At 60.1% G+C, this 45182-nt stretch carries 37 protein-coding genes (1 of these 37 only partly in view); 26 read left to right on the top strand and 11 right to left on the bottom strand.

What is annotated here, in order from left to right:
* Positions 1–93 precede the first annotated feature (93 nt).
* Complete coding sequence (locus HMPREF2760_RS10310) at positions 94–1323, bottom strand: aromatic amino acid transport family protein (protein WP_070597264.1); 1230 nt, start codon at positions 1321–1323, stop codon at positions 94–96.
* Positions 1324–1401: 78 nt separating this feature from the next.
* Positions 1402–2730 (bottom strand): 4-aminobutyrate--2-oxoglutarate transaminase, encoded by a 1329-nt coding sequence (gene gabT / locus HMPREF2760_RS10305; protein ID WP_070565209.1) that lies wholly within the window; start codon positions 2728–2730, stop codon positions 1402–1404.
* A 117-nt stretch (positions 2731–2847) separates the two neighbouring features.
* Between gabT (HMPREF2760_RS10305) and HMPREF2760_RS10300 the strand changes: the two genes are divergently transcribed.
* Positions 2848–4293 (top strand): PucR family transcriptional regulator, encoded by a 1446-nt coding sequence (locus HMPREF2760_RS10300; protein ID WP_070597262.1) that lies wholly within the window; start codon positions 2848–2850, stop codon positions 4291–4293.
* Between the two features lie 4 nt (positions 4294–4297).
* Here HMPREF2760_RS10300 and HMPREF2760_RS10295 read toward each other — a convergent pair whose 3' ends face one another.
* Positions 4298–5824: a helix-turn-helix domain-containing protein gene (locus HMPREF2760_RS10295; RefSeq protein ID WP_246823669.1), complete on the bottom strand. Its 1527-nt coding sequence runs from the start codon at positions 5822–5824 to the stop codon at positions 4298–4300.
* A gap of 111 nt (positions 5825–5935) precedes the next feature.
* Between HMPREF2760_RS10295 and gabT (HMPREF2760_RS10290) the strand changes: the two genes are divergently transcribed.
* From gabT (HMPREF2760_RS10290) to HMPREF2760_RS10260, 7 genes are all read left to right on the top strand, one after another.
* The gene (gene gabT, locus HMPREF2760_RS10290) at positions 5936–7261 is read left to right on the top strand and encodes a 4-aminobutyrate--2-oxoglutarate transaminase (protein ID WP_070597259.1); all 1326 of its coding nucleotides are present in this window, start codon (positions 5936–5938) and stop codon (positions 7259–7261) included.
* A 35-nt stretch (positions 7262–7296) separates the two neighbouring features.
* A complete protein-coding gene (locus HMPREF2760_RS10285) occupies positions 7297–8745 on the top strand; it encodes a flavin-containing monooxygenase (RefSeq protein ID WP_070597257.1) in 1449 nt (482 codons plus the stop codon).
* Between the two features lie 15 nt (positions 8746–8760).
* Entirely contained in the window at positions 8761–9741 is a 981-nt protein-coding gene (locus HMPREF2760_RS10280; RefSeq protein WP_070597256.1) for an alpha/beta hydrolase, read from the top strand.
* 99 nt (positions 9742–9840) lie between these two features.
* Positions 9841–11151, top strand: coding sequence for a YkvI family membrane protein (locus HMPREF2760_RS10275; RefSeq protein ID WP_070597254.1), 1311 nt, complete (start codon positions 9841–9843; stop codon positions 11149–11151).
* A gap of 32 nt (positions 11152–11183) precedes the next feature.
* Positions 11184–12902 (top strand): helix-turn-helix domain-containing protein, encoded by a 1719-nt coding sequence (locus tag HMPREF2760_RS10270; RefSeq protein ID WP_070597251.1) that lies wholly within the window; start codon positions 11184–11186, stop codon positions 12900–12902.
* Between the two features lie 118 nt (positions 12903–13020).
* The gene (locus HMPREF2760_RS10265; protein ID WP_070597250.1) at positions 13021–14139 is read left to right on the top strand and encodes an alcohol dehydrogenase catalytic domain-containing protein; all 1119 of its coding nucleotides are present in this window, start codon (positions 13021–13023) and stop codon (positions 14137–14139) included.
* Between the two features lie 101 nt (positions 14140–14240).
* Positions 14241–15773, top strand: coding sequence for a permease family protein (locus HMPREF2760_RS10260; protein WP_070597248.1), 1533 nt, complete (start codon positions 14241–14243; stop codon positions 15771–15773).
* A 167-nt stretch (positions 15774–15940) separates the two neighbouring features.
* On the opposite strand, the gene HMPREF2760_RS10255 is transcribed toward HMPREF2760_RS10260, so the two are convergent.
* Positions 15941–16630, bottom strand: coding sequence for a TetR/AcrR family transcriptional regulator (locus HMPREF2760_RS10255; protein WP_070597247.1), 690 nt, complete (start codon positions 16628–16630; stop codon positions 15941–15943).
* Positions 16631–16774: 144 nt separating this feature from the next.
* Between HMPREF2760_RS10255 and HMPREF2760_RS10250 the strand changes: the two genes are divergently transcribed.
* The 4 genes from HMPREF2760_RS10250 to HMPREF2760_RS10240 are packed head-to-tail and all read left to right on the top strand — an operon-like array spanning position 16775 to position 22089.
* Entirely contained in the window at positions 16775–18283 is a 1509-nt protein-coding gene (locus HMPREF2760_RS10250; protein WP_070597245.1) for a flavin monoamine oxidase family protein, read from the top strand.
* Positions 18284–18296: 13 nt separating this feature from the next.
* Positions 18297–19187: a universal stress protein gene (locus HMPREF2760_RS12625; protein WP_083304515.1), complete on the top strand. Its 891-nt coding sequence runs from the start codon at positions 18297–18299 to the stop codon at positions 19185–19187.
* Positions 19184–20707 (top strand): APC family permease, encoded by a 1524-nt coding sequence (locus HMPREF2760_RS10245; protein WP_070523379.1) that lies wholly within the window; start codon positions 19184–19186, stop codon positions 20705–20707. The genes HMPREF2760_RS12625 and HMPREF2760_RS10245 overlap by 4 nt, the downstream gene beginning before the upstream one ends.
* Positions 20708–20715: 8 nt before the next feature.
* Positions 20716–22089, top strand: a complete 1374-nt coding sequence (locus tag HMPREF2760_RS10240) for an NAD-dependent succinate-semialdehyde dehydrogenase (RefSeq protein ID WP_070530947.1) — start codon at positions 20716–20718, stop codon at positions 22087–22089.
* A 47-nt stretch (positions 22090–22136) separates the two neighbouring features.
* Here HMPREF2760_RS10240 and HMPREF2760_RS10235 read toward each other — a convergent pair whose 3' ends face one another.
* Positions 22137–23318 carry an acyl-CoA dehydrogenase family protein gene (locus tag HMPREF2760_RS10235; protein WP_070597243.1) on the bottom strand — a complete coding sequence of 394 codons (1182 nt, stop codon included), beginning with the start codon at positions 23316–23318 and terminating at the stop codon, positions 22137–22139.
* An 87-nt stretch (positions 23319–23405) separates the two neighbouring features.
* Between HMPREF2760_RS10235 and HMPREF2760_RS10230 the strand changes: the two genes are divergently transcribed.
* The 5 genes from HMPREF2760_RS10230 (at position 23406) to HMPREF2760_RS10210 (ending at position 27375) form a co-directional block, all read left to right on the top strand.
* Positions 23406–23816 (top strand): acyl-CoA thioesterase, encoded by a 411-nt coding sequence (locus HMPREF2760_RS10230; RefSeq protein WP_070597241.1) that lies wholly within the window; start codon positions 23406–23408, stop codon positions 23814–23816.
* 77 nt (positions 23817–23893) lie between these two features.
* Positions 23894–24865, top strand: a complete 972-nt coding sequence (locus HMPREF2760_RS10225) for an NAD(P)H-dependent flavin oxidoreductase (protein WP_070597239.1) — start codon at positions 23894–23896, stop codon at positions 24863–24865.
* Positions 24866–24867: 2 nt separating this feature from the next.
* A complete protein-coding gene (locus HMPREF2760_RS10220) occupies positions 24868–25668 on the top strand; it encodes an enoyl-CoA hydratase-related protein (RefSeq protein ID WP_070597237.1) in 801 nt (266 codons plus the stop codon).
* A gap of 809 nt (positions 25669–26477) precedes the next feature.
* A complete protein-coding gene (locus HMPREF2760_RS10215; RefSeq protein ID WP_070597234.1) occupies positions 26478–26873 on the top strand; it encodes an MmcQ/YjbR family DNA-binding protein in 396 nt (131 codons plus the stop codon).
* A gap of 55 nt (positions 26874–26928) precedes the next feature.
* Positions 26929–27375, top strand: coding sequence for a MarR family winged helix-turn-helix transcriptional regulator (locus tag HMPREF2760_RS10210; protein ID WP_070597232.1), 447 nt, complete (start codon positions 26929–26931; stop codon positions 27373–27375).
* A gap of 35 nt (positions 27376–27410) precedes the next feature.
* Here HMPREF2760_RS10210 and HMPREF2760_RS10205 read toward each other — a convergent pair whose 3' ends face one another.
* Together HMPREF2760_RS10205 and HMPREF2760_RS10200 are read right to left on the bottom strand one after the other, a co-directional pair.
* Positions 27411–28646, bottom strand: a complete 1236-nt coding sequence (locus tag HMPREF2760_RS10205) for a M20 family metallo-hydrolase (protein WP_070597230.1) — start codon at positions 28644–28646, stop codon at positions 27411–27413.
* A gap of 9 nt (positions 28647–28655) precedes the next feature.
* The gene (locus HMPREF2760_RS10200) at positions 28656–30248 is read right to left on the bottom strand and encodes an amidohydrolase (RefSeq protein WP_070597228.1); all 1593 of its coding nucleotides are present in this window, start codon (positions 30246–30248) and stop codon (positions 28656–28658) included.
* Between the two features lie 141 nt (positions 30249–30389).
* Between HMPREF2760_RS10200 and HMPREF2760_RS10195 the strand changes: the two genes are divergently transcribed.
* The 6 genes from HMPREF2760_RS10195 to HMPREF2760_RS10170 all read left to right on the top strand — a co-directional run bounded on the left by HMPREF2760_RS10195 (position 30390) and on the right by HMPREF2760_RS10170 (position 38302).
* Positions 30390–31529: a helix-turn-helix domain-containing protein gene (locus tag HMPREF2760_RS10195; protein WP_070597350.1), complete on the top strand. Its 1140-nt coding sequence runs from the start codon at positions 30390–30392 to the stop codon at positions 31527–31529.
* Between the two features lie 138 nt (positions 31530–31667).
* Entirely contained in the window at positions 31668–33020 is a 1353-nt protein-coding gene (locus tag HMPREF2760_RS10190; RefSeq protein WP_070597226.1) for an MFS transporter, read from the top strand.
* Positions 33021–33085: 65 nt separating this feature from the next.
* Positions 33086–33694 (top strand): cation efflux transmembrane domain-containing protein, encoded by a 609-nt coding sequence (locus HMPREF2760_RS10185; RefSeq protein WP_070597224.1) that lies wholly within the window; start codon positions 33086–33088, stop codon positions 33692–33694.
* A gap of 407 nt (positions 33695–34101) precedes the next feature.
* Positions 34102–35484, top strand: a complete 1383-nt coding sequence (locus tag HMPREF2760_RS10180) for a hypothetical protein (RefSeq protein WP_070597222.1) — start codon at positions 34102–34104, stop codon at positions 35482–35484.
* A gap of 219 nt (positions 35485–35703) precedes the next feature.
* A complete protein-coding gene (locus HMPREF2760_RS10175) occupies positions 35704–36864 on the top strand; it encodes an alpha/beta hydrolase (RefSeq protein ID WP_070597220.1) in 1161 nt (386 codons plus the stop codon).
* Positions 36865–36907: 43 nt separating this feature from the next.
* On the top strand, positions 36908–38302 hold the full coding sequence (locus HMPREF2760_RS10170) for a GntP family permease (protein WP_070597348.1): 1395 nt from the start codon (positions 36908–36910) through the stop codon (positions 38300–38302).
* On the opposite strand, the gene HMPREF2760_RS10165 is transcribed toward HMPREF2760_RS10170, so the two are convergent.
* The 3 genes from HMPREF2760_RS10165 to mmuM all read right to left on the bottom strand — a co-directional run bounded on the left by HMPREF2760_RS10165 (position 38299) and on the right by mmuM (position 40179).
* Positions 38299–38790, bottom strand: a complete 492-nt coding sequence (locus HMPREF2760_RS10165; protein ID WP_070597218.1) for a gluconokinase — start codon at positions 38788–38790, stop codon at positions 38299–38301. The two genes, HMPREF2760_RS10170 and HMPREF2760_RS10165, sit on opposite strands and share 4 nt — an antisense overlap.
* A 68-nt stretch (positions 38791–38858) precedes the next feature.
* Positions 38859–39245: a hypothetical protein gene (locus tag HMPREF2760_RS10160; RefSeq protein WP_070523427.1), complete on the bottom strand. Its 387-nt coding sequence runs from the start codon at positions 39243–39245 to the stop codon at positions 38859–38861.
* Positions 39246–39288: 43 nt separating this feature from the next.
* Positions 39289–40179 (bottom strand): homocysteine S-methyltransferase, encoded by an 891-nt coding sequence (gene mmuM, locus HMPREF2760_RS10155; RefSeq protein WP_070597216.1) that lies wholly within the window; start codon positions 40177–40179, stop codon positions 39289–39291.
* A gap of 555 nt (positions 40180–40734) precedes the next feature.
* Between mmuM and HMPREF2760_RS10150 the strand changes: the two genes are divergently transcribed.
* Together HMPREF2760_RS10150 and HMPREF2760_RS10145 are read left to right on the top strand one after the other, a co-directional pair.
* On the top strand, positions 40735–41289 hold the full coding sequence (locus tag HMPREF2760_RS10150) for a CAP domain-containing protein (RefSeq protein WP_070565169.1): 555 nt from the start codon (positions 40735–40737) through the stop codon (positions 41287–41289).
* A gap of 82 nt (positions 41290–41371) precedes the next feature.
* Positions 41372–42712 (top strand): AAA family ATPase, encoded by a 1341-nt coding sequence (locus HMPREF2760_RS10145; RefSeq protein WP_070597214.1) that lies wholly within the window; start codon positions 41372–41374, stop codon positions 42710–42712.
* A gap of 158 nt (positions 42713–42870) precedes the next feature.
* Here the strand turns inward: HMPREF2760_RS10145 and HMPREF2760_RS10140 are convergent, their stop codons facing one another.
* Entirely contained in the window at positions 42871–44385 is a 1515-nt protein-coding gene (locus HMPREF2760_RS10140) for a sodium:solute symporter family protein (RefSeq protein WP_070597212.1), read from the bottom strand.
* A 240-nt stretch (positions 44386–44625) separates the two neighbouring features.
* Here HMPREF2760_RS10140 and HMPREF2760_RS10135 point away from each other — a divergent pair, with 240 nt between their 5' ends.
* Positions 44626–45182 carry the 5' portion of a FadR/GntR family transcriptional regulator gene (locus tag HMPREF2760_RS10135; RefSeq protein WP_070523448.1) on the top strand. It continues 160 nt past the right edge of the window, so the window shows 557 of its 717 coding nt (coding positions 1–557); the start codon lies at positions 44626–44628; its stop codon lies beyond the right edge, outside the window.

Raw genomic sequence — 45182 nt, 5'->3', positions numbered from 1 at the left:
CGGTGGGCTACTTCGCAGTAGCCCACCGCCGCTCAAGAACATCGCTCGCCTGAGTCTACGATCTCGTACCTTTCTCAGGGCTAATCGCTTGTACTAAGCCCAACCCGCCGGCACCAACCCGACGATCGAAATGATCGAATAGATGAATGCCAAGAAATACACCACGATGATGGTTGCCTGAATAGCCGGGTGCGCAAGACCGCCCACGGTCCAGCCGGGATCGCGGTAGCCCTTCTTGCGGGAGGCGTGCAGCAGCATCACCGGGATGACGGACATGATGGCCCCCGCAAAGCCGCCCGCATAGGACAGCGCCGCAACGAAGCCACCGAGGCCTGCAATGGAGATCACCAGTGGCGGTACCACCGTCAGCGCCACCGCGATGATGCGCTGCCCCTTCACGCCTTCCCAGTGGAAGATGTCGAGGACGTTGCGCATGGTGGTGAAGCCAATCGCCAGGAATGACGTCAGCATGGCCGCCAGGGCAAAAATGTTGGCCAGGTAGTAGGCAACCGGGCCAAGTGCCTCACCCCAGGCGATGGTCACCACTTCGGTGACCTCCATGCCGAGAAGGCCGAGGGCTGCAAAAGGCACCAGCGCCAGGGTAAAGCCCGTGATGACCATGCCAACGACGATCGCACGCGCGGTCTCCTGCGGCTTCGACGGATCCATACCCTGGACCAGCTCCGGAACCACATACTGCGCCAAGAAAGAAAACACTGCCAGGTTCAGAATCGGGACGATGAAGAAGGGGTGAAGAACCAAAAGGTTTTCCACCTTGATACCTGGCCCCAGGATGGTCCATCCGCAGAGGACAGCGATGATGATGGCCATGCCGGCGGTAATGGCGCCCTCGGTGGCACCCGTGGTGTGCAGACCGCGGTACATCACCCACGAGCCAAACCCAAAGAAGATCAACGTGCCCAGAAGCGGCGGCAGACCGAAAATGTTGTTGATTAAGTCACCGGAGCCGGCAGCATAGGCAATAAGCGCACCGATACCGTTGACGATGATGGCGACGAAGACCAGCCATCGCCCCCACTGCCCCAGGTAATGCTCGGCCAGTCCCGAGACTTGCAGCGTGGCCTTGGTGCGCATGGCGGACTCCGCCACGTACAACATGGAAATGGTCGTGAGCGTGCCAGCCACGAGCAGGGCGATGACGAGCGCGAGGAACCCACCGTTGCGAGCGGCATAAGGAATGGAGAGAACTCCAGCGCCGATGTTGGTGCCGAAGATGAGGGCAATGCCCTGCACGAAGGACAGCGCGGGCTTGAATTCCTTCGTGGATTCATCCTTCTGCGGCACAGTGATGTTGTTGGACAAAGACTTCTCCAATGACTACTAAACGGCTACTAAAACGTGAACTCACCCGGCCATCGCCGGGTGAGAACTGCAGTCGCCTTACTTGAATTCGTTGAACTGCTTGACGACGACCTGCAGCGCCTCACGCCACAGGTCCTCCGGGATAGCCAGCGAAGGCAGGAAGCGGATGACGTTGTGGTCCAGGCCGCAGGTCAGCAGCAGGACGCCCTCGGCCTTGGCACCGTCAGCAATCTTGTGCACCAGCTCGGAGTCCGGCTCGCCCTCAGCGGTCACGAACTCGAGTGCGAGCATGGCGCCGCGGCCGCGGAACTCGGCCACACGTTCATCGCCCAGGATGGGCTCCAGCTCCTCGCGGGCGACCTTCTCCAGGTTCTGAGCACGCGCACCGAAGTCCTTCTCCTCAAACTCCTTGAAGGTTGCCAGCGCAGCGGCGCACGCCACCGGGTTACCGGTGTAGGTACCGCCCAGGCCACCAGGCTGCGGGGTATCCATGATTTCCGCGCGGCCGGTCACTGCCGACAGCGGCATGCCGGAGGCAATGCCCTTCGCAATGGTCACCATGTCCGGCACGATGCCCTCATGGTCGGAAGCGAACCAGGTACCGGTGCGCATCATGCCCGCCTGGATCTCGTCGATGATGAAGACGACGTCGTTGTCGTTGCACCACTTCTGGATTGCTGCGAGGTAGCCCTCAGCCGGAACGACGAATCCGCCCTCACCTTGAATCGGCTCGGCAACGACGCAGGCCAGGTTGGTCGCGCCGACTTCCTGCTCGATCATGGTGATGGTCTTCTTGGCTGCCTCGGCACCACTCAGACCATCGCGCAGCGGGTAGGACATCGGTGCGCGGTAGATCTCCGGGGCGAAGGGACCGAAGCCGTTCTTGTAGGGCGATTGCTTGGCGGTCATCGCCATGGTCAGGTTGGTGCGGCCGTGGAAGGCGCGGTCCATGACCACCACACCACGCTTGCCGGTGTAGTTGCGGGCAATCTTTACTGCGTTCTCGACAGCCTCAGCGCCGGAGTTGAACAGCGCGGTCTTCTTCGGGTGGTCACCCGGGGTGACCTCGTTGAGCTTTTCTGCCACGGCCACGTAGGACTCATAAGGAGAAACGGTGAAGGAGGTGTGGGTGAAGTGCGCGACGGCCTCTTGGACCGCGGCCACGACGGCCGGGTTCGAAGCGCCAGCGGAGGTCACGGCGATGCCGGAGGCGAGGTCGATGAAGCGGTTGCCGTCGGCGTCGGCAAGAATGCCGCCATCGGCATCCACTACGTAGCCCGGAAGCGACGGCGCCATGCCCGCGGGGAGGGCGTTCTTGCGGCGCTCATCCAGGGCGGCGCTCTTCGGGCCCGGGACCTGCTGGCCCAGGTGGCGAGACTGCTCAATGTGGTACTGAAGTTCCTGCATGGTCTTCCTTTTGTGCTCGGATGAATAGTGTGCCCCTTAGTGTGGTCTCCACCACCCTCCGCACACTATGGACGAGATGTATAAATTTCCTCCCCATAGCTGTGTACTCTGTCCACCATGCGTGAGATTTCCTTCCGCTGGCTGCTCAACCAGCGCTCATTGAACCTGCGAAGCATCGTCACCGGTAGCGCCACATTCAACACCATCCACGCTTCCGAGCTCGCGGACCCCAGCGAGTTCACCTCCCCCGGCGCGCTCATGCTCACATTGGGGCTTGCCTTCCAGGAAGAACCGGAGGGCTTCGAACGCTATGGTGCGGCCCTGGCCGCGGCCGGTGTGCAGGGCATTGGCTTCGGCACTGGACTGGCCTTCGGCGAGGTTCCTACAGAACTTATCCGCGCCTGCTCCCAGCACAATCTCACCCTCTTTGAGGTCCCGCGCGCCACCCGTTTTGTATCCATCACCACGGCCGTGGCTCAAGAACAGGCCCGCTTGGACAACAACGCGCACTTTTCACTCCACCGCCAGCAGGAGCGTCTCAACCAGGCCGCGGCCACGAGCATCAGGGTGCTCGTCATGCAAGCCAGCAAAGAACTCGGCGCCGCAGTGGCGGTGGCAAGTTCCTCCGGAGCGGTGGTCAGCCGCAGCGATCGCGGTCAGCTCAGTGCGGCCGACGCCGCGGTGGAGGCCGCGGAGCAGACGGGGCGGGGAACGGGGACGTCGACAAGCACAGGCGCAACCATCACCAGCATCTTCGGCTCGGCGGGACGGCGCTGGGCCATCGCGGTAACGCGTGCAGAGAAGTTCGATTCCTACTCCCGCGCGCTCATCCGGCACCTCGCGGGCCTGGCCAGCCTGCTCTTAGATCATCCCGACACCACTGCGCACACGATCCTCGGGGCGTTGGCGCTTGACGCCCAACTGGCCGGGGTTGACTCCCCTGCCTTACAGGCGGCCTTCCATACGGTCGATAGCCACGACCTCGTGGATGTTCTGTTTCTCACGGCACCATCACCCTCCCGCCTCGCGCGGGCATTAAGCGAGATTGGAAAAGCCGAGCCTCTCAGCCTCATCCGCCCGGAACACGATTCCGCGCTTATCGCTCTTCCCCCGGGCACCGCGCACACGAACTTGTGCGGGAAACACACCCGCTACCTCCGAACGTCCATCCTGCAGCACACCCAATGGCAAGCGTTGACACCGGCGCTCTTGTCCTCTCTCCAGAGCCACGCGCGCAGCCTGCAACTCGGTACTGTGGCGACCTTCGATTCTGCTGCCCCTACCTGGCTGGCAGAACCCGGAGTACCCGAGGCCCTCGCTGCACGGCGCGCGGCCACAGTCAGCCTTCTTACCGAGCACGATGCGCAGCACAACACAGAGCTGTGCGCCACGCTGCGTTCCTTCCTCGTGGGCAACGCCAACTTGGCCACCGCCGCCGCGGAACTCGGCGTTCACCGCCACACCGTGCGCGCCCGCTTGGACAAGATCGAGCAACTCTGCGGCGTGGACCTGAGCAATCCCGTCACCCGCGCGGAGCTGCTCTTGCTCAGCCTTGACTCTTAAGAACTCAGTCCGGAACGCTCACGCCCAGGATGAGAAGTTCCGCCGCCACGAGAGGATCCTTAAGATCAACCTCCAATAATTCCTCCAAGTCCGCGATGCGCTTGCGCACGGTGTGGCGGTGCGAATGCAGCTCCTCAGCGGTGCGGCTTACATGCCCGCCGGCGCGCAAGTAAACCTCCAGTGTTTCCGCCAAGTCGGTGCCGTGCTCGGCGTCAAAGGAACGCACCTTGCCCCAGGTCTCCTTCGCGCGGTTGTGCACCGCTCCTTTAACCCGAGGGTCCCTAGTCCAGCTCAAGGTGCGCGATTCCGGCCCCGCAAGCATCCCCGGCTGCAGCCCGAAAGCGAAAGACTCCAGCTCGTGGACAATCCCCACCCCCAGCTCGGCCCACGGCATGGGTTGGCCCACGACGATCCGCTTGCTCCCGCGAATATCGCGCAACAAATCCTGCAGGTTTTTCATCGTTCGGTTTCCCCTAAAGAGCAGAAGGCTGGAGGACTTATCCAGCGCGTACTCGAAGAGCAAACGCCCGTGGTCTTGAAGGCGGGCGTCCAGGGCCTGGATGAAGCGCTGGTGAGCCCGCTCCCCCTCGGATTTCACCAAGACCGGGCGCACCCTCCCCTGCGCATCGCCCACGAGGTGGAAGATGCGCCGCATGGGATCTTCGGGTTCGTCCAACCCCAGCTGAATGGCCAAAGCCATGGAGTTGAGCTCATTCTGTGTGCGCCGCAGCTCTTGTGGGCGCTTCACGCTAAGCTCCGCTAGGCCCGCGGCCTGCTTGAGCAGCGCGCGTTCGTTCACACCAAAGCCATCACGCGACACTGCCAAGAGCCCGAAGGAGCGCGCACCGTGGTCGGCCAAGCGCTGGGCCAAGACATTCCACCCGCCCACGCGGCGCGCGGCGTAGAAGTTCTGGGCGCGAGTATCGGCGATCACAGGCGCCCAATCCACCGGAGGCAGCCCCGGGTAGCTCGACTGCGCAAAGACGCGCCCGTCTTTATCGACGAGACAGGAATGCGCGCCTAGGAGGCGACTGGTCTTGTCCACGAGGGCATCGAGGCCGGCCACGGCGGCGTCGTTCAGCGCACCCTGCTGGGCGATGAAACGCTCCAACCCTTCCTCGCGCTGGCGCTGCAACTCGTCGTGCAAACGCGCGAGCACCGAGACGAAAGGTACGCGCCGCGCCACCGTGAAGAGCGAAACATTGCATTCCCGAGCGGCCTCCAGCATGCCGGGCGGAACCTCGGCAAAGGCCAGTCCAACGCCGAAACCCACCCCCGTCACCCCACCCTCGGCCACCTTGCGGATGTACTCTTCCAGCTCCTCAGGCTGTCCTTCAAATGCCATGCCGGTGAGCAAAATGACGGCCCCGGATCCCACAAATTCGCGCGGATCGCGCAGTTCACACGGGTGCATCACGGAAAAGGACCGCTTGCAATCGTGCAGAATCTCTATCCCCAGATCGGGTTGATTGGCCAACCAGGTGAGGGACACGCTCCCCTCTTCCAGCCCGGCCGCTACCCCCTTATCCACTGTGGACAATTTCTCACCATTCTTTCACCAGATCGTCTGTGGCCCTCCTGAAGTTTAGCCGCCAGAATGACCTACGTCATAGCAAATCCCGAGCATTAAGGAGCAGACAGCATGCAGGATCTCAAGCACCGCCTCCCCCAGGAGCGGAATGTTTCCACCGCAATCCCTGGCCCCCGCAGCCAGGAGCTGAATGCCGCCCGTGAAGCAGACGTCGCCGCTGGCGTCATCCCGGGCTACCCCTCCTACATCACTGACGGCGACGGTGGCGTGCTTGTCGACGTCGACGGCAACACCATCGTCGACTTCGCATCCGGCATCGCCGTGACTTCCGTCGGCGCCTCCAACCAGCGCGTTGCCAAAGCCGTCGCCGAGGCTGCTAGCCACCTCACCCACACCTGCTTCCTCAACGCTCCTTACGAGGGCTTTGTCCAGGTAGCCAAGAAGCTCAACGAGTTGACCCCGGGCACCCACGAGAAGAAGTCCTGCCTCTTCTCCACCGGTGCTGAGGCAGTGGAGAACGCCATCAAGATCGCTCGCCGCTACACAGGCAAGAACCGCGTCGTGGTTTTCGACGGCGCCTTCCACGGCCGCACCAACCTGACCATGACCATGACCGCCAAGAACAAGCCGTACAAGTCCGGCTTTGGCACCCTGGCCGCTGACATCTACCGCGCGCCGATGTCCTACCCGCTTCGCGACGGCCTCGACGGCAAGCAGGCAGCAGCGCGCACCCTGCGCTACATCGAGCAGTACGTCGGCACCGAAGAACTGGCCGCCGTGATCATCGAGCCGGTTCAGGGCGAGGGCGGCTTCGTTGAGCCGGCCAAGGGCTTCCTCCCGGCACTGCAGGAATGGTGCACCGACAACGGCGTTGTCTTCATCGCCGATGAGATCCAGGCCGGCATCTGCCGCACCGGCTCCTGGTTCGCCTGTGAAGACGAGGGCATCATCCCGGACCTCATCACCACCGCCAAGGGCGTGGGCGGCGGCATGCCACTGTCCGCTGTGACCGGCCGCGCCGAAATCATGGATGCACCGGACCCGGGTTCCCTGGGTGGCACCTATGCCGGTAACCCGGTGGCCTGCGCTGCTTCCCTGGCAGCCTTCGAGGAAATGGAGGAGTTGGACCTCAACTCCCGCGCCCGCGAGATCGAGGACATCATCCGCGAAGAGCTGGAGCCGCTGCTCGAGCTCACCACCGTTGCTGAGGTCCGCGGCCGCGGAGCCATGATCGCCATCGAGCTGGTCGATGACAACAACCAGCCAAACGCCGACCTCACCGCCAAGGTGGCCAAGACCTGCCGCGAGCAGGGCGTGCTCATCCTCACCTGCGGCCTCGACGGCAACGTCATCCGCCTCCTGCCGCCACTGGTCATCAACGAGTCCACCCTGCGTGACGGCCTCCAGGTTCTGGCTGAAGCTATCCGCGCGAACTAATCCGAAACACCAACACCTCAAGGAGACACACCACTATGAAGATCTACGACTGCATCATCCTCGGCACCGGCTACGGCGGACTGGGCATGGGCGCCCAACTTGTTCGCGACGAGCAGCAGGACTTCCTCATCCTCGAAGCAGCCGACGAGGTCGGCGGCGTCTGGCGCGACAACACCTACCCGGGCGCTGCCTGCGATACCCAGGCTCTGATCTACTGCTACTCCTACTTCCTCAACCTCGGCGTCTCCCGCATGTTCGCCGGTCAGGACGAGATGCAGGGCTACCTCAAGGCCCTTGCCGAGGAGTTCAACCTCTACGATCACATCAAGTTCAACCACCGCATCACCCGCGCCGAGTGGAAGGAAGACCTCAAGGCATGGGAGATCGAGGCCAACGGTGAGACCTACTACGGCCGCGTCTTCGTCGGCGCCTGGGGCCAGCTCTCCAAGCCGAAGATCCCGAACTTCCCGAACCGCGAGGCATTCCAGGGCGTGCAGTTCCACTCCGCCGAGTGGAACCACGACGTCGACCTGAACGGCAAGAAGGTCGCCGTCATCGGCAACGCGGCCTCCGCTGTCCAGCTGGTTCCGGAGGTTGCCAAGGAAGCGGAGAAGCTCTCCGTGTTCCAGCGCTCCGCAAACTACATTCTGCCGCGCAACCAGGTCATCTTCACCGAGGAGGAGACCAAGGAGTTCCAGGAGAACCCGGATTCCTACCGCGCCATCCGCCAGGAAATCCACGAGGTCCGCGAGGAGGGCTTCGACCGCACCCGCAAGGGCACCGACTCCGCCGCCGAGGGTGTCGAGCAGGCCATGGAGCACCTGCGCTCTCAGGTCAACGACCCGGAGCTGGTGGAAAAGCTCACCCCGACCTTCGCCTTCGGCTGCAAGCGCATCCTGCGCTCCGATGACTTCTACCCGACCTTCAACCGTGACAACGTGGAGCTTGTCACCGCTGGTATCGAGAAGTTCACCGAGACCGGCATCCGCACCGAGGACGGTGTCGAGCACGACTTCGACGTGGTCATCTACGCCACCGGCTTCCACTCCCAGGAATTCCAGGGCGACCTGCCGATTGCCGGCCGCGACGGCATCGACCTGCGCGAGCGCTGGGGCAACTCTCCGGAGGCTTACCTGGGTATGACCGTGGATGGCTTCCCGAACTTCTTCATGCTCTACGGCCCGAATACCAACCTCAACCACCACTCCGTGGTAGCCATGCTCGAGGCACAGGACCGCTACATCTCCCAGGCCGTTGCTTACCTGCGCGAGAACCCGGAGGCAGCCCTCGACGTGAAGAAGAACGTCATCGACGAGTTCAACACCCGCATCCAGAAGGAACTCGAGGAATCTGCGTTCTCCGCTGACTGCTCCTCGTGGTACAAGAACGAGGAAGGCCGCGTCATCAACAACTGGTCCGGCAACGTTGCTGAGTACTACGAGCTCACCGACAAGCTGGAGATCAACGACTACGAGCTGGTCTAGAAGGTAGTGATCACGATGCACACTCTGCACGACGAATACTCCGGGCGCCCCGTCGCTGAGGATGCGTGGAAGGCGCTGAAGCCTTTCCGCGATGGTGGAGCGAAGTCCTTCCATAACTTCCCCATCCCGCAGGTGCGTGAGAACTACGTAGCCTCGGCCCACGCCAACCCTCTCCACGAAGAAAAGGAACCTGCGACCACAGATTTCCAGGTCGACCAGTTCCAGGTTCGCCTTTATGACCCCCGCCCGGAGGCAGAACGCGGCCAGGAGACCCCCGCGGTGCTCTACATGCACGGCGGTGGCTGGCTCATGGGCAACCTGGAGACCCACCACTCCTCGGTACGCCGTATCGCGGTGCTGACCGGCCTCCCGGTCGTCGCGGTGGATTATCGCCTCGCCCCGGAGCACACCTACCCGGCGGCTATCGACGATTGCCGCGCCGCCTACCGCTGGCTGTCCAACCCCGAGGCAGAGCACGGACTGACCGTGACCTCCATCGCGGTCGCCGGTGATTCGGCCGGCGGCCAGCTGGCTGCCACGTTGGCGAATGAGTTCGCGGTGCTTGACGACGTCGCCAAGCTCAGCGCCCAGATCCTGCTCTACCCGATCACGGATTGCTCCCGCGAGCGCACCGAGAACGGTGCTTCCTACAAACGCCTGGAGGAAGGCTTCCCTCTCGCCTCCGACACCATGCGGTGGTTCATCGATACCTTCGTCACGGAGGAATCCCAGCGCACCGCCACGGATCTCTCTCCGCTGCTGTTGGAAGAGCTGCCGGAGGGCCTGCCCCCGTCGCTCGTCATCACGGTGGACAACGATCCACTGGCGGATGAGGGCATCGAGTATGCCGGGAAGCTAGCTAAAGCTGGCGTCGACGTCACTCACAAGCACCTCCTGGGCTACCACCACGGGCTCTTTACCTCCGCGGCGATCATTGACCGCGGCGAGGAGGAGCTTGCTGGAATCGCCGAGTTCATCAAGGCAGTGACGAGATAACAGCTATCGCTCCATCACACACGGGGCAGGCACCCTTCCTAGGCGGCCTGCCCCGTCTGCATAAGTAGAAGCATTAATCCATCCACAGTTAGGTTCACCATGCTTAAACGCTCATTCGGCATCGCGATGGCCTTCATCGGCGTGCTCGCGGGAGCCTCCTTCGCGTCCGGCCGTGAGGCCCTCCAATACTTCGTTGCCTTCGGAAACATGGGCATCGTCGGTGCCATCGTCACCGCACTGGCCATGACCATTTCCGGAATCACCATTCTCCAATTGGGTTCTTATCACCGCGCAAAAGAACACACTTCTGTGTTCAACGCGGTGTCCACGCCAATTGTGTCGAAGATCCTTGACTTCGCCACGCTGACCTGTCTTTTCTGCATCGGCTTCGCCATGTTCGCCGGCGCCGGCACCAACCTCAACCAGCAGTGGGGCTGGCCGGTGTGGATCGGTGCGATCCTCATGCTCATTCTCACGCTGCTGACTGGTTTGCTCGATGTCGACAAGGTGACCATCGCCATTGGCGCTATCACCCCGTTCATCATCATCCTGCTGACCATCGGCACCGTGTATACCGTGTTGACGTCCAGCCCCGATTGGTCACACCTCAACGAGCAGGCGCAGACCATTCCCACCACGCTGCCCAACTGGTGGGTCTCCGCCATCAATAACTTGGGCCTCAACGTCATCGTGGTGGTCTCCATGATGATCGTCATCGGCGGCAACTTCCTCGATGCCAAGGAAGTGGGCTATGGCGGCATCCTCGGCGGCCTGTGCTTCCTGTTCCTGCTCGCGGTCCTGGTGGGCGGCCTCTACGTTTCGGTGGGCCCGATTACCGACGCCGAAATGCCAACCTTGGCCATGATTGAGCAGATTCATCCAGCGCTCGGAGTCGCCATGTCCATTGCTATCTACGGCATGATTTATAACACCGCCATCGGTATGTTCTATGCCTTTGCCAAGCGCCTGACCCGTGGCAAGCCACAGCACTTCTACAAGGTTTATGTCATCTCGGTGCTCATCGGATTCGTGCTCTCCTTCGTCGGCTTCTCTAACCTCATCGGCTGGGTATATCCGATTCTGGGCTACATGGGTATCGCCATCATGTTCATCATCGGCTTTGCTTGGATGAAGAACCGCAAGGACCTGCAGTCTGAGGCCGATCTGCGCCGCCGTGCCCGCGAACTACTCAAGAAGCGTTTTGAGAATGACAACCATCTCTCTGATGAGGAAATGCGCGAGCTTTCCGCTATCGCCCGCAATTCCTCCATTCCCGAATCTGACTTCATCAGAGAAATCATGACTGAGGTCGATTCCGAGGACGTGCCCGAAGAGCTGCAGATTGGTGATGGCAAGCTCCACGCGCTCATCACTGGCAAGCCCATTCCGCGCACTAAGAAAAAAGTCTGATCCTAATAATCTGATCCAAATAAACTGTAGGCATGTCTCTCCTCGGCACCGTACTCTCCCACCTCGCCAGCGGCACCCGTGTCCCCGACGAGCTGCGAGAGCAACTGGATGCCGAGGAGCTCAGTTCGCTTCGGGCCGTTGAGGAGACCATGCGCGCCAACCACACGTGGCGGGTGATGTCGACCAAGCTGCTCGATGTTTCCCAGATGCTCAACTCGGGCCGCGAATCATCTGATATCTTCCACGCCATCGTGCGCCACGCGCGCACCACTATTGGCACGGACGTGGGTTATCTCAGCCTCAACGATGAGGGCTCCGGCTTTACCAAAGTGCTGGCCACCAGCGGTGTCGTCACCGAGGACTTCCGCACCATCAACATGCCGATGGGATCTGGAATCCTCGGCATTGTGGCCGCCACCAACCGCCCGGCGTGGACCTATGACCATTCCGCCGACCCCAACGTCACGCACGTGGATTACGTGGACCGCGCGGTGGAGGCCGAAGGCATCCGCGGTATCCTTGGCGCTCCGATTCGCATTGCCGGGCGCACCATCGGTGCGCTGCTCGTGGGCGACCGCCACCCTCGCCACTACACGCACGAGGAAATTGCCGCGCTCGAGGTGCTTGGCTCTATTACCTCTGTGGCATTGGAAAATGCGCAAGTCATTGAGAGCCAGGGCGAATCCGTTGCCGAGCTAACCCGATCGCAGATAGCTCTGAGCCGCCATGTGGAAGAGCTGCAGTGGCTCAATGAGGTCAACGCGAAACTGCTTCACGTGCTCATGAATAATGCCAGCTTCGAAGAACTCGAACGCGTGCTGACTGAAAGTCTCGACGCTCCGGTGATGCTGTGGACCACGGAGGATGCCCCGGACACTTTCCCAGCAAGCACGTTCCCCGTGGAGTTTAATGGCCGTGCACTGGGCACGATTGGTGTGGACAAGCAGCTCAGCGACGCCGAATTGCGCGTCATCAGCCACGCCTCCGCGGCTTTTACGTCAATCGCCCTTTTTGCTGAGGCGCTTGTCGACGCCACCGCGCGCAAAGTCGATGACCTGGTCTATGCCGTGGCTCTCGGCAATGCCGGGCGCGAGGAGATTGCTCGCCTGCGACATCTGACGGGTATCAGCCTGAACTCCTCAGCACAGCTGTATTTCGTGGGCCTGCACTCAGCAAAGAGCCTGCCCACTCGTCCGCAGCTAGAGCACCTCTTGCCGGGCAATGCCGCTATTACGCACCACGATCAGCACGTGTGCGTTCTGTACCAGCCGGATCGGGGCATCGATACGGCGCTGGCCCCGTTGCTATCTGAGTTCCCCGATTTAACGGTCTCCGCCATCGGCTTTGATGGCCTGAGTGAAGCGCGCAGCGCACACGATTCCGCTATGTCTTACCTGGAGTCAGCGCTCGCCCTGGGAGTGCGCGGCCGCCTCATCACCGAGGACTCCCTGGGCACAGTGGGCCTCATCTTGGGTGCGGACCCTCACGCATTGAACGCTCTATCCACGCGCACCATCGGCCCGCTGCTGCGTTATGACGAGGAGCATTCCACGGAGCTGACCGATACCGCCCACCACTATCTGCTCTCCGGGCACAGCATCCCGCAGACGGCCCGCGCCATGTTCATCCACCCCAATACGGTGCGCCAACGGCTCGACCGGATCGCTGAGTTGATGGGTGATGAGTGGGCCGTCGGCCAGCGCGGGCTCGATGTCTTCGTGGCGCTGCGCGCCCACATGCTCGGCAAGTAGAGAATTCCCTATCTAAATAGCTGTCTGATGTAGATTCCCCCATACCGTTCCTGCCCTCATCGACATCCTGTGGCGTACATTACGTTGCATTAACCCCACCCGATGTCTGGAGGTAGATATGTCTGACACGATTACCATTCGCGGCGCTGTCTTGGAGCGCTCCGGCGATGAGCGTCCCTACGCCGATTCCAAGCCAATTACCGTGAGCGAGCTCGAGCTCACCGCCCCCGGCGAAGGCGAGATCCTGGTCAAGATCACCGCCGCTGGCCTCTGTCACTCCGACCTCTCCGTGGTCAACAACAACCGCCCCCGCCCGCTGCCGATGCTTTTGGGTCACGAGTCCGCTGGCATCGTCGAGAAGATCGGCCCAGGCGTGACCAACGTCAAGGTTGGCGACCACGTGGTCATGACCTTCCTGCCGCGCTGCGGCGAGTGCGCCGGCTGCAAGACCGACGGCAAGATGCCCTGTGAGGTCGGCTCCAAGACCAACAACGAGGGCACCCTCATCCGCGGTACTCGCCACCTCACCCGCAATGGTGAGATGGTCCAGCACCACCTCGGTGTTTCCGGCTTCGCCACCCACGCAGTGGTTTCCGAGCTCTCCGTCGTGCCGGTGGGCTCCGATGTCCCGGCGGATATCGCCGCTATTCTCGGCTGCGCCATCCTTACTGGCGGCGGCGCCATCCTCAACGAAATCGATCCAAAGCCCGAAGACAGCATCGCCGTCGTCGGCCTCGGTGGCGTGGGCATGGCCGCCATCATCACCGCCGCTGCGCTCGGCGTGAAAGAGATCGTGGGCATCGACATGCAGAAGGACAAGTGCGAAAAGGCCCTCGAAATCGGTGCTACTTCCGCCATGACCCCGCAGGAAGCTGAAGAGTCCGGCAAGAAGTTCACCGCCGTCGTGGAGGCCGCCGGCCACCCGAAGGCCCTGGAAACCGCCTACAAGGTCACGGCACCGGGTGGCCTGACCGTTACCGTTGGCCTGCCAGCACCGGGCTCCACCATCACCATCGACCCGCTCGTGATGACCGGTGAGGCACGCCGCCTGCACGGCTGCTACCTGGGTTCCTCCGTTCCGTCGAAGGACATCCCGAAGTACGAGCAGCTGTGGCGTGAGGGCAAGCTCAACGCCGAGGCCCTGATCTCCGACCACATCAAGCTCGAGGACATCAACACCGCCATGGACCGCCTGTCCGACGGTGTGGCACTGCGCCAGATCATCGAGTTCGACTAAGCAAGACTCGTCTAAACCTCAACCACTTCGCCTTTCCTCACCAAGCCCTGCGCGGTTCGCGCCCGTGGGGCTTGGTCCCTTTTCTTTGAAAGGAGGCCGTCATGGCCGCAACCACCGAAGCCGCCGAACCCGAAGAACAGGGAATCGGTCAAGCTTCGCCCCACTGGAAAATGGGGCCATTTGATGTCCGCTTGCCGTTCGTGCACTACCGCATTGAGTGGCCGGACTTTGCCCAAGGCCTGTTCATGTGCGTGGTCGATCTGGGCGCTATCCCCCTGATGACTGAGGCCCTCGGCATGCCCTATGAGGCGGCACTGGCCGTCGTCATGCTCAACGGCCTTCTCTACCTGACCCACCACCTCTTGGGTGACCCGGTTGTCCCGGGCTGGATTACCCCAGCTATTCCGCTGCTGACGGTCTACATCCAGACCTTCCCGGAAGGAGAGCAGCGAATCTGGGCGCTGATCAGTTTCCAGCTCTTGCTGGGCATATTCTCCTTAACACTGGGTATAACTGGGTGGGCGTCAAAGGTCGTTCGCCTCATTCCTTCAGGTCTGCGCGCCGGTATCGTGCTTGGTGCCGGTATTGCAGCGATTATCTCGGTATTTCAAGAAGACGGACGTTTCCACTCCTTCCCTATCACCATCACCATCGCGGTGGCCGTGGCCTTCTTCCTCATGTATTCGCGCGGCTTCCAGGCACTGCGGCAGAAGGCCGCCGGCTGGCGCTTCCTGGCTTCGCTAGGCATCCTGCCTGCAATCTTCGTCGCGGTTTTCGTCGCACCGCTGGCCGGCGAGGCACCGTGGCCGGACGTGGAATGGGGCTTCTCCAAGCCTGACTTCATGACCTTGTGGTCTGAGTACACGGTCTTCGGCGTTGGCTTGCCACCGGCGCACATGTTCCTCACCGCCATCCCCACAGTGTTGGCTGCCTACATCGTCGTCTTCGGTGACGTCCTGCAAGCCAACGCCGTTCTCAAGGAAGCCGACCATGTCCGTACGGATGAGGCCGTGGTCTACAGCCCGTCGCGCGCACACCTCCTCTTCGGCGGCCGCAACATGCTGATGTCCATCATCGGCCCAGACATCGCCATGTGTGGTCCACTGTGGGCGGCGATGCACGTGGTCATCGTTGAGCGCTACAAGCAGGGCAAGCGCGCCATGCGCACCATATTCGGTGGCGCGGGCTCCTTCCGCTGGGGCACCAACACGGGCCTCCTCCTGCTACCGATTACCTCTTTCGTTGAGCCTATCCTGCCGGTGGGCTTGGCACTGACGCTCATCATCCAGGGCTTCGTATCCGTGCGTGTGGGCATCATGGAGGCCAAGAACCAGAAAGACCTCGGCATCGCAGGCGTAACCGCTGGCGTGCTGGCCACCCAGGGCGCCGCGTGGGGATTCGCCGCCGGCATCATTATGGTGCTGGTCATCTACGGCAAGGACATGTTCAAGGACGAGCGCGACGGCACCATCCGCAACTTCGATGAGATCGATCCGGAGGAAGGCTTCGCCGACGCCCAGGCGGATTTCACAGAGCTGGCAGAACTCAATGATCTGGACGCTGACGGGCACCCGATCGATCCGAACGCCCACCGCACAGAATCCAAAAACTCTCCAAAATCTAGCGAGACCTAAGCTCAACCAGCTTATTCCCCCAAGGTGCTTCCCTCCCCGATAGCAGTTCATCCCTAGCTGCAGGGGAGGGTTTCGCATTTCATCCTTCTTTGTCAGCTATTCAAGAAGCTGCTGGATGGAATCTGTTTTATCCGTGGGGCTGTGTTCTCTAAATAGGCGTCACAAATTTAAGCCTCATCGGATGATAGGAACTTTTCCAACAGGGCTTCCAAACCAGTTTCAAACGACTTGTCCGCGCGAAGTTTAGATTGTTCGCTCTCCTCCGAAGACTGCTCTCGGAATTGCGCCAGGTAGATGTCATTCATCCTGTTCAATGGGCTATCTCCAGGCCCAGGCGATTCAAAAATATTCAAAGGCGCATGAACGTCGTAAGCAGATCCAAAAACTAGAGATTCTACTGCGACAAGCCTCGTAATCACTTCCGGTTCGGGAACTCCAGCAAGTGCAATTACTTGGACGAGCAATTCGTACATCGAAATCGTTTGCGGCGAACCATAAAGTGGAAGCTCAGTAATTACACGAATCAGCGGGATGTTATCAGCCAGAATATCCCGATACGACCATGCCCATTGCCGAAGCGCATCAGCTGCTGGCAGTTCCCCTGCAAGGGCGAGCTTCAGCGACGAAGTATCGACTTTAGCGATGATGTCATCTTGAACCAGAGCCAGCAGTTCTTCTTTATTCGAAATGTGATTATAGAGCGCTGCGGTACTGACCTTCATTGACCGAGCTACCGCTGACATCGATAGGGATTCAAGCCCCTTGCGATCAACAATTTGCAGTGCGGCTGATGCTATTTTTTGCCGGTTCACCAGCGCTTTCACTGGCCGCCCTTTGGGGCGCGAAACATTTACCATTGTGATCCCTACAATTCTTACCGCACGTTTGTTACTGTAGTCACAACGTTAAATTAAACCCTTTAATTTAACGTTGAAACACCATCGTCCATACGAAGGTCTCACTCACCGCATACCTACTGCACGCGAAGGAGAAACGCTCCAATGGTCACGCAACGTAATGGTAATCCCAACGCCGAAGAGCGCACAGTCGATGTTGTAATCATCGGCGCCGGCGCTTCAGGGCTAATGGCTGCCCGTACCCTCAAGAAAGCAGGAAAATCAGTCTGCGTTCTCGAAGCCCGCAATCGCGTGGGCGGCCGTACTTGGAACGGAAAGGTACTCGACGACCAAGGTACTGAACACTTCATTGAGATCGGCGGCCAGTGGATTTCGCCCGATCAAACGCGCCTCACCGAACTCGTCCAGGAGCTCGGACTCGAGACTTTTGATCGGTACCGCGAAGGAAAGTCAGTCTACGTGTCCCCAGATGGCACCCGCCACGAATTTGAGGGAGATACCTTCCCGACGTCAGAGGAAACCGCCTCCGAGATGAATCGATTGATCGCTGAGCTCAATCAGCTGGCCGAGGAAGTCGACGCTAACGCCCCTTGGGAGCACCCACGAGCCAAAGAACTCGATAGCCAATCCTTCCGTGACTGGTTAGAAAGCCTATCTGACGATTCTGAGGCAATTGACAACATCTCGCTTTACATTTCCTCTGGAATGCTTACTAAGCCTTCCCGCACCTTTTCCGTACTTCAAGCAGCTCTGATGGCTTCATCTGCTGGTTCTTTCGACAACCTTGTTGATGAAAACTTCTTGCTTGATAAGCGAGTTGCCGGCGGCATGCAGTCAGTTTCCATAACGATGGCAGAGGAACTCGGCGATGACGTCATTCTCAGTTCACCTGTTCGCACTCTCGAATGGGCTACGCCAGATCCTTCTACGGCAGACGCCCCCAACAATGTTGAAGCGGACGTCCGCAATGGTGTGGACAACAATGGTGGACCGGGAACCGTAACTGCCTACTCTGATCGCGCTGTTGTCCATGCTAAAAACGCTATCCTTGCGGTTCCGCCAAACCTCTATAGTCGCATTTCCTACGTGCCTCCCCTGCCGCGAGAACAGCATGTTGCCCATCAGCACATTTCCATGGGTCTCGTCATCAAAGTTCATGCAGTCTATGAAACTCCCTTCTGGCGTGAAGAGGGACTGTCCGGTACTGCATTCGGTGGCGATCGACTCGTTGCCGAAATCTATGACAACACCAATTACGGCAAAAACTTCGCAGGCGGTGAGGAAGGAAAAGAAGACGCATTCGGCACATTGGTTGGCTTTGTTTCCGACGTTTACGCCGAAGAGATGTGGGCTCTCCCCGCTGAAGAACGCAAAGAGCGCATCCTCGATGCAATGTCCATTTACCTTGGTGACAAGGTGAAGAAGCCAATCGCATTCTTCCTCTCCGATATGGCGGCCGAAGAATGGACTCGCGGAGCCTACGCAACGTCATACGATTTGGGTGGACTATCGCGTTGGGGCCATCTTCAGAACAAACCAACCGGCCCTATCTATTACTCCTCTTCTGACATCGCTGGTGCAGGTTACCAGCACGTCGACGGCGCGGTGCGTATCGGTGAAGCCGTTGCGAAACAGATTCTTGGGCAGGGATAAGCGGTGACTGTTCATGAATCCACCCACAGATTTTCCGCGCCGCAGGGCTAACGGCTCTCTGCTAGTCGCATACATCGACACCTCTGACGGTCATGATGCTCTCCATTTAGGAATTGCTCTCGCGCGTGAGCGCCAGGTCAACCTGAAGATAGTCTCGGTTATTCCTCCTGTTAGTCCTCAAGGTTTTGGTGTTCAGACTCAAGATCCTGGTTACAACGCGATTGTGCGAGAACAAACCGAACAGCGTCTCGCCAGTGCGTTAAATAGTCTTCCCGCTGACATTTCTGCGACATGGCACGTCGTCGAGGGGACAGAACCCGCTCTTGCCTTGAATGATGTCGCGCAAAAACTTGAGTGCGATTTAATCGTCGTCGGAGCACGCTCAGGCGGACTTTTGAACCGATTCCGCATCGGTACAGTACCCAGTTCATTGCTATACACAGCACAAACACCAGTAGCGCTAGCTCCTCAAGACTATTCATATCCAGGACCGATAACGAGTATTTCTGCCCTTGTTGGCCCGCGCCGAGGACGATCAGATGTCGCGGCAATCGGACTCGACCGCGCAAACCGCCGAGAGATTCCATTACGCATCATTACCTTGAAGATCTCCGGAGAAGATGCCGGGCACGGATTTGAGCTCCCACTCTCGGAGGCAATCGAAGAAGCGGTTTCCAAGGGACAAGCGTCACGCATCACTACTTCGGGATCAAGTGTCCAGTCAGCGCTGCGAAACCTTAGCTGGGAAGAGGGCGAAGTGGCAGTTCTTGGTTCTGCGCGTATTGCCGGCGATGGTCGGCTCTTCCTTGGCACAACTGCTCATCGAATCCTCAAGCACTTACCAGTTCCAACCATTGTTGTCCCTTCGGGCTACATGTCGCTGAAAGGAGGTGCTCCCTCATGAGTGAACAACCAGCAGTTTCAGAGAAAGGATTGGCAGTCGGCAAAGTCGGTTTGCTCGGAGCTGTCGTCATTGGCATTAGTTGTTTGGCGCCAACTTACACACTCACTTCGGGAATCGGTCCTGCCATCTCGGCCGTGGGCGTCTTCGTTCCAGCCGTTCTCATTCTGGGGTTTATCCCCATGCTGCTTGTGGCCTTTGCTTACCGCGAGCTCAACAACCGTGCTCCTGATTCAGGAACCACTTTTACATGGGCGACCAAAGCCTTCGGCCCGTGGGTCGGTTGGATGGGTGGCTGGGGTCTGATCGCCGCCACGATATTGGTCCTATCGAACCTTGCCGCAGTGGCCGTTGACTTCTTCTATCTGCTCATCGCACAGCTTGCCGGTAGACCAGAGCTCGCTGAACTCACACGCAACCTCTGGGTAAATATTCCAACCACACTTGTGTTCTTAGTTGCTGCAGCTTGGGTCGCGTATCGAGGTATGGACACAACGCAGAAGATGCAATACATCCTCGTTGCAATTCAAATCATCGCAATTGTCTCCTTCGATGTCGCAGCATTATGGAGGGCTTACAACGGAGATGGATTCGATTTCACCCCCATCCAATTCAGCTGGTTCAACCCATTTGAAATCAAGGACTTCTCGGTGGTTGCTGCCGGAATCTCCCTATCCATCTTCATGTTCTGGGGCTGGGATGTCACCCTAACTATGAATGAAGAAACGAAAAACCCAGAAAAAACTCCTGGCCGGGCGGCTACCGTCGTCATCGTCATCACGATCATTTTGTATGTACTTACAGCGGTAGCCGTTATGGCATGGGCGGGCATCGGCGAAAGCGGACTAGGCGCCGGTAACCCAGACAATCAGGAATCAATTTTTGCAGTGCTTTCTTACCCGGTTATGGGCCCATTTGCCATCCTTATTTATATCTCGGTTCTAGCTAGCTCTTTTGCATCCTTGCAATCCACGCTGGTTAGCCCCGCCCGCACGATTCTGGCGATGAGCTATTACAAAGCTCTTCCCCCACAATTGGCTCGAATCAGCCCACGATTCCAAACTCCAACCGTCGCAACGATTGTCGCAACCGTCGTTTCTGGAGCCTTTTATGCCATAACAAGAGTGCTCTCAGAGAATGCACTTTGGGACACAATTGCTGCTCTTGGTCTCATGATTTGTTTCTATTACGGCATCACAGCAGTTGCCTGTCTGTGGTATTTCCGAAAAGAACTCTTTACTTCAGTAAGGAACTTCCTGTTTAAGTTTCTATGCCCGTTGCTGGGCGGTGGCTTCCTTCTCTTAATGTTTTTCATCACCGCTTATGACTCCATGGACCCGAGCTTTGGTTCCGGTTCTTCTCTTGGAGGGGTCGGAATCGTCTTCATCCTGGGCGCCAGCATCCTCGTGCTCGGATTAATCCTCATGTTCATTACCCGACTCCGCAACCCAGATTTCTTCACGGGCTCAGTAATCAGCCGTAGTGAATCCAGTTCAGATACAACAACCCCAAACTTTTCCTAGGAGGAAAAATGTCTCAGTACCGTGTACAGAATCCAGTCAACAACAAGATCATTGAAACTTTCGATGCTCTCGATGATGCTGCTATTGAGCCAATCCTCGAAGCTTCTTCCGTAGCTTTCACCGAATGGTCTGGAACTCCAGTCTCACAACGAGCAGAAATTGTGGCCAAGGCAGCTTCACTCTTTGAAGAACGCAAAGAAGAACTCGCTGCCATCATTGCTGAAGAGATGGGGAAGCCACTTCCGGAAGGCGTTGAAGAAGCCGAGTTCTCATCTGCCATCATCCAGTACTATGCGGACAACGCGGAGAAGTTTCTCGCGGATCAAGAGATCCCTACGGAGGCGGACGGTAAGGCATTCATTCGCCGCCGCCCATTCGGGCCTCTGCTCGGCATCATGCCGTGGAACTTCCCGTACTACCAGGTAGCGCGATTTGCAGGACCCAACCTTGTCGCAGGAAACACCATCATCCTTAAACACGCGGAGATTTGCCCGCGTTCTGCTCTGGCGATCGAAAAGATCTTTCTCGATGCCGGCCTTCCGGCAGGGGTGTACACCAATGTTTTTGCTACCCATGAGCAAATCTCTACCTTGATCGCAGATCCCCGCGTTCAAGGAGTTTCTCTTACCGGATCCGAGCGGGCCGGAGCTATCGTTGGTGCACAGGCTGGCCAGCACCTCAAGAAAGCCGTACTCGAGCTTGGAGGTTCAGATCCATATGTCGTCCTCGACACGGATGATGTTAAGGCTTCAGCCGAACTCGCTTGGGGTACGCGTATGTACAACACCGGCCAAGCCTGCAATTCAAACAAGCGGCTTATTGTCGCAGAAGACATTTATGACGAGTTTGTTCAAGAACTAGTTAATCTTGCACAACAAATGGAGCCAGGACTACCGGATACTGCCGGGGAAACTGTGTATGCCCCGCTATCTTCCCGTAGCGCTGCAGAGAACCTCAAAGAACAGCTCGAGCGCGCTGTTTCTGCTGGAGGCCAGCTACTGGCGGGTGGTGAACTCTCAGAGGAGGGCGCCTACATCTCCCCTGCAGTAATCACAGATATCCCTCGAGGTAGCGATTCCTATTATGAGGAATTCTTTGGACCGGTCGCCACGGTCTACAAGTTTAAGACTGATGAGGAAGCGCTCGAGATAGCTAACGACAATGTCTTCGGCCTTGGCGCAGCAGTGTTCTCTCAAGACTCCAAGCGAGCCCAAGCAATTGCTGAGCGCATCGAATCTGGCATGAGCAACGTCAATACACCAACTGGTGAAGGTCCTGAACTCCCCTTTGGTGGTGTCAAGCGTTCAGGTTTCGGTCGCGAGCTTGGTTCACTTGGTATCGAGGAGTTCATCAATAAACAGATGTACTTCATCGCCAACTAAACACAGCTAGGCCCGAAGCCTCTTCATCAAGGGACTTCGGGCCACTTTTAGCTAAACGCCTGCTCCCCCGTCAGCACGCGCCCCAGAATCAGCGTGTGGATCTCATCAGTGCCCTCGTAGGTGCGCACTGATTCCAGGTTGGCGGCATGGCGCAGCGGTGAGTAGTCCGCGGTGACGCCATTGCCGCCTAGGATGGTTCGCGCTTGGCGGCAAATCTCGATGGCGGTGCGGCAGTTAGCCAGCTTGCCCACCGCAATTTGGTAAGGCTCCAACGTTCCCGCGTCCTTGGCGCGGCCCAGGTTGAGCGCCAACAGCTGGCCCTTGTTCAGCTCCACTGCCATATCGACCAGCTTTTGCTGCGTGAGCTGGAAGGATGCCAATGAGCGGTCGAATTGCTTGCGCTCCTTGGCATACTTCAGCGCCACCTCCAAGGAATCGCGCGCAGCGCCCAAAGCACCGAAGCTGATACCGAAGCGCGCCTCATTAAGGCACATGAACGGCCCCTTGAGGCCAGGGTGCTTAGGCAGCAGGGCGTCGCCAGGCACGGTCACACCATCCAGCAAAATATCGCACTGGATAGAAGCGCGCATCGACAGCTTGCGAGTGATTGGGGTAGCTCTAAAACCCGGCGTAGATGTCGGCACAATGAACCCGCGCACGCCCGCCTCCACCCCGGCGGCGGAGGCATCCTCCTCGGACACCTTGGCCCAGATGATGGCCACCCCGGCCACGCTTGCCAGGCCAATCCAGCGCTTCGCGCCATCCAGAACCCACTCGCCTGAGCGGTAGCGCGCCACCGTCGCCATGCCCGCCGGGTCGGAGCCCGCGGTCGGCTCCGTTAGCCCGAAGCAGCCAATGACGTCACCGGCGGCCATCTTAGGCAACCATTGCTGCTTCTGTTCCTCCGAGCCGTGCTTATAAATGGCCGACATCGCCAGCGAGCCCTGCACCGAGACCACCGTGCGAATTCCCGAATCGCCGGCCTCTAGCTCCTGCATGGCCAGCCCGTATTCCACGGCAGTGCGCCCGGCACAGCCGTAGCCTTCCAGGTGCATCCCGAACAGACCAGCCTCCGCGAGCACCGGGAAAATCGATTCCGGCAGCACCGCGTCCTCGTACCACTGCGCCACGTGCGGGCGGATGTGCTCATCCACCAGTGCGGCCACGCGGTCACGCGTGGCTTTTTCTTTTTCGCTCAGGAGGGCATCGATTCCCAGCAGATCCGTCATGGCATTCTCCTCACGGTTCGAGTGACGAACCACAATTCGTATGTATAGTAATACGCATCACTCTACCTGCTCCCCCAAGGAGGAACAATGCGCGCGCCCGCCAACGCCATCCCGGTGCCCCTCGCTTTGCGGTGGTCCGACCAGGACGCGAACGCCCACGTCAACAACGCCACGATAGTCACCCTCCTCGAGGAGGCACGCGTCCGCGCAGCCGCCGCACTGACCGGCCCCGTCGCCACCGATACCTACGCTCACGTGGTGCGATCCCTCGAAGTGCAGTACGAGGCCGAGCTCACCTACACCGATTCCATCGAGGCGCGGGTGTGGATTTCCCGCATCGGAACCACCTCCTACCAGGTCGCCCACGAACTCATCCAGGACGGCACCTCGTGCGTGTTCGCCACGGCGACGCTGGTGCTTATCGACGTCTCCGCGCGCCGCCCCATCCCCCTGCCCGAGGACCTCACCGAGCGCCTGCGCGCTCATTTCTCCGAATAGCCATTCACCACCTTTAGCCCAGAACTTCCATCCACTTCTCCCCAATTGCTAGTCACCCACAAAGGAGCACCACCCTCATGATTTCCACCCGCGTTACCGAGATGCTCGGCATCACTCACCCCATCATCCAAGGCGGCATGCAGTGGGTCGGCCGCGCTGAGCTTGCCGCTGCCGTATCTAATGCCGGCGGCCTCGGCGTCGTCACCGCGTTAACCCAGCCCACCCCGGAGGACCTGCGCCACGAGATTCGCCGCACCCGCGAGCTCACCGACAAGCCCTTCGGCGTCAACCTCACCATGCTGCCGGCGATTACCCCGCCGCCCTATGCGGAGTACCGCGACGTCATCATTGAGGAAGGCGTAAAGATCGCCGAAACCGCCGGCAATAATCCCAAGGAGCACATGCCGGCTTTCAAGGACGCGGGTATCACCGTCATCCACAAGTGCACCTCCGTGCGCCACGCGCTCAGTGCGCAAAAGGTGGGCGTGGACATCGTCAGCATCGATGGCTTCGAATGCGCTGGCCACCCTGGCGAGGATGACATCCCGGGCTTGGTCCTCATTCCCGCCGCCGCGGATCAACTCGATATCCCCATCATCGCCTCGGGCGGTTTCGCGGATGGCCGCGGCCTGGCCGCCGCGCTCGCTTTGGGCGCCGAGGGCATCAACATGGGCACCCGCTTCGTGGCCTCTACGGAGGCGCCGGTGCACGAGAACGTTAAGCAGGCCATCGTGGAGCGCTCCGAGCTGGATACCCAGCTCATCCTCCGCGAGCTGCGCAATTCCACCCGCGTGGCCAAGAACGCCGTGAGCGATGAGGTGGCCGAGCGCCTCGCCCAAGGTGCGGAGTTCGGTGATATCCGCCACCTCGTTGCCGGCAAGCGCGGCCGCGAGGTCTACGAGACCGGTGACTTGGATGCGGGCGTGTGGACCTGCGGGACCTCGCAGGGGCTTATCCACGACGTCGCCCCGTGCTCCGAGATCGTCTCCCGCATTTCCGCCGATGCCCAGCGCATCATCTCCTCCCTCACCGAGCTCGTTAAGGACTAACAATGACCGACGCCATTCTCACCCGCCGCGAAGGCTCCGCACTTATCGCCCAGATCAACAACTCCGCGCGGCGCAACGCCATTGCCAAGGAACACTGCGAAGCACTTTCGGCCGCGCTTGGCGACGCCTCCCAAGACCCCTCCATCCGCGCCCTCATCATCACCGGCGATGAGACGGCCTTTTGCGCCGGCGCGGACATCGTGGCGGCGGCACAGGTTGCGGCTGCAGCGCAGCAGTCGGGCGAGACCCCCAACCCGGCTGAGTCGACGATGCTGCCGCAGCTCAACGCGCTCGTCACCGAAATCCAGGCTGCTGAGATTCCCGTCATCGCTGCGGTCGAAGGCGCAGCCGCCGGTGCCGGTGCCTCGCTGGCCTTCGCTTGCGATCTCATCGTGGCTGCTGAAGAATCCTATTTCACGCTGCCCTTCGGCAAGATCGGCCTCATCCCGGACGGCGGCGTAAGCCTCACCGCGCTTGCCTCCGTGGGGCGCCACCGCGCGCTTGCTTTGGCGTTGCTGCAGGACAAACTCGGCGTCGCGGAAGCGGAGGCAGCTGGGATCGTCGCCAAGCGCGCGCCCCGGGGCCAGGCGCTGAAAACCGCGCTCAAGGTAGTAGAGCGCCTGCACATTGCGCCGCGCGATGCACTGGCCAAGGCCAAGGAGGCCATCAACCGCACGGCCCTCGCCCATCTCGAGGATCAGCTTTCATGGGAAGAGCCCACGCAGTACGCACAAATGAGCTCTGCCGGGCACAAGGAAGGCGTCATGGCCTTCCTGGAAAAGCGCCCCGCGCGCTTCGATTAGTAGAGGTTGCGACTAGCAGAAAACTGCCAGGAAGAGTTCATGGCGGTGCCAGCGTTAGCCCCCATACTCAGTGTTGTGCGTTTGAGAGAGCGCATGCGAGAGAGAGAACCCCTCACCCTCCAGAGGGCGGCCCGTGGCCGATAATTGGAGGGACTTGATAGAGACGCCGTTGGGCCCCTTATTCCGAGGAATCGGAAAGGGGCCCATCGGTGTTTTTGGGGTAAGGGTCAAAATGTGTGTCTGGCTCGGCGTGTCACCGGGGCTAGATTTGGCCACTTCCAGGCCGGCTGACTGGGCGTAGACGGTGTTAGTGAAGTCCTAGTCGTTGAGATAGCCGGTACGGCCGACGGTGCGCTAGGAAACGCCGGACAGGCAGCAACTACTACGCCACCGTCCCAACGTGCGCGACACTAGAGCCATTTCATTGAGCCAGTTCCGTTCAGGTTCTCGGCGCAGCGCAGCAGGCGATGGGCTGGGCAAATGGTGCTGCATTGGTGACATCGGCGGGAATCTTGTTGGCCGAGAATCACCTGGTTTATACCGCCATCGGTCGAAGCCTCAGCTGTTCGATTCGTTGCTTTTTGTATCGCCGCCGCAGTGCTAGTGTGGTCGATTTCTAGCATTGAATCACCACACCACCGCCGACTACCACAGGTAGGCAGCCACACCGTGGATTTAGCGTCCCAAAGCCAGATATATGCTCCCCAAACGTATATTCTGCGAGAACCTAAAGGTCAGAACCTAGAAATCCCCGATCCCAGACACACTTTCTGACTCTTAACCCGTGTTTTTCACCTAGGCTGGACCGCATGAATTCCAGCTCAAGAGGCTCCGCCATCCTGGACCTTCACTCCTGCGCCACCGCCCGCGCCATGGAGCTCCCCAGCGCCACGCTGACGCATCCTTTTGGACCAGACTGGGACGTGTTTAAGGTGCGCGGCAAGGTTTTCCTTCTCCTCACCGCAGTCACTGGCAAGCACCAAGCCATCCTTAAAGCCGAGCCTCTGGATGCCGAGGCGCTGCGTAGCGAGCACTCCTTTATCACGCCCGGCTACCACATGAATAAGCGACATTGGGTGTCGGTACACCCTGATCCCCAGCTGACCCCGGAACTTCTGGCCGAACTCGTGACGGACTCCTACCGCCTCGTAGTAGAAAAACTCCCCCGCTCGCAACGCCCCATCGACCCATCCACTTTTGGTTAGGGTTTCCGCTGTATACATTTGCGGACACCAACCTCGAGCTCTTAGGCTTGAGCACGTGACGGATTTTGACCTCATCGATGAGACCATCGCGGAATACCGCCGCTTCGAGCGCGCCCGCGCGCGATTCGATACTGAAGCACGCCGCGAATATGGAATCACCGGTTCCCATCTTTCGCTCCTCCGGCTCATTGATAAGAAGAGCCCCATCCCCATCCTGCAGCTGCGCAAGGAACTGGGGTGGCAGCCCGCCACCATCGGACAGGCGGTCAAGCGCTTGGTGCGCGATGATCTCATTTCCATCGACGACGATCCAGAGGACTTGCGCCGCCGCCTGTGCAGCATCACAGAGGAAGGTCGGCGCTTCCTGCTCCACGTGCCTCTCACCGGCCCGGCGCGCCTGCGCACCTATGAGTTCAGCGAGGAAGAGCTCACCACCATGAAGCGTGGGTTCGAGACCGCGCTGAAAGCCTTCGGGTATATGCCGTGGAGCGATGAGGACTAGCGCGTCGGCCGAGCTAGGGGCATAACACGAGGAACCTAGCCCTCCCCGCAGCCGTTTTCCACGAGGCGCTGCGCCACGTGCGTCAACACGTCCAAACCGGCCACGCAGTCCTCTTCCGTGGTGAACTCCTTTTCGTTGTGTGAGATGCCGTCGACCGACGGAATGAAGAGCATGACCGTCGGCACCACCTCCTTGAGGTTGGTCGAGTCATGGCCGGCCACCGTGTAGATCTCTTGGTGCGTATACCCCAGCTCCTCCACTATTTCCCGGGCCAGCGCCACGCCGGCTGCCGGGTAGGGGTTGAGCGCCCACTCGTGCGTCGGGGTGAGCTCTACCGAGGTGCGGGATTCCTCCTCTGCTTCGGCGATTATCTCCTGCAGGCGCGCTTGGGCTTTGTCCAACACCTCCGTGGACGGCGAGCGCACGTCCACGTTGAAGCGCACCTCGCGGGCGATGGTCACCGGCGAGTTCGGCTCCAGTGTTAGCTGCGAGACCGAAGCCTGCAGCTGCCCTTCTTCGAATTCATGGGTGAGGCGCTCTACTGAGGCAATAATGAGCGAGGCGCCGAAGAGCGCATCCTTCCTATCGGCCATCAGAGTGGAACCGGTATGACCCTGTTCACCGGAGACCACCGCTTGGAATTTCTTCGCGCCCCACGTGGCGGTGACCAGACCAATCGTGTTGCCGGCGGCCTCGAGCTCCTTACCTTGTTCGACGTGAATCTCCGCATAGGCCGCGAGCTTCGGGGCCTCGCCGCGCGGGGACCAGCCCGCTTCCTCCTGGGCCTGCGCCACGGTGACGCCGGCAAGGTCAGTGGCGGAGTAGGCGCGCTCAAGCGCCAGCGTTCCCACAAACACGGAGCTGCCCATCATAGACGGCGCAAAGCGCGAGCCCTCCTCGTTGAACCAGTTGATGACCGCCAGGTTATAGCGCGCCGTGGCTCCCGATTGCGCCACGCGCCCGGCGGCATGGGCCGCGGCCAGCACACCATAGGCACCGTCGAAACGGCCAGCCAGCGGCTGCGAATCCAGGTGTGAGCCCAGCCCCACGTACTCGGCGCCGGGGGCGAGCTCGAAAAGTCCGTACTGGTTGCCAATCTCGTCGTAGATAACGCGCGCCCCGAGGGACTCCAGGACCTCATGGAACCAGGCGCGGTTGAGGTTATCGCCTTCACTGGCCGCCTGCCGCTCCACGCCGCCGCCCGCAGTGGCACCGTTGGCGGACATGGCCTGGAAATCGGCCAGGAATTGTTCGTTAGTGGTTGCTCGCATGTCTACTCCTTAAAAGCTTCCGTAGCGCAGCTCGCCGCCCACGATGGTGGCGGCCACGTCGATGGTGGAAAGGTCATCAGTGTGCAGCGGGTCCTGGGAAAGCAGCACGAAATCCGCCAGCTGCCCAGGCATCACCTGCCCCTTGCGCCCGGCCCAACCAGTTGCTGCGGCCGAGCCGGCGGTGTAGGCGTAGAGAGCCTCGGCAGGGGTCAGACGATCCTCAGGCCCATAATCCCGGCCCGAGGCAGTGCGCCGCTCCACGAATGCCTGCATGACCTCCAGCGGCACACCGGGCGCCACGGGTTGATCGGAGCTGCCGGGGAGGATGAGGGAGGCGTCGAGAAGCCGCTTGCCCGGGTAGCTCCACGCGGTGCGCTCCGGGCCAAGGGAGTCCGCCATCGCATCACCGAAAGCCGGGATGAACAGCGGCTGCGGCACCACCACGATGGGCTGGCCGCGCAGGCGCTCGATCTGGTCGGGGCGCACCACGCCGCCGTGCTCGATGCGGTGCGGCATCGCAGGCGCGCCATGCTTGTCGACGGCCTCCTCCAGCGTCTCAATCGCAAAATCCACTGCCGCATCGCCGATGGCGTGAATGGCCAAGGACCAGCCGGAATTCGCCGCCTGCAGCGCACGTGTTCGCATCTGCTCAGGATCCCCCTGGAAGTAGCCGTGGTGGGAGCAGCAGGCGTAATTCTCGGTCAGCGCGGCGGTGGTGCCGAGCAGGGAGCCATCGCTGAAGATCTTGACGGGGCCGACCTGCAGCCACTCGTCGCCGAAACCGGTGCGCAGGCCGCCGTCGAGGCCCCAACCGGGACCGTCGGAGGCGTGGCCGGGAATCTCGTGGAGCACGTCCATGGTCACCATCACCTGCATGCGGGTGTGCAGGGTGGCGTTTTGATAGGCGGCGATCTCGCGCGGGCTGTGCCCGATCCAGCCGCCGGCCACCCCGGCATCCGTGACGGAGGTCAGACCGCGCTCGAGGTAGCGGCGCGTGGCCAGCTCCAAGGCACGGCCGATTTCCTCGCCGGATTCCGGCAGCGTCACCTCTTGGATGGCGCGCATGGCGTTTTCATCGAGCAGCCCCGTGCAGTGCCCATCGGCATCGCGGACGAACTCGCCGCCTTCCACCTTCGGTGGGTTGGTGGGATCGACGCCCGCCGCGCGCAGGGCCGCGGTGTTGACCGTGTAGGCGTGGCCGGAGTTGTGCTTGATCAACAGCGGAGCGCCACCAGTAGCGTGGTCGAGCTGCTCTATCTCCACCGGGGCATCCAGCCCGGAGGGACGGAATCCGGAGGCCACCACCCAACCGTCGGGGTTCGGGTCGGCGGCTCGCACGGCGGCGTAGACCTCATCAGGAGTTGTGACCTCGGAAAGATCCACCTCGAGCAGCGTCTGGCCGAACCACACGGTGTGGGAATGCACATCGTTAAAGCCAGGGGTGAGCGTGCGCCCGCCGGCATCCCACGTCTCGTCGGCGGGCAGGGCGCGGGCGGCCTCCCCCACCGCAAGGATGCGCCCGTTGGCAAAAGCCACCGAGTCCGCCACCGGCCGCGCCGGATCCTGAGTCAGGATGTGGGCGTTGTCGATGCGTGTGATCATGCGTCCTCCTGAGTTCTCCTGTTTCTCCGACAAACTGCACGCGGCGCGTGCTGTGCTAGTCCCCACATGCTAAGCGCTGCAGTGATACACCTCTCGACATAGAGGGCAATTCACCAGCGCCCAACGTGTAGCGTTGTGCACATGCACGAGAAGCGCTGGCACGATATCGTCGCGAAGGTCCATGGCACCATCCCCCGCTTGGTTGAGGATTTCCTCGCCGCCTTTTCCCGCTCGGGGCGCTACGGCGATTCCTTGGTGAGCGAGGACGAGCTGCGCCTGACCGCCTTCGAGGTTTTCGCGCGCATCACGGACGTGCTGGTTGGGGCGATGGATGAGGAGGAACTGCGCACCCACGCCCAGAGTTTGGGCCGGCGGCGCGCGCACCAGGGGGTGGAGCTAGCCACGCTGATCGACGCCATCCAGCTCGACTTCACCGTCCTCTGGGAACACCTGCGCCGGGCCGCCGGCGCGGATCAGGAGGCACTCATCGACCACGTGGCGCAGGTGCACTCCGTTGTGACGATGTACAACCTGGTCGTGCGCGATGCCTACCGCTTGGAGGAGGCTCGCGGTCAGCACGACGTACACCGCGCCCACGCCCGACACTTGGAGAGGCTCTTCGCCACCGAATCCCTGGGTGCGCTCGGCATCGCGGAAATCACCCGCGCGCTCAACCTGGATGCAGATTGCCACTTCGACGTCGCGGTGGCCCACCCCACCGCTGCGGTGGAGATGCGCGCGTTTCTCGACGAACCCATCTCCTCCGGCGAAGCCTTCGGCCATGGCGCGCGTGGGATGTTCGTTGCCTTCTGGCCTAGAGACCAAAGGAACAGCGAGCATCCCACACTGGACACCGGCGCAGAGCTCACGGAGATCTCGGGCATACTTTTCCGCGACGTCATCGGCTTAGCCGGAGTTCGCGAGGCGGCACAGCAAGCGCCGCGCATCTTCGATGCCACCGGCCCGCTGGACAACTTAACCGAAGCGCCCGACGCCCTCTGGGCCGTCGCCGGCGATGCCATTGCAGACTTCCCAGCCAGCGGCATCACGGAGCTCACGCAAGCCATCACCGAGCTACGCCTTGCCAACGCGCCGCTTTACCGGACCATCACCACCTACTTGGATTGCGGCTCCATCAAAGACTCTGCCGAGGCGCTGCACTGCCACCGCAACACGGTGCTCAACCGCCTGCGCCAGGTCACGGAACTCACGGGACTCGACATCACGCAGCCGAAAGACGCCGCGCGAGCATTGCTGGCGTTGCACCGGACCGAGCGATAGCTCTTGTGCAGAGGAACAAGGTTCCCTCTCTGTAGATGGGTCGATGCATAGAAAACTCTTCAAACCATTCACCGGAAGGTGACGTGCACCTAATGTTTCCTAGAAAGGTAATGCGTTTCACATAAGGAGCATTTCGATATGACTACCCACGCACCCCCTTCCAACCCGGCCCAATCCGGCAGCGAGGAAATCCAAGTCGAGTCAAAGGACGTCTTCCGCATCGCCAGTTCCGCGTTCGTCGGTACAGCCCTCGAGTGGTACGACTTCTTCCTCTTCGGTACCGCAGCCGCGCTTGTCTTCAACGATCTCTTCTTCTCGGGAATGTCAGGCACCGGCGCAACCCTGGCATCCTTCGCCACCTTCGGAGTGGGCTTCCTGGCACGCCCTCTCGGCGCGGTCATTTTCGGCCAAATCGGCGACAGGATGGGCCGCCGACCGGCCCTCATCATCTCCATCGTCGTCATCGGCGTGGCCACCGGCGTCATCGGCTTGCTTCCCACTTTTGACAGCATTGGTATCTGGGCTCCCATCACGTTGGTCATCCTGCGCCTGCTTCAGGGCATTGCCGTCGGCGGCGAATGGGGCGGCGCAACAACCATGGCCATCGAGCACGCCCCAGCCGAGAAGCGCGGTCGCTATGCCGCTTTCGTGCAGATCGGCTCCCCCGCCGGCACGCTGCTTTCTTCCGGAGCCTTCGCGCTTGTACTCATGCTGGACGATGCCACAGTGAGTTCCTGGGGTTGGCGTGTGCCTTTCCTCATCGCCTTTCCTTTCCTAGCGGTAGCACTGTGGATTCGCACGAAGGCTGAAGAATCTCCTGTTTACAAGGCCCTTGAAGAGGAGGCAGAAGCAGACGAGGCCGCACACCAGGGCTCACTAAAAGAGCTCTTCACTGAGCATTTCTCACAGCTGTGCCTAGCCTCCGCAGCCGCTTTCCTGGGCATCGGCGGATTCTTCGTCATGAGCACCTATGTCCTCTCCTACGCCACGACCACGCTGGACTTCGAACGCCAGACCGTCGTAAACGCCACCCTCCTCGGTGCCGTGTGCCAGATTTTTATCAACATCATCTTCGGCCGCATCGGTGAGAAGATTGGCCCCGGTCGAGTTATTGGATACGGCGCGCTCGCCACCGCCATCATGGCGTGGCCGCTGTGGGCGATGATCGATACCGGCAATGCCGTTCTCCTCACGCTTGCCGTCTGCATTGGACTGTCCCTAGTCACCATCACCTATTCGGTGTCGGGCGTCCTCCTCTCGGAGGTCTTCCCTGCGAACGTCCGCTATTCCGGCGTGGCTATCTCCGCCAACATCGCGTCGGCAGTATCGGGCCTGCTCCCTTTCCTCGCCACTGCATTGAACGCATCCAATGAGACCCCCAGTTCTACACCGGGAATCATCATCTTGGCTGTCACTGCCTTAATCACAGCCTTCGGCGGTTTCGCCGGCGAGAAGCACCGCCGCGAAGACGTCGTCACCATCGTCGACTAGCCCGAAACAGTTCATAAGAAAAACAAGTTGGGACACGGCACTCAAGCCCATTAAGCTCAGGTACCGTGTCTCACGATCTCTCCTCCTCCACCCTGAACGCACGCGCCCGGCGGGTTGTCGCCTGGGTGGCCGCGCTGAATCTCGCCGGTTTCTTCGTCGAATTCGTCATCGCCTGCATCATCGGCTCAGCCTCACTCTTCGCTGACGCCGCCGACTTCCTCGAGGACTTTCTCATCAACGCGCTCGTGCTCTTAGCGCTGCGCTGGTCGGTGGAGGGGCGTCGCAAAGCAAGCTATGGCCTAGCCGGGCTCATCCTGATCCCCGCGGTGGCGTCCTATGGCATGGCGATATGGAAGATCATCAGCGGCGCCGTTCCTGAGCCACTCACACTTTCCGGCACGGCCATTTTCGCCATGCTCATCAACTTGCTCTGCGCGGTGCTGCTGGTGCAATTGCGACACGGAGGTGCGCTCACGCGTGGGGCGTGGTTGGCCGCACGCAATGACGTCGCCGCCAACATTCTTATCCTCGGCGCTGGTCTTGTGATGCTGGCGTGGGCGAGCCCCTGGCCAGACATCGTGGTCGGCCTCATCATCGGCACCATCAACCTGCGCGCGGCGGCTGAGGTCTTCGAACAGGCACGCGCGGAAGACCCAGAGATCGAAGAAGACTAACGCGCCGTTTTTAAGAATTACTTAAGCAAACGGTGGTCGGTTGGGGTCTGCTCCTTAGACCACAGAGGCTGAAATTGCGCGTGACACGAACCCACAAACACCCTTTCACTCCCCCTAATGGGGTCATTCTTTAGTTTGTGCACGAACGGTCAAAGAGACGTTTTCCCAGAATACGGTCTAGTTAGACAAAACCAAGGTCGGCGCAAATTTCTTAGTCAATTGTTCACCCGGGGCCACCCGATCGAAATGTATTTCTGCATTTAAAAATATAAACAATTCAAGGGGTGCGTGATCCTGAAAAGCGCCTTATTGTTGCAACACGTCACGCACTGGGCATGACAGCGCGAACACAGCGCCACCACAGTGCGTCACCGCATTGCCCCAAACTTTCATCCAGGAGAACAACAATGACCCAGCGTCGTCGTACCGCCGGCTTCATCGCCGGCCTCGCGATTGCAGGCACCGCCCTCATCGCACCGGCTGCATCCGCAGCAACCCACACCGAGTCCTACCCGGAGACCCCGGCTGTCAACGCCAAGCTCCCCATCGTTCACACTTCCCACGGTTCCGACCACATGAAGGCCAACGTCCTCAACCCGCGTCCGGTATGTAACCCGTGGGAGGACCACCGCACCGTGGTCTACAAGGTGACCGACAACTTCATGCCGGCTGGCACCATCTCCACCACCAACCAGACCAAGAAGGACATTCCGCTGCAGCAGAACCTGTCCAAGTCCCAGTCCATCACCCTGTCCGTCAACGGTGACCGCACCGAGACCACCTCCATGAACATGGGCGGCAAGGGCTCCGGCAAGGGTGCTGAAGGTTCCTTCGGCGTCTCCCACCAGATTGCCACCAAGCTCGGCGCTTCCGCTTCCTACTCTCTGTCTTGGGAAGCTGGCCAGTCCATCGGCCCGTACGACGTTCCGCCGAACCACACCGGTGAGGCTACCTACGGCTTCCGCGTTCTGAACATGACCGGTACCCAGCAGTACTGCAAGCCGAACGGCACCTGGTCCACCCCGACCTTCTGGTCTGCAATGCAGCCGATGAAGAACGAGGTTCGCGTCAAGCTGTACGACGACATCGCTGATTCCTACGCTCCGAACAAGGACGCTCAGAACACCACCGACGTCAACGACCCGAAGGTTGTTGAGGAGGAGAAGTCCCCGGAGGCTGACGCTGAGGTCATCAAGGACAACGAGGTCGCTCCGGAGGAGAAGGCCGTGTCCGAGGCTGAGGGCAAGAAGGAAGAGGAAGCCGACAAGAAGGTCCAGGAGGACGTCGAGAACGGCAAGACCGACGAGGCTAAGCAGAAGCTGGACCTGAAGCCGGTTCTGACCACCTCCGGCGCTAAGCACGCTGGTTACGCTGGCACCGTTGCTCTCCGCCTGGAGAACGTCGGTTCCGAGCGCTACTACGGCGACTTCCCGGCTGTCCAGTACCGCGTTGATGTGAAGACCGCTGAGGGCCCGAAGGGCGTTGACCGCCTCATCACCCCGCGTTCCTCCAACGGTGCTCACATCCGTGACCTGGGCTTCGACGAGAAGTCCTCGACCCGCTCCTTCGAGGTCACCCTGGCCAACCCGATTAACGCTGGCGAGTCCGCTCGTGTTGCCAACCTGGACTTCGGCGACGGCAACACCAAGGAAGGCCGCCTGAAGAACTACATCGAGGTCACCCAGATTTCCCGCCTGAAGGGCGACAACTCCACCGACAACGACCAGAACGTTGACTCCCGCGAGATCACCGTGAAGGACACCGGCAAGAAGGCTGAGGGCCTGTTCTAAGGAACACCCCTCGCCCACTGCAGAGAGTGTGCACAGCCCGCCGGCGCTTAGTCCGGCAGTGAGAGAGTGAGAGGACCCCGACCGCTGTGAAAGCGGTCGGGGTTTCTTTATGCCTTTAATCCGCTTCCACCAACTACCCCGCAGTTCTCCCCGCCTCCCCCGCCTTCGTTAACGCCGGGGAAGTTCTGCACCGCAGGGTTAGTTGGCTATTGTGAACTAATGAAATTCTTTCGCTCCGCACTAGCGGGCATTCTCTCGGCGGGGTTGATCCTGTCCCCCGCCCTAGCGCAGACAGCACATGCACAAGCACTGGATACGATGAGCAGCGATGCTGCCAACATCGATCAGCACTCCAGTGCCCTCGATCCCATCGCCTTAGGACCGTTGGCACCGCTGCTCTTCGCCGACAACATTTTCGCCGCCTGGGCACAGGTGCTTCAGCAATTGAAAGTCCCGGTGTTGGCACCAGACGCTACGCGCCCACCGGCGACGGCAGCCCCGGCACAACTGCGCGGACTGCGTCACGTCCAGGACAACGTGTGGGAGCTAAAAGCCTATTCACCGGCCATGGACCGTGTCATCACCAACGACATCATTCTTCCTCCAGGAGGATTGGAGAACACGCAGCCCCGCCCGAGCTACTACCTACTGGGTGGTGCCGGCGGTGGCGAGGACGCACTGTGGTGGGACGGCGGAGGGGCCTCCGAGTTCTTCCGTGACAAGCATGTCAATGTCATTTCCCCGCGTGGCGCATATGGATCGATGATGTCCGACTGGGCGCAGCCTCATGACACCCACGGAAAATACAAGTGGGCCACCTATCTGACAAAGGAACTCCCGCAGCTTATCGACGCCGAGTTCCACGGCAACGGCCGCGACGGAATCGCGGGTCTAAGCAACTCCGGCGGCCCCGCATTGGAGCTAGCCACGTTCGATCCGCGCTTCAAAGTGTCTGGTTCCTTCTCCGGTTGCCCCTCGACCACAGGTGTTCTCGCGCAGTCCTTTGCGTGGGCAAGTGCTGCGTTCTACGGCACTGACCCGGCTCGCTCCTTCGGCGCGCCGTGGGATCCGGCGTGGGCGCAACATTCGCCGGTTCTCAACCTCGATCAGCAACGCGGCCGAAAGACTTTCGTCATCGTCTCCCGCGGCGGCCCGGCCGATTTTGACGTCGACATCGAGGACTCACCACTTCCCGCGCTGGGCCTCAACGAGCGTTTGGATTATTGGTGCAGCTCTTATTACGCCAAGCAGGCCACCGCAGCTGGCGTAGACCTTGACTATTACGAGCTTCCCGCGGGGCGCCACACATGGGGGCTGTTCCGGCGCGAGCTGGCCATCAGTTGGGCCACGGTGGGCCCGGCACTAGGGGTAAAACCCTAGATCACCGCAGGCTGCGGAAGTAAAATCAACATTCATGAATGTCATGGATACTTGGGAGCCCACGCTGGGCACCGGACCACTGTTAGGGATTGCGGTTGCGGCCATCGCCGTCATCCTCGTCCTCGTCATCTACTTCAAGGTGCACGCCTTCGTCACACTCGTCACGGCCTCCGCGCTTACCGCCCTGGCCGCTGGCATCCCGTTGGATGGTGTGGTTCCCACCATGACGAGCGGCTTCGGCTCAACCTTGGGATCCGTCGCCTTGCTGGTGGGGTTGGGCGCCATGATCGGGCGTCTGGTGGAAACTTCCGGCGGTGCTAAAACGCTTGCCGACGCCCTCGTGAAACTCTTCGGCGAAGACAAAGCGCCCCTAGCACTCGGCGTGGCCTCCCTCATCATGGGCTTCCCCATCTTCTTCGACGCGGGGCTCATGGTGATGCTGCCGGTCATCTTTGCCGTCGCCAGGCGCCTAGACGGCCCAGTTCTGGCCTACGGCATCCCCGCCGCCGGCGCCTTCTCCGTCATGCACGTCTTCGTGCCACCGCACCCGGGCCCTGTCGCGGCCGGTGAGTTCTTCAGCGCGGACATCGGTCTCATTCTCATTTTTGGCCTCCTCGTTGCGCTGCCCACGTGGTATCTCTCCAGCTACCGCTTCGGTCTCCACCTAGGAAAGAAGTATCCCTACCGCCTCGAGGAAGCCATCACCGGCGCGTTGGTCAGCGATGCCGAACTCCCGGATCGCCCGGCCTCCCCGGCCTCAGTAATTGGCATCCTGCTCATCCCCATGATCCTCATCTTCGGCAATACCGGGTTGACCACGCTGGGCACCGCTGGTGTTGTTGATCCTTCCGCCACGTGGGTTCGCTTCTTCGTCTTCCTGGGCCAAACACCCATCGCGCTGTTGATTACCACTCTTGCAGCGATGGCCGTGCTGGGCCTGCGCCGCGGGGAAGGCAAGAGCGCAATTGAGAAGACCGTGGAGTCTTCGCTCGGACCGATCTGTTCCGTCGTCCTCATCACCGGCGCGGGCGGCATGTTCGGCGGGGTGCTGCGCACCAGCGGTATCGGTGATGCGCTGGCGGACTCCATGTCTAACCTCGGCGTGCCTGTCATCCTGGCCTGCTACCTCATCGCGGTAGCCCTGCGCCTGGCACAAGGCTCGGCCACCGTTGCGCTGACCACGGCCGCCGCGCTCATGGTGCCCGCCGTGGAGGCCGGCGGCTTCAGCGAAATCCAGCTGGTCCTCATCACGCTCGCCACCGCAGCCGGCTCCGTCTTTGGCAGCCACGTCAATGACTCGGGCTTCTGGCTCGTTGGCCGTCTCATGGGCATGGACGTGTCCACCACCCTGAGGACGTGGACCGTCAATCAGGCGCTGATTTCCTCGATTGGCTTCGGCATCGTCCTTATCTTCTACGGCGCCGCCGCGCTGTTCTAGGCCTGCAGGTACTCGGCCGCCGCGGCGGCCAGTTCCTCCGGCGTGGCGCTGACATCGAGCACCAGCCCTGCTTCCTCCGGCCGTAGCTCCTCCAGAGTCTCGAACTGCGAATCAAGCAGAGATACCGGCATGAAGTGTCCGGTTCGCCGGCTCATGCGCTCCTTGAGCAACTCATAGGAGCCGTGCAGGTGGATAAAGACCGTATCGGGTGCTGCGGCGCGGATGATGTCGCGGTAGGAATGCTTGAGCGCGGAACAGCCCACGATGGCCCCGGACTCTTGTTCGGCGAGAAAGCGCCCGATGGATTCGAGCCAGGGTTTCCGGTCATCGTCGTCAAGCGCCTGCCCCGAGGCCATCTTCTCGATGTTCGCCGCCGGGTGCATATCGTCCCCATCCCGGAAGGGAAGGCCGCTGCGCTGCGCCAGCAACTCCCCGACCGTCGATTTGCCGCAGCTCGAGACTCCCATGATCACCACGTGCTTGCGCATCAATCCTCCTTAAGACAGCATCCGATCCTACGCGCTACGGGGCGTCGCGCGGCTGACCACAGCGCGGCTTAGCCCAGTGGCCCGTAGCCAAAGTCGCCGCGCTGCACCTCGCCGCGGGCATTCGGATCAAAGGTGGCACACAAAGCCGCCGCCACGTAGCGCACGCCGCCCTCCGGCGCGGAGGAGCCGACGCGCTCTGCGCAATTCTCAAGAGCAGGCATGCCGATGCTCTGCCCCGGCATAGTCATGGAAAAGAAGGACGCGGCCATCATGGTGTTGCCATCGGCGCGCACGTACTCCGAGGAGCCCTTGATGGCCTGCCAGGCAACTGCCCCGACGGGATCGGTGCGGAACTGATCCCGCTCAGTCTGGGTCAGCTCGGCATTGGCGGCGGGCACGGACAGCGTTGTGATGAGAAGTGCAGCGGATGCGGCGAGTAGAGAAAACTTTTTCATAGGAACACTGTATCCTCCAGCAGGAAGATTGTCGCGGCGTTTTCTATTTGTCTTCGAAGCGGATCGATCGACGCAGCTGCCGAATCTCAGCGGGCCCCACGCGGCAACAGCCGCCCAGAAGACCGACCCCAGCCACGCGCATCTCGGCTGCCGCCTCGGCTAACCCCACCGCGCCGGCGGGAGCAGGACGCCAGTCGCGGGCGCCGTCATCCCAGCTCTCCCCGCTGTTGGGACAGGCTAAAAGCGGCTTATCGGTTCCAGCGCGCAATGCCTTCACCGCCGCCCATGCCTGCGGTGGGCGCACACAATTCACACCCACCGCACCCAGCAACGGTGTCTGGTTGGCCAGCGCGATCACCTGTGAGAGCTTCGTCGGGTCGGCCGCGATGGCGCCGGTGATGCTCAACGCAAAGGGCTTGGGCTGGGCCGAGAGCAGCTCCAGAAGCACCGCGGCCTCATCGACATTCGGGATGGTTTCTGCGAGGAGGAAGTCGGCCTCCGTGTCCGCGAGCACCTCTACCCTGCGGGCATACCAGCGGCGCAATTCGTGCGCCGAAAGACCATAGGCACCGTCGTACTCGTTGCCCCGGCCCGGGCCTGCTCCATAGGGGCCAATGGATGCGGCAACCAATAGATCACCGTGGGCAGCATGTCTGTCGCCGGCCTTGCGGGCGGCGTCACGCGCTACCGTGACGCTGCGGCGCAAAAGAGACTCCGCCTCCCCGCCCAGCACATCGAAGGTGATTTGATAGGAGGCCGTGGTGGCAACCTGGGCACCGGCGGCGAAGAAGTCCGCATGGGCAGATTCGATGAGGGCGGGGTCCTCACGCAGCACACGCGCCGACCACAGCGGACCCGAGATGTCGTACCCCAGGGCCTCGAGGTGGGTTCCAAGGCCGCCACCGAAAAGCAGCGACGCGTCAAAGGGGGCCATGGCGCACGAGCCTAGCAATACGTGGGCAGCCGACCCCCACCATGCCAATAGGTTTCATTAATAGTTGCATTACTTTTCTTAATCTTTTACCTTCTGGCACTGAGCCTCAACAGCCCTTCTTCCTGCTCATTGCCATGCTTTTCGACGTTCCCCTCTCACTCAGGTTCCTCACCGGAGGATAAACGCAAACTATACTTTCCCAGCCTTAATCCAGGGATTTTTGAAGAAATTCCTGAGTTTTTGAGAATAGTTGACACATCACCAGCACTTTCTTGGGAAAGCTTTCCATCAACCTAAGAAGCCACCCCCAAGTGCCACCCCCGCCGCCCGTCATTTCTAAAGAAAACTATGCGATTTCAAGCCTTCAGGGCGGCAAACCCAAAAGAAACTTAAACCCGCCGCGCGAAGACACATAAACTCACAGGCAAACCTTAAAACTGCTGGTCAGATGGATTTTGAGCACCCAAAAGAGCTTTAATTTTAAGTGAAAGTACCGCTCGGTACGAGGTCGAAAAAGCCTCCACTTAACACCTGAAGCAGAAAGAGGTGCCCGCCATGTTCCGCCTCCCATTCGGACATAAAGCCACAAAGATCGTCGCCCCGGTTGCTGCCGTTGCAGCACTCTTCGCCGGTTCCATCAACGCCCCTGCTCAGGCTGGTAGTTCCTTCGGTGCATTCAACCCGGCTGACTTCGGCTTCACCATGCCGTCCGTTGCCGGCCCGGCAGCCCCGGCTCCGCACGCTGCAGCCAGCGTTCAAGGCCTCATTAATCAAACCAATGCGCAACGTGTGGCCAATGGCCTCGCACCGCTGCGCGTTGACCCGAACCTGACCAACCTGGCACAGGATTGGGCCAACACCTTGAGCCGCGATGGCAGGACTCGCCACCGTCCGAACTACTGGACCTTCTACCCCGCCGGCCTACCCGCTGGTGGTGAGAACGTCCTCCAGGCATGGAGCGACTACTCCGATGCCAGCCTGGTGAAGCTGTGGATGGATTCCCCCGGCCACCGCAAGAACTTGCTCGACCCCCGCGCTAAGTCCGTGGGAATCGGCCTGACCGTCGCCCCCGACGGCCGGTTGTACGCCGTGCAGAACTTTGGGCGGTAGATCTAAAACCCGAAAGGGGCGCAGTTAGGCGGCTCATCCTGCGCCCCTGGGTGTTCACTCGCTGCACGCTATAGTGGACTCCATGCTCACGCGACTCGAAGTTGATGGTTTCAAGAACCTCAAGAATTTCAGTGTCGATCTCGGCCCTTACACCTGCATCGTGGGCCGCAATGCTGTCGGCAAGTCAAATATCTTCGACGCAATTTCTTTCTTCGGCTCAACAGCCAATGCCTCTCTCAACGATGCCGCCGCCAATCTCCGCGGTCTGCGTGGCGATATCAGCGAAATCTTTGGCAACGACACGAACTCGATCACGTTTGCCGCCGAGATGATCGTCCCCGCAACTTTTCGAGATGACTTCGGACAAGAAGTAGAAATCACCACGACTTTCCTGCGGTACGAGCTTGAATTCCAACTCGTGGAGCAGGAATTCACTGCGGATCAAGTCGTGCGAACCATCGAACTTGTCCGTGAGGATCTCACGGCACTCACCCAAAAGGACGCCCGTGAAAGGCACCCCTGGGCTGCAGAAGCATTTCGCAAGACTGCTATTAAAAGCACAGGTGGCCGCCCCGCGTTCATTAAGACAACGGCCGAAGACTCCATCGAGGTTAAGTCGGGTAGAAGGGGGCGCAATCCGCACCTTCCCCTGAAGGAAGTTCGCTCCACGGTTCTATCCGTCTACGGGCGCAGCGCGGATTACCCAGCAATTGCTGCAGTACGTAGAGAGCTTTCCACGTGGAAGCTACTGGGCCTTGAGCCGAGTGCGATGCGTGCTCCGAGCGCGATGAGTGATCCGTCAAGCGTCGATGCCCGCGGCGCCAACCTCCCGGCGACCCTCGCCCGCCTCACGCAGGAAATCGGCGATCAAGCAACTGTTCAATTAGAAGACACGCTCCTCGATCTCGTTGATGTTCGCTCGATTGACCTCGACATCGACAGCTCGCGTCAGTTGATCACGCTTCAAGCAGAAATTGGCAATGCACCGCTGCTTCCCGCGCGTGCGCTCTCGGATGGAACACTGCGTTTTATCGTCCTGGGTCTCCTCGCCATCGACCCCAGCACGAACGACGTTTTATGCTTCGAAGAACCAGAAAACGGCATTTATCCCGACAAGCTTCGCGCTATGTATACGCTCCTGCATGAGCTGGCTGTCGATTCACGCCACCAAGTGGGCCCGGACAATCCCCTGCAGCAAATGATTGTGAACTCCCACTCCCCTGCCTATTTATCCCTACACCAAGAGGATTGGGGCGAACTACTTGTCGCCGATAGCCACCCCATTGACAACTCCTTAAGGCTCCTTCCAGTCCTTGGCAGCGAGAATTGGCGGACCATAAATCCAGGAACACCGGGCGTTATCGCAACGGTCATCGAAGAAATCCTCCACGTTTCCTTGAAGCATCAGGATGAAGCTGCTTGAAGCACAACTACTGGGACACCGGTCCAGAGGCGGCAACCCCACCGACCACAGCAACAGCGTCGAAGCCCCTCCACACTCGTTACGAGCACGCCGCGGCCATGCGAGATGTACCCCACGGAGAGCAACAACTCACGCTGCGTGGGCTTAACTTACTTGATTTAAGCAACAGGCGTTTGCATGGCGCTACGCCGCGTGTACTCAAGGTCCTTTCCGTAAATAGTCAAGCCCGTGATGTCGTGCTGGTCCGATTTCCGGAAGATGAAGGATGCCAGATAGCCGATAACGAGAGTTCCTACGAACGCGACAATCGAGACCAAGAATGGGCCTTGGTCCAGCTTTCCAGCGAAGTACGCAGCAATCGCTCCGCAAAGGAGCCCGATGAGAACGCCATTGGAATTTGCGGACTTCGTAAAGATACCCAAGACAAATACCGCAGTGAGCGGAACTCCAAAAAGACCGGTGATCGCGAGGAACAGGTCCCACAGGTCCGACTGGTTGGTAATGATGAGATACAGCGCAACGGCCAATCCGAAGGTTCCGGCAACGATGATGACCAGGCGAGAGAAAGTAACCGACGCTTCCTTCGGGGAGAAGCGGTTATAGATATCCACGACAACGCACGCGGAAATCGAGTTGAGCGAAGAAGAAATTGTCGATTGCGCAGCCGCCAAGATGGCAGCAATCAAGAGTCCGGCAATGCCTGCAGGCAGCTCCGAAAGAATGAAATACGGCACTACAGCAGAAGTGTTGACTCCCTCAGGCAGACCACCCTTCGCTTCGTAGAAGTTATACAAAGCCGTTCCCATCCCGTAGAACAGCGGAATAGTTATCAGCGCCAGAATTCCGTTGACGATGAGAGACTTCTTCGTCGCTTGAATCGTAGGAGTCGTTTGGTAGCGCTGAACGACGTCCTGAGAAGAGGTGTACTGGTGCAAGCTGTTCAGTACATTTCCGATAAAGATGAATGGTATCGAGGAGAAGACTGCATTCGTGGTGAAGTTGTCCGCTGAGTAGAACTTTCCTTCTTCAGCGGCGTTAACCACCGCACCGCTAAATCCGTCGGGAGTCATAGCCATGGCCGTCAGCACTACCGCTGCAGCGCCAGCCAGCAGCAGGACACCCTGAATCACATCAGACCAAATCACACCTTCCATGCCTCCCAGGAAGGTGTACACAATACAAAGAGCGCCTACAAACGCGGCGACGACCAGCGGGTTGATATCTGCCACCGACGTGATCGCCAATGTTGGCAAATAGATAACGATGGCGATGCGCCCGACGTGATAAAGAACGAAGAGGAGCGAGCCGAGGACTCGGAGGGCTACGGAGAATCTCTCCTCGAGGTATTCGTAGGCCGTAGTGACATCCAGCTTCCTGAAGAACGGAACATAGTAACCGATCAAAATTGGAACAATGGCAAAAATAGCGAGGTTACCAGCCGAGTAAGCCCAGTCAGTCAGATACGCCTTTTCCGGAGTGGACATAAACGTGATGGCAGACAGCGTCGTGGCATAGATTGAGAATCCTGCCGCCCAGCCAGGAATCCTGCCACCCGCTTTGAAGAATTCGTCCTGATCACTGCCGGCCCTACGCGCAAAATAAGCGCCGACAAGAAGCATTCCCAGGAGATAGAGGATCAGAACTATCCAGTTGAGTGTTCCGAATGATTGCATTTGGCCTTCCCTTCAGGGCTTTCGATATAGAGAGCTAAATCACTCTCTAATTTGTCTGTGCAACAAAGCATGTTAGAAGATACAATACATCAGACGTCTGATGTTTGAAGGGATTTAAGATATAGCCGTCTACCCCTGATCGTCAGAGCGGAGTGCTACTCCCCCGCAGCGCTCATCCTTTAAGTACCCCGCCAACGTGGAAGGCTTAAGATATATCGAAAAGAAAAGAGGGATTAACCAGTGCACACCGGAACGTGGGGATTCAGTGAAGCCACACATCGCCCTGCCTCAACCACCCAGCAGGCTGTAGAAGGCATCAAACAATACATTCGGGACAACGCCCTCAAGCCCGGGGACACTTTGCCAACCGAATCAGAGCTCTGCGAAGAGCTTGGCTTCTCTCGCTCCTCTGTCCGAGAGGCCATCAGAATCCTAACGACGCTAGATATCGTCGACGTCAGGCACGGAACAGGAACGTTTGTCTCCAGCACGTCCCTCAAAGCTCTAGTTCAAGGACTCATTTTTCGAGCGACTCTCGACGCTGATGACAACCTTGAAACACTTCGTGATGTAGTGGAAATCCGGCAGGCGATTGATCTTGCTATCGGGCAAGAAATCACAGCCAAACTCGACCCCTCGAAGCTAGAGCAGTTGAGCATCATCGTGGAAAAGATGTCAGCCAAGCGGAAGCAGGGCCTAAACTTTGCCGAAGAGGATCGGGAGTTCCATCAGGTGCTGCTTTCCGAAATTGATAACCCGATCATCCGTGAGCTCAATGATGCCTTTTGGCAAGTGCA

The organism is Corynebacterium sp. HMSC065D07 (assembly GCF_001810695.1).
Lineage (GTDB): Bacteria > Actinomycetota > Actinomycetes > Mycobacteriales > Mycobacteriaceae > Corynebacterium > Corynebacterium hesseae.
The sequence above is the reverse complement of the archived record's forward strand: the minus strand, read 5'-3'. Positions and strand labels throughout refer to the sequence as shown.

Bases quoted from the DNA above. Each gene is read 5' to 3' on its own strand.
- HMPREF2760_RS10275 (WP_070597254.1), top strand. From the start codon at position 9,841: ATGCTTAAACGCTCATTCGGCATCGCGATGGCCTTCATCGGCGTGCTC.
- HMPREF2760_RS10175 (WP_070597220.1), top strand. From the start codon at position 35,704: ATGAAATTCTTTCGCTCCGCACTAGCGGGCATTCTCTCGGCGGGGTTG.
- HMPREF2760_RS10235 (WP_070597243.1), bottom strand. From the start codon at position 23,318: ATGACGGATCTGCTGGGAATCGATGCCCTCCTGAGCGAAAAAGAAAAA.
- HMPREF2760_RS10265 (WP_070597250.1), top strand. From the start codon at position 13,021: ATGTCTGACACGATTACCATTCGCGGCGCTGTCTTGGAGCGCTCCGGC.
- HMPREF2760_RS12625 (WP_083304515.1), top strand. From the start codon at position 18,297: ATGAATCCACCCACAGATTTTCCGCGCCGCAGGGCTAACGGCTCTCTG.
- HMPREF2760_RS10245 (WP_070523379.1), top strand. From the start codon at position 19,184: ATGAGTGAACAACCAGCAGTTTCAGAGAAAGGATTGGCAGTCGGCAAA.
- HMPREF2760_RS10225 (WP_070597239.1), top strand. From the start codon at position 23,894: ATGATTTCCACCCGCGTTACCGAGATGCTCGGCATCACTCACCCCATC.
- HMPREF2760_RS10250 (WP_070597245.1), top strand. From the start codon at position 16,775: ATGGTCACGCAACGTAATGGTAATCCCAACGCCGAAGAGCGCACAGTC.
- HMPREF2760_RS10145 (WP_070597214.1), top strand. From the start codon at position 41,372: ATGCTCACGCGACTCGAAGTTGATGGTTTCAAGAACCTCAAGAATTTC.
- HMPREF2760_RS10150 (WP_070565169.1), top strand. From the start codon at position 40,735: ATGTTCCGCCTCCCATTCGGACATAAAGCCACAAAGATCGTCGCCCCG.
- HMPREF2760_RS10220 (WP_070597237.1), top strand. From the start codon at position 24,868: ATGACCGACGCCATTCTCACCCGCCGCGAAGGCTCCGCACTTATCGCC.
- HMPREF2760_RS10165 (WP_070597218.1), bottom strand. From the start codon at position 38,790: ATGCGCAAGCACGTGGTGATCATGGGAGTCTCGAGCTGCGGCAAATCG.
- HMPREF2760_RS10140 (WP_070597212.1), bottom strand. From the start codon at position 44,385: ATGCAATCATTCGGAACACTCAACTGGATAGTTCTGATCCTCTATCTC.
- HMPREF2760_RS10190 (WP_070597226.1), top strand. From the start codon at position 31,668: ATGACTACCCACGCACCCCCTTCCAACCCGGCCCAATCCGGCAGCGAG.
- HMPREF2760_RS10160 (WP_070523427.1), bottom strand. From the start codon at position 39,245: ATGAAAAAGTTTTCTCTACTCGCCGCATCCGCTGCACTTCTCATCACA.
- HMPREF2760_RS10270 (WP_070597251.1), top strand. From the start codon at position 11,184: ATGTCTCTCCTCGGCACCGTACTCTCCCACCTCGCCAGCGGCACCCGT.
- HMPREF2760_RS10205 (WP_070597230.1), bottom strand. From the start codon at position 28,646: ATGCGAGCAACCACTAACGAACAATTCCTGGCCGATTTCCAGGCCATG.
- HMPREF2760_RS10280 (WP_070597256.1), top strand. From the start codon at position 8,761: ATGCACACTCTGCACGACGAATACTCCGGGCGCCCCGTCGCTGAGGAT.
- mmuM (WP_070597216.1), bottom strand. From the start codon at position 40,179: ATGGCCCCCTTTGACGCGTCGCTGCTTTTCGGTGGCGGCCTTGGAACC.
- HMPREF2760_RS10170 (WP_070597348.1), top strand. From the start codon at position 36,908: ATGGATACTTGGGAGCCCACGCTGGGCACCGGACCACTGTTAGGGATT.
- HMPREF2760_RS10200 (WP_070597228.1), bottom strand. From the start codon at position 30,248: ATGATCACACGCATCGACAACGCCCACATCCTGACTCAGGATCCGGCG.
- HMPREF2760_RS10255 (WP_070597247.1), bottom strand. From the start codon at position 16,630: ATGGTAAATGTTTCGCGCCCCAAAGGGCGGCCAGTGAAAGCGCTGGTG.
- HMPREF2760_RS10260 (WP_070597248.1), top strand. From the start codon at position 14,241: ATGGCCGCAACCACCGAAGCCGCCGAACCCGAAGAACAGGGAATCGGT.
- HMPREF2760_RS10195 (WP_070597350.1), top strand. From the start codon at position 30,390: ATGCACGAGAAGCGCTGGCACGATATCGTCGCGAAGGTCCATGGCACC.
- HMPREF2760_RS10240 (WP_070530947.1), top strand. From the start codon at position 20,716: ATGTCTCAGTACCGTGTACAGAATCCAGTCAACAACAAGATCATTGAA.
- HMPREF2760_RS10180 (WP_070597222.1), top strand. From the start codon at position 34,102: ATGACCCAGCGTCGTCGTACCGCCGGCTTCATCGCCGGCCTCGCGATT.
- HMPREF2760_RS10230 (WP_070597241.1), top strand. From the start codon at position 23,406: ATGCGCGCGCCCGCCAACGCCATCCCGGTGCCCCTCGCTTTGCGGTGG.
- gabT (WP_070597259.1), top strand. From the start codon at position 5,936: ATGCAGGATCTCAAGCACCGCCTCCCCCAGGAGCGGAATGTTTCCACC.
- HMPREF2760_RS10215 (WP_070597234.1), top strand. From the start codon at position 26,478: ATGAATTCCAGCTCAAGAGGCTCCGCCATCCTGGACCTTCACTCCTGC.
- HMPREF2760_RS10300 (WP_070597262.1), top strand. From the start codon at position 2,848: ATGCGTGAGATTTCCTTCCGCTGGCTGCTCAACCAGCGCTCATTGAAC.
- gabT (WP_070565209.1), bottom strand. From the start codon at position 2,730: ATGCAGGAACTTCAGTACCACATTGAGCAGTCTCGCCACCTGGGCCAG.
- HMPREF2760_RS10285 (WP_070597257.1), top strand. From the start codon at position 7,297: ATGAAGATCTACGACTGCATCATCCTCGGCACCGGCTACGGCGGACTG.